This window comes from Mesorhizobium sp. M0317 (genome assembly GCF_040321555.1).
GTDB lineage: Bacteria > Pseudomonadota > Alphaproteobacteria > Rhizobiales > Rhizobiaceae > Mesorhizobium.
Genome location: NZ_JAMYRV010000046.1, coordinates 1 through 56,800 on the forward strand (window position 1 = coordinate 1; position 56,800 = coordinate 56,800).

At 64.0% G+C, this 56,800-nt stretch carries 51 protein-coding genes and 2 pseudogenes (1 of these 53 cut by a window edge); 31 read left to right on the plus strand and 22 right to left on the minus strand.

Annotated elements, in window-relative coordinates:
- Positions 1–933: 933 nt before the first annotated feature.
- The 3 genes and pseudogenes from NKI88_RS25675 to NKI88_RS31865 form a co-directional block, all read right to left on the minus strand.
- Positions 934–1,056 (minus strand): annotated as a pseudogene (locus NKI88_RS25675) (glutathione-dependent formaldehyde dehydrogenase); the annotation flags it as partial.
- A 187-nt stretch (positions 1,057–1,243) separates the two neighbouring features.
- Positions 1,244–1,357, minus strand: a pseudogene (locus NKI88_RS25680) (SDR family NAD(P)-dependent oxidoreductase); the annotation flags it as partial.
- Positions 1,358–1,425: 68 nt separating this feature from the next.
- Entirely contained in the window at positions 1,426–1,986 is a 561-nt protein-coding gene (locus NKI88_RS31865; protein ID WP_502909490.1) for a hypothetical protein, read from the minus strand.
- Between the two features lie 232 nt (positions 1,987–2,218).
- On the opposite strand from NKI88_RS31865, the gene NKI88_RS25690 reads away from it, so the two are divergent.
- Positions 2,219–2,563, plus strand: coding sequence for a hypothetical protein (locus NKI88_RS25690; RefSeq protein WP_081726829.1), 345 nt, complete (start codon positions 2,219–2,221; stop codon positions 2,561–2,563).
- Positions 2,564–3,225: 662 nt separating this feature from the next.
- Here the strand turns inward: NKI88_RS25690 and NKI88_RS25695 are convergent.
- Positions 3,226–4,032, minus strand: a complete 807-nt coding sequence (locus NKI88_RS25695) for an IclR family transcriptional regulator (protein ID WP_023723361.1) — start codon at positions 4,030–4,032, stop codon at positions 3,226–3,228.
- 229 nt (positions 4,033–4,261) lie between these two features.
- Between NKI88_RS25695 and NKI88_RS25700 the strand changes: the two genes are divergently transcribed.
- Genes NKI88_RS25700 through NKI88_RS25715 form a run of 4 tightly spaced genes read left to right on the plus strand, consistent with a single transcriptional unit; the run spans position 4,262 to position 8,771 of the window.
- A complete protein-coding gene (locus NKI88_RS25700; RefSeq protein WP_023748647.1) occupies positions 4,262–5,314 on the plus strand; it encodes an ABC transporter substrate-binding protein in 1,053 nt (350 codons plus the stop codon).
- A 27-nt stretch (positions 5,315–5,341) separates the two neighbouring features.
- On the plus strand, positions 5,342–6,841 hold the full coding sequence (locus NKI88_RS25705) for a sugar ABC transporter ATP-binding protein (RefSeq protein ID WP_198031631.1): 1,500 nt from the start codon (positions 5,342–5,344) through the stop codon (positions 6,839–6,841).
- Positions 6,838–7,803: an ABC transporter permease gene (locus tag NKI88_RS25710; protein ID WP_352658197.1), complete on the plus strand. Its 966-nt coding sequence runs from the start codon at positions 6,838–6,840 to the stop codon at positions 7,801–7,803. Before NKI88_RS25705 ends, NKI88_RS25710 begins: the two co-directional genes overlap by 4 nt.
- Entirely contained in the window at positions 7,800–8,771 is a 972-nt protein-coding gene (locus tag NKI88_RS25715) for an ABC transporter permease (RefSeq protein WP_023748645.1), read from the plus strand. Before NKI88_RS25710 ends, NKI88_RS25715 begins: the two co-directional genes overlap by 4 nt.
- On the opposite strand, the gene NKI88_RS25720 is transcribed toward NKI88_RS25715, so the two are convergent.
- Positions 8,745–9,686 (minus strand): amidohydrolase family protein, encoded by a 942-nt coding sequence (locus NKI88_RS25720; RefSeq protein WP_023692366.1) that lies wholly within the window; start codon positions 9,684–9,686, stop codon positions 8,745–8,747. The two genes, NKI88_RS25715 and NKI88_RS25720, sit on opposite strands and share 27 nt — an antisense overlap.
- 71 nt (positions 9,687–9,757) lie before the next feature.
- Between NKI88_RS25720 and NKI88_RS25725 the strand changes: the two genes are divergently transcribed.
- From NKI88_RS25725 to NKI88_RS25740, 4 genes are read left to right on the plus strand one after another with little or no spacing between them, the layout of a single operon-like run.
- On the plus strand, positions 9,758–11,083 hold the full coding sequence (locus NKI88_RS25725; RefSeq protein ID WP_352658201.1) for an alanine racemase: 1,326 nt from the start codon (positions 9,758–9,760) through the stop codon (positions 11,081–11,083).
- A gap of 38 nt (positions 11,084–11,121) precedes the next feature.
- The gene (locus NKI88_RS25730) at positions 11,122–11,466 is read left to right on the plus strand and encodes a RidA family protein (RefSeq protein WP_023686804.1); all 345 of its coding nucleotides are present in this window, start codon (positions 11,122–11,124) and stop codon (positions 11,464–11,466) included.
- Between the two features lie 2 nt (positions 11,467–11,468).
- Entirely contained in the window at positions 11,469–12,479 is a 1,011-nt protein-coding gene (locus tag NKI88_RS25735; protein WP_352658204.1) for a succinylglutamate desuccinylase/aspartoacylase family protein, read from the plus strand.
- Positions 12,480–12,509: 30 nt separating this feature from the next.
- Entirely contained in the window at positions 12,510–13,691 is a 1,182-nt protein-coding gene (locus NKI88_RS25740; protein WP_352658207.1) for a hypothetical protein, read from the plus strand.
- 75 nt (positions 13,692–13,766) lie between these two features.
- Here the strand turns inward: NKI88_RS25740 and NKI88_RS25745 are convergent, their stop codons facing one another.
- Genes NKI88_RS25745 through NKI88_RS25755 form a run of 3 tightly spaced genes read right to left on the minus strand, consistent with a single transcriptional unit; the run spans position 13,767 to position 16,931 of the window.
- Complete coding sequence (locus NKI88_RS25745; RefSeq protein WP_352658210.1) at positions 13,767–14,618, minus strand: TIGR01459 family HAD-type hydrolase; 852 nt, start codon at positions 14,616–14,618, stop codon at positions 13,767–13,769.
- Positions 14,615–15,904, minus strand: coding sequence for an FGGY-family carbohydrate kinase (locus tag NKI88_RS25750; RefSeq protein ID WP_031196131.1), 1,290 nt, complete (start codon positions 15,902–15,904; stop codon positions 14,615–14,617). Before NKI88_RS25750 ends, NKI88_RS25745 begins: the two co-directional genes overlap by 4 nt.
- Positions 15,888–16,931: a class II aldolase/adducin family protein gene (locus NKI88_RS25755; protein ID WP_023681852.1), complete on the minus strand. Its 1,044-nt coding sequence runs from the start codon at positions 16,929–16,931 to the stop codon at positions 15,888–15,890. Before NKI88_RS25755 ends, NKI88_RS25750 begins: the two co-directional genes overlap by 17 nt.
- A 192-nt stretch (positions 16,932–17,123) precedes the next feature.
- Between NKI88_RS25755 and NKI88_RS25760 the strand changes: the two genes are divergently transcribed.
- The 7 genes from NKI88_RS25760 (at position 17,124) to NKI88_RS25790 (ending at position 24,651) form a co-directional block, all read left to right on the plus strand.
- A complete protein-coding gene (locus NKI88_RS25760; protein ID WP_023701285.1) occupies positions 17,124–17,906 on the plus strand; it encodes a DeoR/GlpR family DNA-binding transcription regulator in 783 nt (260 codons plus the stop codon).
- On the plus strand, positions 17,903–19,282 hold the full coding sequence (locus tag NKI88_RS25765) for an FGGY-family carbohydrate kinase (protein ID WP_352658214.1): 1,380 nt from the start codon (positions 17,903–17,905) through the stop codon (positions 19,280–19,282). Before NKI88_RS25760 ends, NKI88_RS25765 begins: the two co-directional genes overlap by 4 nt.
- A 44-nt stretch (positions 19,283–19,326) precedes the next feature.
- Positions 19,327–20,823, plus strand: coding sequence for a sugar ABC transporter ATP-binding protein (locus tag NKI88_RS25770; RefSeq protein ID WP_352658255.1), 1,497 nt, complete (start codon positions 19,327–19,329; stop codon positions 20,821–20,823).
- The gene (locus tag NKI88_RS25775; RefSeq protein ID WP_023715631.1) at positions 20,820–21,812 is read left to right on the plus strand and encodes an ABC transporter permease subunit; all 993 of its coding nucleotides are present in this window, start codon (positions 20,820–20,822) and stop codon (positions 21,810–21,812) included. Before NKI88_RS25770 ends, NKI88_RS25775 begins: the two co-directional genes overlap by 4 nt.
- Before the next feature lie 76 nt (positions 21,813–21,888).
- Positions 21,889–22,827 (plus strand): ABC transporter substrate-binding protein, encoded by a 939-nt coding sequence (locus tag NKI88_RS25780; protein WP_023670567.1) that lies wholly within the window; start codon positions 21,889–21,891, stop codon positions 22,825–22,827.
- 66 nt (positions 22,828–22,893) lie between these two features.
- On the plus strand, positions 22,894–23,787 hold the full coding sequence (locus tag NKI88_RS25785) for a sugar phosphate isomerase/epimerase family protein (RefSeq protein WP_352658217.1): 894 nt from the start codon (positions 22,894–22,896) through the stop codon (positions 23,785–23,787).
- 621 nt (positions 23,788–24,408) lie between these two features.
- Positions 24,409–24,651 carry a DUF768 domain-containing protein gene (locus NKI88_RS25790; protein ID WP_023670565.1) on the plus strand — a complete coding sequence of 81 codons (243 nt, stop codon included), beginning with the start codon at positions 24,409–24,411 and terminating at the stop codon, positions 24,649–24,651.
- Positions 24,652–24,684: 33 nt separating this feature from the next.
- Here the strand turns inward: NKI88_RS25790 and NKI88_RS25795 are convergent, their stop codons facing one another.
- Entirely contained in the window at positions 24,685–25,803 is a 1,119-nt protein-coding gene (locus NKI88_RS25795) for a DmpA family aminopeptidase (RefSeq protein WP_352658220.1), read from the minus strand.
- Positions 25,804–25,811: 8 nt separating this feature from the next.
- Positions 25,812–27,485, minus strand: a complete 1,674-nt coding sequence (xseA, locus tag NKI88_RS25800) for an exodeoxyribonuclease VII large subunit (protein ID WP_352658223.1) — start codon at positions 27,483–27,485, stop codon at positions 25,812–25,814.
- Positions 27,486–27,576: 91 nt separating this feature from the next.
- On the opposite strand from xseA, the gene NKI88_RS25805 reads away from it, so the two are divergent.
- A complete protein-coding gene (locus NKI88_RS25805; protein ID WP_352658226.1) occupies positions 27,577–29,775 on the plus strand; it encodes a bifunctional diguanylate cyclase/phosphodiesterase in 2,199 nt (732 codons plus the stop codon).
- A gap of 6 nt (positions 29,776–29,781) precedes the next feature.
- Here the strand turns inward: NKI88_RS25805 and NKI88_RS25810 are convergent, their stop codons facing one another.
- Positions 29,782–30,738, minus strand: a complete 957-nt coding sequence (locus NKI88_RS25810; protein ID WP_023670561.1) for a LysR substrate-binding domain-containing protein — start codon at positions 30,736–30,738, stop codon at positions 29,782–29,784.
- Positions 30,739–30,916: 178 nt separating this feature from the next.
- On the opposite strand from NKI88_RS25810, the gene NKI88_RS25815 reads away from it, so the two are divergent.
- Positions 30,917–31,207 carry a DUF1127 domain-containing protein gene (locus NKI88_RS25815; RefSeq protein ID WP_023670560.1) on the plus strand — a complete coding sequence of 97 codons (291 nt, stop codon included), beginning with the start codon at positions 30,917–30,919 and terminating at the stop codon, positions 31,205–31,207.
- A 234-nt stretch (positions 31,208–31,441) separates the two neighbouring features.
- Here the strand turns inward: NKI88_RS25815 and NKI88_RS25820 are convergent, their stop codons facing one another.
- The 4 genes from NKI88_RS25820 to NKI88_RS25835 form a co-directional block, all read right to left on the minus strand.
- Positions 31,442–32,476 carry a DUF937 domain-containing protein gene (locus NKI88_RS25820; RefSeq protein WP_352658229.1) on the minus strand — a complete coding sequence of 345 codons (1,035 nt, stop codon included), beginning with the start codon at positions 32,474–32,476 and terminating at the stop codon, positions 31,442–31,444.
- 90 nt (positions 32,477–32,566) lie between these two features.
- Positions 32,567–33,940, minus strand: coding sequence for a glutamate--cysteine ligase (locus tag NKI88_RS25825; RefSeq protein ID WP_023670558.1), 1,374 nt, complete (start codon positions 33,938–33,940; stop codon positions 32,567–32,569).
- A 114-nt stretch (positions 33,941–34,054) separates the two neighbouring features.
- Positions 34,055–34,789 (minus strand): 16S rRNA (uracil(1498)-N(3))-methyltransferase, encoded by a 735-nt coding sequence (locus tag NKI88_RS25830; RefSeq protein ID WP_023715634.1) that lies wholly within the window; start codon positions 34,787–34,789, stop codon positions 34,055–34,057.
- Positions 34,790–34,820: 31 nt separating this feature from the next.
- Complete coding sequence (locus NKI88_RS25835) at positions 34,821–35,468, minus strand: hypothetical protein (protein WP_352658232.1); 648 nt, start codon at positions 35,466–35,468, stop codon at positions 34,821–34,823.
- A gap of 86 nt (positions 35,469–35,554) precedes the next feature.
- Here NKI88_RS25835 and NKI88_RS25840 point away from each other — a divergent pair, with 86 nt between their 5' ends.
- On the plus strand, positions 35,555–36,253 hold the full coding sequence (locus NKI88_RS25840) for a type 1 glutamine amidotransferase (protein WP_023701293.1): 699 nt from the start codon (positions 35,555–35,557) through the stop codon (positions 36,251–36,253).
- A 277-nt stretch (positions 36,254–36,530) separates the two neighbouring features.
- Positions 36,531–36,671, plus strand: a complete 141-nt coding sequence (locus NKI88_RS25845; RefSeq protein ID WP_006206855.1) for a hypothetical protein — start codon at positions 36,531–36,533, stop codon at positions 36,669–36,671.
- On the opposite strand, the gene NKI88_RS25850 is transcribed toward NKI88_RS25845, so the two are convergent.
- From NKI88_RS25850 to NKI88_RS25860, 3 genes are read right to left on the minus strand one after another with little or no spacing between them, the layout of a single operon-like run.
- A complete protein-coding gene (locus NKI88_RS25850; RefSeq protein ID WP_023804492.1) occupies positions 36,668–37,435 on the minus strand; it encodes a metallophosphoesterase family protein in 768 nt (255 codons plus the stop codon). The two genes, NKI88_RS25845 and NKI88_RS25850, sit on opposite strands and share 4 nt — an antisense overlap.
- A gap of 55 nt (positions 37,436–37,490) precedes the next feature.
- Positions 37,491–38,627: an alpha-hydroxy acid oxidase gene (locus NKI88_RS25855; protein ID WP_023727716.1), complete on the minus strand. Its 1,137-nt coding sequence runs from the start codon at positions 38,625–38,627 to the stop codon at positions 37,491–37,493.
- A gap of 12 nt (positions 38,628–38,639) precedes the next feature.
- Positions 38,640–39,437, minus strand: a complete 798-nt coding sequence (locus NKI88_RS25860; RefSeq protein ID WP_023729098.1) for an FCD domain-containing protein — start codon at positions 39,435–39,437, stop codon at positions 38,640–38,642.
- Between the two features lie 205 nt (positions 39,438–39,642).
- On the opposite strand from NKI88_RS25860, the gene NKI88_RS25865 reads away from it, so the two are divergent.
- The 4 genes from NKI88_RS25865 (at position 39,643) to glcF (ending at position 45,443) form a co-directional block, all read left to right on the plus strand.
- Positions 39,643–40,965, plus strand: a complete 1,323-nt coding sequence (locus tag NKI88_RS25865; RefSeq protein ID WP_352658237.1) for a DUF3422 family protein — start codon at positions 39,643–39,645, stop codon at positions 40,963–40,965.
- Positions 40,966–41,187: 222 nt separating this feature from the next.
- Positions 41,188–42,684, plus strand: coding sequence for an FAD-linked oxidase C-terminal domain-containing protein (locus tag NKI88_RS25870; RefSeq protein WP_352513113.1), 1,497 nt, complete (start codon positions 41,188–41,190; stop codon positions 42,682–42,684).
- Between the two features lie 217 nt (positions 42,685–42,901).
- Positions 42,902–44,113, plus strand: a complete 1,212-nt coding sequence (locus NKI88_RS25875; RefSeq protein WP_352658240.1) for an FAD-binding protein — start codon at positions 42,902–42,904, stop codon at positions 44,111–44,113.
- Between the two features lie 4 nt (positions 44,114–44,117).
- Positions 44,118–45,443, plus strand: a complete 1,326-nt coding sequence (gene glcF, locus NKI88_RS25880) for a glycolate oxidase subunit GlcF (protein ID WP_023728113.1) — start codon at positions 44,118–44,120, stop codon at positions 45,441–45,443.
- Positions 45,444–45,447: 4 nt separating this feature from the next.
- Here the strand turns inward: glcF and NKI88_RS25885 are convergent, their stop codons facing one another.
- Complete coding sequence (locus NKI88_RS25885; RefSeq protein WP_352658243.1) at positions 45,448–46,368, minus strand: bifunctional 5,10-methylenetetrahydrofolate dehydrogenase/5,10-methenyltetrahydrofolate cyclohydrolase; 921 nt, start codon at positions 46,366–46,368, stop codon at positions 45,448–45,450.
- Between the two features lie 271 nt (positions 46,369–46,639).
- On the minus strand, positions 46,640–47,386 hold the full coding sequence (locus NKI88_RS25890; RefSeq protein ID WP_023728114.1) for a L,D-transpeptidase: 747 nt from the start codon (positions 47,384–47,386) through the stop codon (positions 46,640–46,642).
- Between the two features lie 209 nt (positions 47,387–47,595).
- On the opposite strand from NKI88_RS25890, the gene NKI88_RS25895 reads away from it, so the two are divergent.
- Positions 47,596–48,234, plus strand: coding sequence for a DNA-3-methyladenine glycosylase I (locus tag NKI88_RS25895; protein ID WP_023670545.1), 639 nt, complete (start codon positions 47,596–47,598; stop codon positions 48,232–48,234).
- A 127-nt stretch (positions 48,235–48,361) separates the two neighbouring features.
- Here NKI88_RS25895 and NKI88_RS25900 read toward each other — a convergent pair whose 3' ends face one another.
- The gene (locus tag NKI88_RS25900; protein ID WP_023681830.1) at positions 48,362–48,604 is read right to left on the minus strand and encodes a hypothetical protein; all 243 of its coding nucleotides are present in this window, start codon (positions 48,602–48,604) and stop codon (positions 48,362–48,364) included.
- A gap of 204 nt (positions 48,605–48,808) precedes the next feature.
- Between NKI88_RS25900 and hisS the strand changes: the two genes are divergently transcribed.
- From hisS to NKI88_RS25925, 5 genes are all read left to right on the plus strand, one after another.
- On the plus strand, positions 48,809–50,302 hold the full coding sequence (gene hisS / locus NKI88_RS25905; protein ID WP_023728115.1) for a histidine--tRNA ligase: 1,494 nt from the start codon (positions 48,809–48,811) through the stop codon (positions 50,300–50,302).
- Between the two features lie 178 nt (positions 50,303–50,480).
- Positions 50,481–51,599 carry an ATP phosphoribosyltransferase regulatory subunit gene (locus tag NKI88_RS25910; protein ID WP_023728117.1) on the plus strand — a complete coding sequence of 373 codons (1,119 nt, stop codon included), beginning with the start codon at positions 50,481–50,483 and terminating at the stop codon, positions 51,597–51,599.
- Complete coding sequence (gene hisG, locus NKI88_RS25915) at positions 51,596–52,297, plus strand: ATP phosphoribosyltransferase (protein ID WP_023695113.1); 702 nt, start codon at positions 51,596–51,598, stop codon at positions 52,295–52,297. The genes NKI88_RS25910 and hisG overlap by 4 nt, the downstream gene beginning before the upstream one ends.
- Positions 52,298–52,528: 231 nt before the next feature.
- Positions 52,529–54,289 carry an AMP-binding protein gene (locus tag NKI88_RS25920; protein ID WP_352658249.1) on the plus strand — a complete coding sequence of 587 codons (1,761 nt, stop codon included), beginning with the start codon at positions 52,529–52,531 and terminating at the stop codon, positions 54,287–54,289.
- Positions 54,290–54,384: 95 nt separating this feature from the next.
- Positions 54,385–55,488 carry a calcium:cation antiporter gene (locus NKI88_RS25925; RefSeq protein ID WP_352658251.1) on the plus strand — a complete coding sequence of 368 codons (1,104 nt, stop codon included), beginning with the start codon at positions 54,385–54,387 and terminating at the stop codon, positions 55,486–55,488.
- Positions 55,489–55,595: 107 nt separating this feature from the next.
- On the opposite strand, the gene NKI88_RS25930 is transcribed toward NKI88_RS25925, so the two are convergent.
- Positions 55,596–56,504 (minus strand): hydrogen peroxide-inducible genes activator, encoded by a 909-nt coding sequence (locus NKI88_RS25930; protein WP_023667719.1) that lies wholly within the window; start codon positions 56,502–56,504, stop codon positions 55,596–55,598.
- 139 nt (positions 56,505–56,643) lie between these two features.
- On the opposite strand from NKI88_RS25930, the gene katG reads away from it, so the two are divergent.
- A protein-coding gene (gene katG / locus NKI88_RS25935; protein ID WP_352658253.1) for a catalase/peroxidase HPI crosses the window boundary here: on the plus strand, positions 56,644–56,800 show its 5' portion. It continues 2,039 nt past the right edge of the window; 157 of the gene's 2,196 nt are visible here — the first part of the coding sequence; the start codon lies at positions 56,644–56,646; its stop codon lies beyond the right edge, outside the window.

Genomic DNA, 56,800 nt, shown 5'->3' on the forward strand with positions numbered 1-56,800 from the left:
CGCGAGCACAAGAAGCTCGCTCTGCGCCAAGCCGCATGACCAGCATCATGGCCGCCCCATTTTGCAGAACTTGACGCACACAACCGAGTCATTGCGTCGCGCCGGTGGCCAGGAGGTTCGTGGACACGCCAAGCTGCGTGGGTAGTAAGATACTCGATGCCATCACTACGCGGGATTGACGGGTTGAGTGTTCCCGGACTGAAGTTTTTGGACAGGTGGGTTGCCGAGCAATTCCCCATTGCGGCGCCAGACGATCCGATCGCCGCCAGCGACTTGGCAGATCAATTGATGAAAGCGCCGAGAAGCGGCATCGTAGCGCCGGCTTCAACCGCGTGTGGTTATGTACCACGAAGCAGCAGAAAATGTGTTACGCGTTGTGGTTCCTATTGTGATACAAATCGGCCGTCGACAGCAGGAAAAGATCGTAAGAACAACAGCATATAGCCGAAGCCGATCCCAGCCAACGGTACATCGAATTTCCCGCTAAAGTCTTGATTGCCGATCCCGACGATCCACGAGAGATCAAGACCTGTATGCGCAGTCGGCAGGGCAGGAAGAGCCTGACTGCACACACCGCGGTGCGGATACCCGCGCCGCAGCTTAGGTTTCATCTTACTCCAGCGGTTCGTCGGTCGGCCGAGGCGTCGTGCCTGCCTGACGAGGACGGCCGGCATTGCGATTTGCAATACGGCTGTCGAGCGGCCATCTGGACGCTTGCTGGGCGCCAGCGGTCTTGGGTGCCGTCGGCTTGGCGCCGGAATCGCTGTCTTCAGCATCGCGACGGGGATGTGGCAGGCCGGCGGCGTCAGGCGACCTGACCGGGGGTGTGGCGGCCGGGTTTGTCGATGCGGGTTTATCCTTGGCCATTTTCAACTCTCGCCTTTTCAGCATGCAGACGGCCGGACAACAAAGTCGGGCCATTGGATAGAACGGTCAGCCGTGCGGGCGCATCACCACTTTGATGCAGCCGTCCTCCTTGTCGCGGAAGGTTTTGTAAAGCTCGGGCCCGGCCTCGAGGCCAGCCGGATGGGTGATCACGAATGACGGGTCGATATCGCTGTTGTGAACTTTCTGCAGCGATGTCGCGTTCATCCTGGATCGTCGGATCGGCCACCTGATCGCAGCGTATGTCGCCTTTGCCGTGCCATGTGAGGGCCTGCATGTGCTGTTCCTTGACGACAAGCTCTGCAAGCCCGAACTTGGCTTGATGTGAAATGTTCCCGCTTCGAACGAGCATCCGGCCTCAACCCTTGGCGGCCGAGCCGGGTTCGGCCATGCCGCAATGCTGCTCGGCCAGGGTGCCGGCCGGCGTTCCATGCGCCGCTGCAACCTGCAGCTTGTTTTTCCAGCCGCTGATCGCCTGCTGCCACGACCGCATCCCTGATCGCTTCGCAGGGCAGAGGTTTGGCGCAAGCGCAGGATCTGCTATCGCGCCAGCATCGCGGCGACAACGAACACGACGGCGGCAACGACGACAAGCGCGACAATGGCCAGCACCGGGCCGTTTTTACTCGGGGCCGGAGCGCGCTCGTCGTCCGGCCGCCGCATTGCATTGGCGAAGCTTGCTTGATTAGCGAAAGCCGGCGTGCCCGTCGCTGCGGGAACCGGCACGGCGCCGGTGTCTGCCGCTTCGGCATCGGTTTCCATAGGCGCCGCCGCCGGGTCGAATCCCGGCGTCTTGTCCTCTGTCACCCCAGACTGAATATCGCCTCTGTCTTCGGCCGGGTTACGTTCGACGTTCATGATGATGCTCCTGCCGCTGGCCCGGGCTTCCCCAACCGCGAGCGGATCAGGATGTTCCATCGGGCGGAATCGCCAACAACCAGGAGCAAATTTCAGATAGCCTTCAAACAGATGTCCCTGGTGGCAACGCGGGCCTTGCAACCAGTCAGCACCGGATTGGTGGTCTCGTTGTAATCGGCCATGGTCGGCAGCGCGGCAGATTCGGCAAAGTTCCAGTCTGGCTCGCAATGCCTGCTTACGCACACCGCCGCTCGTTGACCTTGAGCTGGCTCGTTCCAGCCACTCCAACCCAAATTGCCAGTCCGGCTCCAGGCGGCGCGCTGTTTGTATTCCGTGGGAACATCAACAGCGCCAGCGAGTTCGGTATGTGCAGCGAGTTCCCTGTTCGCCGCATGGCCAACGTCCGGAACTCTTGACCGTCTCGCGTCTTCGCTCCTGGAGCGCGGGCCACTCCTCTTAGCCCAAGGTTGCGATCATGAGCAGAAACATTCCGGAAAAGCGGGCCAGGCAGGGTGGCTTGGGGCGACCGGTCCTTGGCGTGCTCTTGGCCGGCCTTGTCTTGGCGCTCGTTGCCTGGGGGATCGCTGAAATCTATGGCGAGCAGGCTAAGACACCGGCGACACAACAAAACAGCCGGGTTCCATCGCCAGATACTTACAGCCCAAATCCTGGCCAAACGGACCCCGCAAACTCCAAGGCCGATGATGTGAATGGCGAACCGGTGGACCGAAATCCCAAGCTCGACAAGGATCCCACGCCGCGATCAAGCACTGGCGGGGATCAGCCAGGAACGCCGCCAACTCAACCTGCTTCGCCATAGCGTTCGCACTAGTTGATAAACACAATTCAAACAGATGCGGAAATGTGGAGCGGCGATTTCAGCCAATTTCAAGAGCCGGGTCTGTCAATAATCGCCGGCGCTCTCTGATAGCTGGGGAAACCTCCGCTGATTCTTACCGCTTGCTGGATGGCACTGGCGGCTCCAGACCGACTGCGCGCTGTGTCACGCCGGCAGACCTTTGCACCTCTGGGCGCTTTTGAACTTGCAAGTCGATGGAATCGGGCAAGCTGGGTGTAGATGATGCAGTCGTCATCCTATCGAGGTCCGGCAGCAACACCATCTTTGCGTAGCGTGGAGGAACCAGATGGCCTCCGAAAACAGCGAATATCCCGCACACGAATAAAGCGAGAAGCAGGGCCGTAAGCACATCTGTGAAAATCTCGACAAATCTCATGTGCTCGCTCCGCGCGTAAGGATCCCGCCGCGCTCTCGACAGTAAGAGCGGCGGGATCCTCAACCGGCGATGAAGGGACTTTGATCGACGGTCTTCTCCTAATGTGGCTTCCGGTTGCGTGTTCCCTGGTTCGGACCTTATCCACCGACTATGGGACTAAGGTCCGGAACCTAAATGGAACCAATGGGGAAGAGCGGAATCCATGTGCCTTTAAGAGGCTTCAACCTGAGGGCACGACGGCTGATCGTCAGCCTCCCGCCAGAGACAGTCCACGGGCGCGCTCGCGCAGCAACGCAAGCAGTTCGTCGCGCCGTGGCTCCGGCGTGTCGACGGGTAACACCAAACACAAGGTCCTTTTGATGGCGCCGTGGCCGTCACGGATGGGGGCCGCCATGCACCAGGTGAAACGGTCGGCCAAGGCTGTGGTCTCGCTGAAACCCTGCCGGTGGGCCAAGGCAACATCGGCAAAGAATTCGGCTGGTGCAATGATGCGGCCGTCGGGAAGCCTGTAGTCGCCAGATGGGATGAAATCCCTCAACTCTTGCTCGTTCATATGGCCGAGGAGCAGCCGTCCGGATGCCGTCCATGGGATCGGCACCTCAACCCCAACATCGCTTGAGATCCGGAACGGGCCTGGGGAATCTCTGCAGTCAAGAACGACGTATTTGTTGCCACGCAGGCCGCATAGCTGGACCGTCTCGCCTGTCTCGGCGGCCAACTTATCCAAGGTCTCGATGATGCGACGGTAATGGGCATTGTGATGTGAGTAGGCCCAGCCGAACAGATGCATGGCGCGTCCGAAATAGACGTAACCTTCACCGCCGACGTTTTCGAGCATTTCGGCGTCGAGCAGGCTGTTGACGATCTCGTAGGTGGTCGAACGCGGCGCGCCGATCATTTTGGCGATGTCGCCGACGCGCATTGGCGCGCGGTGCCGCAGCAACGCCTCGAGCAGCATGATGACGCGGTCAATGCCGCGTCGTCGTTCGCCGTTGCGCGGCTCCGCGCCGGCTTCCTTCCCGATCGCATCGTTAGTGCCGTCGCTCATGACCATCCGCCAAAATCATTTCGGTTCTCGTCTCAAGGCGCTTGAAAGATGTCAAGGCTCGGTCTAGCATCCAATTTGTCCGATATACAGACACATTGTCTGAAATACCAGACAAACTAACGAGCCTGACGCAGACAAATCCCGAGAGGACACACGGTTTCCAAGACCCGGCGACCGACGGGTTTCCTCGCCCTTGTTCTGCACGTCGAGGCCACAACCTCTGAAGGGAACAGTCATGATGAAATCACCGTTTTTCGCATCCGCCAGCGCGCTTTGCCTCGGTCTCGTGCTGAGCTTTGGCGTCGCCTCGCAGGCCAATGCCGCCGCCAACTGCATCAAGGGCGACCGCAAGGCGCCGTACACGATCGGCTGGGCCAACATCTATTCCGTGCCGACCTGGATGAAGCAGACCCAAGGCACGATCGAAGCCGAAGTCGAGACCCTGAAGAAGCAGGGACTGGTCGACAAGCTCGTCGTCACCGACGCTCAGGGCGATGCCAACGTCCAGATCCAGCAGATTCAGTCGATGATCGATTCCGATGTCGACGCCATCATCCTGATCGCCGGTTCGTCGACCGCACCGGCACGCGTTCTGGCCGACGCCTGCGCCAAGGGCATCGCCATCATCAACTTCGACAGCCTCGTCGACACCGACAAGGTCACCGCCAAGGTCAACACCGATTCTTCGCAATGGGGCGACCAGGCCGCCAAGTTCCTGATCGACGCCATCGGCGGCAAGGGCAAGATCCTGATCCTCAATGGCCCCGCCGGGGTTTCGGTCAGCGATGACAGGCGCAAAGGCGCCGACGCTGAGCTCAAGGCCCATCCCGACGTGACGGTGCTTGCCGAGACCAACACGCCCTACAACGTCGCGCCGGCACAGGAAGCCGTCACCAGCCTCCTCTTCGCCAACCCCGAGATCGACGGCATCCTGTCGCTCGGCGGCGCTCTGTCGGCAGGCGCCGTGCTGGCCCTCGACAAGCAGGGCCGTGAACAGGTGCCGATCACCGGTGAGAACGCCCGGCAGTTTTTGGAACTCTGGAAAGAAAAGGGCTTGAAGAGCTGGGCGACGATGCAGCCGAACTGGCTCGGCGCCTTCGCCACCTACACTGCCGTCCAGGCGCTGGAAGGCAAGGATGTGCCGGCTTTCGTCAAGATTCCGCTGCCGGTAATCGACAATTCCAACATCGACGAATACCTCGCCCGGGCCAAGGACTTCCCGGCTGACGGCTACATCTTTTCTCCTTACGATGAGGAGCTGTTCAAGAAGCTGCTGGCTCAGAAATAAGCCTGAAGGGTTGTAGCGTTGACAACCATGGCTCCGCTGCTCGCGGCGCGGGGTGTGTCGAAGTCTTTCTTCGGCAACCCCGTCCTGCGCGACGTTTCAATCGCTCTCCAGCCGGGCCGCGTGCATGCGCTGCTCGGCGAGAACGGCGCCGGGAAGTCGACCTTGATCAACCTTTTGTCCGGCGCCTTGAGACCGGATGGCGGGACGATCGAGGTCGATGGACGCGCGGTCTCACGCATGACGCCGGCTGTTGCGCGGCAGGCCGGCATCGCCGTCGTCCAGCAGGAACTCAGCCTGACGGCCAGTCTTTCCATCGCCGAAAATATTGGTCTCGGCGCCTATCCCAAACGGTTCGGCCTGATCGACTACCGCGAACTCGCTGCGCGGGCGAGGACCGCATGCGAACTTGTCGGGCTGCACGAGCCGCTGTCGACGCCGGTCGGGCATCTGTCGCTCGGCCGCCGCCAAATGGTGGAGATCGCCAAGGCGCTCTACCGCCGGCCGCGCGTGCTCATTCTCGACGAACCGACATCGTCGCTATCGGCAACCGAAACCAAAATTCTCACCGATCTGCTGCAGCGGTTGCGCGGCGAAGGCATCGCCATTCTCTACATCTCGCACCGACTGAACGAAGTCATGGCGCTGTGCCAGCACGTCACCGTTCTGAAGGACGGCACCTGCACGGCCGACCGCACCCTGGAAGGCACCGACGCCGCCGGGTTGGTTCGGCTGATGGTCGGCCGCGATCCCGGTGATCTTTTTCCGCAATGGCAGCCTTCCAGTTTGCCTGCCGACGCTATCTCTGTCCGAAATCTTTCGGCCGGCCTGATGCGCGACGTCGATCTTGATATCAAAACGGGCGAAGTGCTTGGCATTGGCGGCCTGGTCGGGCAAGGGCAGGAAGATCTGCTGCTCGGTCTCTACGGCGCCATTCCGGCACGGACGGCGTCGGCGACCGTCAACGGCGCCTCCGGCCTGCCCGGCGGCGTGCCGAAAGCCAACGCGCTGGGGCTGGCCTATGTGCCCGCGGATCGCAAGCGCGAGGGCCTGCACCTGATCCATCCCATCATCACCAACATGATGCTGCCCGCCTTTGCCAGGCTGCCGGCGCTGAAGCTGCGCAGCCGCCGCGCAGAGGGCGAGACGGCCAAAAGCCTTGCCGCCCAACTCGGCATCAAGGGTCACCTCGGCCGGGCGGCGCAGGCTCTATCGGGCGGCAACCAGCAGAAGGTGGCGCTGGCGAAATGGATGCCGCACGACCCGCTGGTGCTTCTGCTCAACGATCCGACGCGCGGCGTCGACGTCGAAACAAAACGTGAGATCTACATGATGCTTCGCAATTTCGCCGCCGCCGGCAAGGCGGTCGTGCTGCTCAGTTCCGACACGCCCGAACTCGTGCACCTTTGCGACCGTGTAGCCATCGTCCGCGAAGGCCGCATCGTCGCCATGCTGGCGCGTGGAGCGCTGAGCGAGGAAGCCATCGTCTCCGCGGCGATGGGCGCCGAACAGCGGAAGGTTGCGGCATGAACACATCTTCCTCCGCCCGGCAGACCGATGCGCTCTACTGGCCGGTGCAGATGCGTCGCAATGTCGGCGTGCGCAGCCTGTTTGCCGTCGTCCTGGTGTTTCTCATCGCCTATGGCGTCCTCTTTCCGGGTCTGTTCACGGCGTCCGGCTTCGCCAAATTCACGCAGAGCTGGTTTCCATTGGCTCTGGTCGCGATGGCGCAGGCGATCCTGATGCTCACCGGCGGCATCAGCCTGGCCATCGGCGCGACGGTCAGCTTGGGCGCGGTCATCGCCGCGACGACGATGGCCGGGCCGCTGGGCGTCGCCGGGGGCACTGCCGCAGTGGCGCTGACGGGCCTCGGCATCGGGGCGGCGACCGGCTTCATCGTGGTACGGCTTCGCCTGCCGGCGATCGTGGTGACGCTTGCCGGGTCGTTCATCATCGGCGGCGCCGCACTGCTGATCCTGCCGCGGCCCGGCGGCGCAATCCCGGCGTGGCTGTCCGACCTGCTTGCCGGCAACACACCGGCGGCATTCGTGCTGATGGTGGTCATCATTCTCCTGTGGAAGCTCTATCTCGCCACGCCGCTTGGCTTGAGCCTCTATGCCGCCGGCGAGAATCCGGTCGGCGCCTATCGCTCCGGCGTGCCGGTCGACGGCGCGCGCATTGCGGCCTATGCGATCAGCGGTCTGCTCTCCACTGGCGCCGGCTTGTTCGTCGCCGCACAGACCGGTTCGGGCGACCCGGTCATCGGCGCCGCCTTTACCCTGAACTCGATTGCCGCTGCGGTGCTCGGCGGCATCGGCTTCCTCGGCGGCCAGGGCACGATGCGCGGCGCGCTTGCCGGCAGCCTGCTGCTCAGCCTGATGATCAGCGTCATGTTCTTCCTCGGCTTCACGCCGGTCGCACAATATGTGGCCCAGGGCCTGATCATCATCGGCGCGGTCGCCATCCCGCAATTCCGCAAGGCACAGCAATGACAGCATGGAATGACAGCGCGGGCGGCAAACGCGCCCTGACGGTCCTGCGCAGCCGGCCGTTTCTCACCGTTGCCATCGTTGCCGCGGTCTGGATCGTGGCGAGCTTCGTTTCGCGCGGCTTCGGCGCTTATGGCCATCTGCGCTATCTGGTGGAGCTCGGCGCCGTCATCGGCCTGGTTGCCGCGGGCCAGACTTTTGTGGTGATCGCCGGCGGCATCGACCTTTCCGTCGCGGCCATCGTCACGGTCAGCGCCGTCAGCCTGCCGCTGCTGTCGTGGCAGGTGGATCCGACCGGCATCACCGCCATTCTTGCCGTTCTGGTGCTGACCACGGCAATCGGCCTGGTCAACGGGCTCGGCGTCGCTTTGCTGCGCGTCCACCCGATGATCATGACATTGGCCATGGCGACATTCTTGCAGGGTCTGTTGATCATCATCGCCGGCGGCAGCGCCGTGACCGCCGAGAACCCGCTGGTCCACTGGCTCGGCAATGGCCGGCCGGCCGGCATTCCCGCTGGCGTATTGTTGTGGGTGGTCGTCTCGGTGATCGTGCTGACCACGATGCATGCGACATCGCTCGGCGCCCGGATTTTCGCCATGGGCGCCAACCCACTTGCCGCGGCATTGTCCGGTGTTCCGGTCACGTCCACGACGCTTGCGGTCTACGGCATCAGCGGCTTCTGCTCGGGACTTGCCGGCGTGCTCGTGTTGGGCATGAACGGACAGGGCTATGTCGGCATCGGCGATCCCTATCTGCTCGCCTCGATTGCCGCCGTGGTCCTCGGTGGCACCTCGATCCTCGGCGGGCTTGGCACCTATGCCGGCACCATCCCCGGCGCCATCCTGCTGGTCACCATCACCGCGCTGATCACCGTCGTCAACGCATCGCCCGGCTGGCGCAGCATCCTGTTCGGCTCGCTGATCCTCGGCCTGCTGCTGCTCTCAGGCCGGGAGCAGGCGCGCCGATGACACATCGTCGAGCCGATAGATGCGCCTTGCGTTGCCGAAGAACAGCGCCGTCTGCTCGTCGGCGGAAAAGTCCGCTGTGATGGTTTTGAAGCCGTCATATATGTCATCGAACGAGGCATGCAGGCCGGCGACCGGAAAGTCGCTGCCGAACATGGCGCGACCGGTGCCGAAACAATCGATGCAATGCAGGACGACGGGCTTCAGGCTGTCGAGCGTCCAGTCATGATCGTAGGCGACCAGATCCGATATTTTGATGGCGACGTTGTCGCATTGCGACAGAAGCCGCAGCCCGTCGCGCCACACCTGCATGCCATCGGCGTCGCGGTCGATCGGGCTACCGCAATGGTTGAGCACGAATTGCTGATCGGGGAAGGCCCTGGCAAGCAGCCCCGCGTCGGCGAGCTGGCGCGGAAACACCATCATGTCGAAGGCCAGCCGATGCTGGCCAAGCAAGGCAAGCCCGGCGCGCCAGGCCGGATCGTCCATGATGCCGTCACGGGCCGCAAAACGGCGGGCAGGGTCGGGATCCCAGCTCAATATGTCGCGCACGCCGGCGACACGCTCGAACGCGGCTTGCGCTTCGATCAGCGCCGGCGCCTGGCGATCGGCGAGCGGCACGTGAACGACATAGCGGGCGGCGACGCCGCGCGATTTGTCGAGTGTTTCAAGCCAGCGCGTTTCTCCGATGCAGTCGCCACTCGCCCAGCCGGCTTCGACATGGACGGTGGCGACGACATTATGCCCTATGGCATCGCGCGCATAATCCCCGGGCAGATAGTTCCGCCGCAAGGGGCCAAGCTCGCCGAGGCCGCCGCGCTCGCTGGCCGTGGCGGCGAGCCAGGGATGCCGTCCCAGTCTGAGATCCCAAAGATGATGATGGGCGTCGATGATCGGTCCGGCGTAAGGTTCTGGCACGTATCTCTCTCAGGCTGTGACCGGCGATCGATCCTGGCTTCGTTCTGCGACGGTAAAAGGGTTAGCATCGCATGACTGAAAACTCACCGGTTCCAGCCCTTTCGGTGCGCGAAAATTTTCGGCTCGACGACCGCATCCGCGGCGTGCCTCCCGGCACAACCGGGCTGGACAGCAGCCTTGTCGCGGCCGAGCACTGGCATCCGGCCGATGGACGCATGGCGCTTCCGGTGCTGACCCTCGACGAGGCGGCCTTCTCCGCCAATCGCGACCTGTTCCTGCGCTATGCGCGCAAACACAATGTTGCGATCGCTCCGCATGCCAAGACGCCGATGGCGCCCGATCTTACCCGGTCGCTGGTCGAGGCCGGCGCATGGGGCACGACGGTCGCCGACATCAGGCAAGCGACAGTGATGCTGAAGGCCGGCTTGACACGGCTGATCATCGCCAATGAGGTTGGAGGAGCCGGCGGCGCCAACCGGCTGGCCGTGCTTGCTGGTGCCTGGCCGGATGCCGAGCTCTATGTCTTTGCCGACTCGGTCGACGCCGTGAACGCGCTTGCCGAGGCTTGGCGCGCCAATGCGGCGCTGCCGCCGCTGCGCGTGCTGGTCGAACTTGGTGCGGGCAGGGCGGGCGCCCGCCCCACCGCGCAAGCCGAGGCCATCGCCGATGCGATCACGGCTGCCGGCGGGCGGCTGCTGATCGCCGGCGTTGCGACCTATGAAGGGGCGGCGGCGCAACCCGAGCCCGGTCGCACCGATGAGGTGATATCCGGCCTGCTGGCAATGACCGCCGACATGTTCCTGCGGCTGCGTGCCCGCGTCGGCGGCGACGCACCGCTGATCGTCACAGCCGGCGGCTCCGCCTTCTTCGACCAGGTGGTCGCGGCGCTTGCACCCCTCGTTTCCAGCGACGGCAACGCAACGCTGGTGCTGCGCAGCGGCGCCATCTTCTTCCACGACCACGGCACCTATGACCGTTCGCTCGGCGCCCTCGATGCCCGCAAAGGTTTTGCCATAGGCGGCATCAGCGCTTCGGCGCGGCATTCCTTTCGCCCTGCGCTACGCCTTTGGGCCGAAGTGCTGTCGCGTCCGGAGCCGGGCCTTGTCATCTGCGGCATGGGCATGCGCGACGTGTCGTTCGACCAGGGCTTTCCAACGCCGCTCACCGTCTTTCGTGCCTGCAAGCCGCTGCCGATGCCGGCGGCGCGCGCCGAGGTGGTCAAGCTCAACGACCAGCATTCCTTCCTGTCGATTGCACCGAGCGACGACGTGGCCGTCGGCGACGTCGTCGAATTCGGCATCTCGCATCCCTGCACCTGCCTCGACCGTTATCGCGTGATCTTCGGCGTCGACGCGACCGGCCACGTCCGCCACGCTTTCCCCACCTGGTTCGGCTGACCAGATCCCCCAAAAAGAGAACCTCGAAAGGATCCGATATGATCAAGTATTTTCAGTCCGGCTCGCGCATGTCGCAGGCAGTCGTCTATGGCGGCCTCGTTCACATAGCCGGCCAAGTGGCCAACGATCGCAAGGCCGGCATCGAAGGCCAGACCAGCGACGTGCTTGCCAAAGTCGAGGCGCTGCTGGTCGAGGTCGGCAGCAGCAAGTCGAAGTTGGTGGCGGTCAACATCTTCCTGCCGCAGATCGGTGATTTCGAGGCCATGAACAGCATCTACGATGCCTGGATCGATCCTGCCCGCCTGCCGGCGCGGGCCTGCGTCGAGGCGCGGCTTGCCGACCCTGATCTCCGCATCGAAATCACCGCGGTCGCGGCGGTCTGACCATGCACACCGGCCTCGCCCACACGCTCGATTTCGACCGCGACGGCAAGACGCTCAGCCATCTAAGCATTCCGTTCTCGATCGATCGCTCGCCCTACTTTCAGGTCAAGGTGCCGATCTGCCTCATCCGCAATGGCGACGGCCCGTCACTGCTTTTGATGGCCGGCAATCACGGCGACGAATATGAGGGCGAGCTGTCGCTGGCAAAACTGGCGCGCCGGCTCGATCCGAAGCGGATCAAGGGCCGCATCACCATCATGCCGATGGCCAACGCCCCTGCGGTGATGGCCGCCAAGCGCTGCTCGCCGCTCGACGGCGGCAATCTCAACCGGGCGTTTCCCGGCGATCCCTCGGGAACGCCGACAAGCCGGCTCGCCAATTTCCTTGAGACGGAGCTGTTTCCTCGTCACGACGTCGTCTTCGATATCCATTCGGGCGGCACGTCGATGGAGCATCTGCCGACCGCGCTGGTCGAACGCAACGCCGATCCCGAGCGCCACCGGCGTGGCGTCGAGCTGATGCGCACGCTCGGCATGCCCTACGGCTTTATCGCTGACAACGGCCAGGCCTCGCCAACCTCGATGGGCGCAGCGCGCCGCGCCGGCGCCGTCGGCGTCAGCGGTGAGTTCGGCGGCGGTGGCACCGCAACGGTCGATTCGATGGCGATCACGGCCCGCGCACTCGACCGTCTGATGATAGCAATGGGTGTGGTCGGCGCGCCGGTTCTTGGCGCTAGCGAAAAGCATTCGGCGCCGACAAGGCTGCTGTCCCTGTCCAGGCACAGCCAGGGCCTCTATGCCACCCGCCGCGGCTGGTTCGAGCCCGCCGCCAGGCTCGGCGACAGTGTCACTTCAGGACAATTGGCCGGCTGGTACCACGATCTCGAGCGGCTCGATGTTGCCGAGGAGGCCCTACATTTCGCCGAAAGCGGCTTGGTGCTGTCGCGCCGGCTGCACACGATGTGTGAGGCGGGCGACTGCCTAATGCAGGTCGCAGAGCCGGTCGACGGCTGAGCCAAACCCGGATCAGGCAGAGGATATTCCATGCAGCAACTGTCCATGTGGACCTATCCCTGGGACATCCAGGATCTCGGCCTGGAGACGGTCGAACGTGATCTTGTCGGGCGCGCCGGGCTCAACATGATCAGCCTGGCGACATCCTATCATGCCGGGCGCTTCCTGCAGCCGCGCAGTCCGCGCCGCAAGGCCTATTTCCCTGAGGACGGCACCATCTATTTCAAGCCGACCGCAGCGCGCTGGGGAAGTCTAGCCATCCAGCCCAAGGTGGCTGACGTGATCACCGAGGGCGGCGACGTGCTCGGTCAGCTCATCCGCCGTCGCGACGCGGGCGGACTAGGCGTTTCGTGCTGGACGGTCTGCCTGCACAACACCCGCCTGGGCATGCTGCATCCGCAGGCCGTCACCCGCAACGCCTTCGGCGATGCCAATTACTACAATCTCTGCCCGTCCCATCCCGATGCGCGCGCCTATGTCCGCGCGCTGATCGCCGACATCTCGCACAGCTACCGGCCGGACCGGATAGAACTTGAAAGCCCGTCCTTCATGGGCTTTGCCCATGAATACCATCACGAGAAGGACGGTGTCGGGCTGACGCCGGAAGACGATTTTCTTTTGTCTCTGTGCTTCTGTCCGTCCTGCGTCTCCCGTGCGGCAAAAGCCGGCATCGATGCCGAGGCGGCGAGCAAGCTCACCAGGCAATGGATCGTCGAGACCTGCGAGCGTGCGGTGCCTGAGCGGCGCTTTCCCAATTTTCCCGCCTGCGGGCTCGACGCCTTTGCCCCATGGCCGGAACTCCATGCCTATCTCTTGTGGCGATTCGAGCCAGTGACCAGCCTGGTCGCCGAACTGCGCGAGGTAGCCGATCCCACGACGCGGGTCGTTATTATCGATCTGAAAGACGGCTGGCTTGGCGGTTGCGATCTGGCAGCGCTGGGCAAGGTCTGCGACGGGGCGATCCTGTGCGCCTACGACATGCAGGCCGGCGATGTCGCCAGCCTGATGGCGGCCGGCCGTGCGGCACTGGGCGCGGACAAATTCCTCGGCGCCGGCTACCGGCTGTTCTATCCGGAAATGGCCCGCCCCGACATCCTGGCGGCCAAGGTGAAGCCGGCGCTGGCGCCCGGTGTTGACGGCATCAATTTCTACAATTACGGCCTCATTCCAGCCGCGCGGCTCGACTGGATCGGCGCTGTTCGGCGGTCTTGAGCCAGCCGGCCAATGCTCGTCGGCCACGAGGCGTTGAGGCCGGATTCGGGCGCGAGCGCTGCCAGGTGAATCAAATCAGCGAAACCTGAAGCGATCCATGATGTAATCCGGGTAGGCGTCCATCGTGTCGAACAGATCGAACAGGTCAGGGGTCTCCGCCAATATTCCTGACAGAACCAGCACCGTGGCCACGCCGGCAGCAAGTCCGCCTGCGATGTCGTGTTCGACACTGTCGCCGACGCAGACCACAGTGCTGCGGTCTGGATTGCCTGCCACCGCTAGCGCGGCGCCGAATATGGCGGGGTAAGGCTTGCCGATACGCGTGACGCTACCACCGAGGTCCTCGTAGAGATCCGCCAGCCGGCCGGCGCCGAAGCGCGGCCCCACTGCCGTCAGCATGATCTTGTCAGGGTTGGTGCAGAAGCATGGCACCTGCCGCACCGCAGCCGGCGCAAGAAGCCGGCGATAGTGCTCAAGATCGTAGCGGTCGCCCTCGCTGGCCGAAATCAGCACCAGCCCGGCATCGTCACCGTCCTTGGTCAATGCGAACGGCAGACCTTCGATCGCCGAGCGGTCATCGTCGCGGCTTATCAACAGGCATTTCGTGTTTGGAAGTAGCCTTCCGGATATCCCCATGTCGTGGAAGAACTCCCACGCGACCTCGCCGGAAGAAACAAAATGGTCCCAGCTTCCCGGTACGAAGCCGAGCTTTAGCAGCCGGCTCTCGTTGGGCCCCGCCCGCTTGCCGGAGTTCGAGATCAGCACAATGGTCTTGCCGGCGCGCTTCAGCGCCGACAGTGCTTCCACCGCCCCTGGATAGGGGCTGGTGCCGTCATGCAGCACGCCGAACTGATCGAGCAGGAAAACATCATAGCGCTCGGCCAGCTGGTTGACGCCGTTGAGGTGTTCGACTGTTTTCGCGCTCATAGAAGCCCCGCCGCGCTTGCGCCCGTCAGCGCCAGCCGCGCTGTGCCGGCGGCGGCTTCGTCCGAAAGTGCCGGCAGGAAATCAACACCAAGTCTGCGCTGCCGGATCGCCGTCCAGGCGGCATTCGCCGCACCGCCGCCGACGCTTCTGACCGACGTCAGCTGCGGCGCGCCGAGCTCGGCGAGCCTGTCATAACCGAGCGCCTCGATCGCGGCGATACCCTCCAACATGGCTTTCAGATAGTCGGCGTCCTCGACCGGTCGCGGCACAAGACGCGGCGGCAGTGCCGGATCGGCGATCGGAAAGCGTTCACCTGCAGTGGCAAGAGGATAGTAGTCGAGGCCGGTCTCGGTCATCGGGTCGATCGCCATGCTCAGCTCGACGATGCGCGCCAGAGGGAAATGCTGTGTCAGCACCTTGCCGCCGGAGTTCGATGCGCCGCCCGCCAGCCAGACATCTCCAAGCCGATGGCTGTAGATGCCGAAGCGTGGCGCCGAGATAGGCCGGTCGGACAGGATCTTGACGGTCAACGACGACCCCAGCACGGTGACGCCGTCGCCTATTGCCGCGGCACCTGTCGCCAGGAACGAGGCGCAGCCATCGGTCGTTCCGGCGACGACGGCGATTTCGCGCGGTAAGCCGAACATATCCGCGGCATCTGCGGTTAGCTTGCCAACGACATCGCCCGGCCTGACGACGCCGGGCAGCAACTCCATGCGCATTTCGGTGGCCGCAATCCAGTCCGGCCAGCAGCGGGCCGTGATGTCGTAACCGGTTTTCAAGGCATTGTTCTCGTCGCTGACATCGAAGCGACCGGAGAATTGTCCCGCGATCCAGTCCGCCTGATGCAGCACCGCGGCAACACCGGGCGTGCGCTGGAACCAGAGCGCCTTGGCGAGACCGGACGTCGCCCCAAGTGCGGCACTGGTCGCTGGGGCTTCGCGAGCGATCGCGACCAGAATGGCGTTGTCGGCGACCGTATCGTTGTACATCAGCGGCTCGGCCAGCGGCCGCCCGGCGCCGTCGACCGGCAGCAACGTACCTGAAGTGCCGTCAACAGCGATCGACCGGACCGCTGTTCGGTCGATGCCCGAAAGCAGTTCCGCCAGCGCTGCGCCGACCGCTGACCACCACACGGCAGGGTCGCGGGCATTCCGGCCAAACAACTCGAGCGAAACGGCGGAACGCGCGGCAATGGAAAAATCCGGACGCATGGCGACCGCACGCGCGCCGGACGTGCCGATGTCGATGCCTATGGCAAGAGGCGTGTCAGCGGCTGGCGGCATTGAGTTTCTGGCGATACTTCTCGGCGTCCCAGTTGACCAGTTCATCGTTCTCGGCGGCGGTGAGGTAGTTCAGCCGCGCTGCAATGTCGATGCGTGCCGTCACGTCGGCAAGGCAGCGTTGCATGGCGTCGGCGCCGGCACTGGCGTCGCCGCGCATCAGCACGCCCAGCCCGGGAAACAGGATCGCCACGGGCTTTGCACCGCACCGCTCGATCACGCGCGGCACATCCTCACCGGGCTTTGCCACCACCGACCCCCGACCCAGAAAGATGACGTGATCGGGGTAGAGGCTGCCCCCCGACGCCATGCGGCGGCTTTCGGGATCGATGGCTACCGCGTGCGCCTCGATTTCCGCCGGCAGCCTGTAACCGGTTTTCCCGGCCAGCGCCGCCAATCCCGCAACATCCGGTTCCGCCACTTGGCGCGCCGGCCGCGCCAGAAGCAGCGTGACGCGGCGCAGCAGCACTTCGGCCTCGGCGACGGTATCGGCCGCGACGACCAGCCCGTGATTGGCAAGGATCAGCACGTCGACCCCAGCCTGAAGCCGCTCGGCAATACCCTGGGCAAGCGGCAGGCCTGGCCGGAAATAAGGAACATACGCCCATTTGAGACCATCAAGGCGTCTGGCGGCTTCCACCTCGCAATTGGCCTGTACCGCCAGCGAAATGGTTTCGACGCAATGGACATGCAGGACGACGCGCTGCGGCATCAGCGCGTGAACGGTGGTTTCAATCGAAGGGCGCAGGCGCCGGGCGTTGAGCGTCTCGATGGCGAAGATTTGCGGCTGGTCGGCGGCGCTGTCGCGCTGTTCGACAGCCCTGAGCAGCGGCGCCATCGCCACCGGCACCATGATGTCTTCGGAGAGCGCATCCTTCAGCCATGTGCCGGAAGCCTTGATCCACAGCGTGTCGCCGGCTTTCAGCGAGGTGTTGCCGCCGGCGGCCTGGGTCAGGTTTGGGCTGCGCCCGATGCTGGCCGAAAGCGCCCGCAAGGCAGCCATTTCCTGCGCATCCGCATAGGTCGCCATGGCGCATTTCCTCTATCAGCCCCGCCAGCCTCGCAGCTTCGGATACCCGTCGTGGGATGTTGATGTGTATCGCAGATGCGAGCGACTTACGTCAATAGTGATCTAATGTCATCAAAGGTTCTTGCAATCGGAAAGATGTTGAGTAAGTTACGTCAAACGCCGTGGCAAAAACGGCTTCCGGGAGGAAAACGATTGAGCGACTCCGGCCGCCAGCGTCAGATCGTCGAGTTGCTGCGGGATCGCCCCTTCGCGTCGGTGCGCGAACTGCAGGAGCAGCTCGGCGTGTCGGCGGCGACGGTGCGGCGCGACATCGACAAGATCGACGAGGCCGGTGAAGCACGGAAGGTCTATGGCGGCATCTCGGCGCTCGACGGCGCTTCACAGGCGGGTGTTGCCTATGCCAGACCCTATGACGAGAACCGCGACCTCGCGGTCGAGGCCAAGCGGCAGATCGCCGCTCTCGCGGCCACGATGGTGCGCGACGGCGATGCGGTCATCGTGCATGGCGGTTCGACCTGCTTCCACCTTGGGGTCAAGCTGGCTGAGCGCAGCATCCGTCTCTATACCAATTCGATGCCGCTCGCGGCCTATCTGAGCGACCACGGCCATTGCAGCCTGACCGTTGCCGGCGGCGATCTGCATCGTGAGCCGGGCATCATCCATTCACCGACCCAGGCGGAGCCGTTCTACGCATCGAAGTTCTTTCTCGGCGCGCAAGGCCTTGGCCAGGAGGGCGTGCTGGAATCGCACCCGCTGCTGGTCCGCTCCATCGCCGATCTCAGCCTGTGTGCCGACCAGATCGTGGTGCTGGCCGACAGCCGCAAACTGTCGATCCACGCCCGTAACATCGCGCTGCCCTTGTCGCGCATCGGCACGCTGGTGACCGATGACGGCCTGTCCGACGTCGACGCTCGCATGCTGGAAGACGCGGGCGTCATGGTGCGCATCGCCTCGGCTTCGGGAGCCATCCAGTGAAGATGGCCGTCCTCGATTTCGGCAAGACCAATTCGAAGCTGTTCGTCTTCGCTCAGGACGGGCGCATCGTCGACGAGCGCCGGACCCGGCCGAACTGGATGCGCAAAGATGGCTTCAGCGTGCTTGATGAGGCAGCACTTCACGATTGGGCGGTTCGCGCCGTAAGCGAGGCCGCCGACATCCATGGCGTAGAGGGCGTGATGGTGTCGGGCCATGGCTGCACCTTTGCCCTGATCGACGAGGCGGCGCTGACGCATCCGATACTCGATTACGAGCAAGAGCCGCCGGCTGATATTGCCGCGCAAATCGATCGCCTCGTTCCGGATTTCACCGAGACCTTCTCGCCGCGATTGCCGCTCGGCTTCAACTGCGGTCGCCACATGCTGTGGCTACAGGCGGTGCAACCCGGTGCATTCATGGCCGCGAAATCGATCCTCGGCTATCCACAATACTGGAGCTGGCGGTTTGGCGGCCGGGCGGTCTCGGAAGTGTCCTATCTCGGCTGCCACTCGCATTTATGGGCGCCGCGCAAGCGCGACTTCAGTTCGCTGGTCGACATTGAGGGCTGGCGCGACCGGATGCCCGCTTTCGAGCGGGCGGGCTCGGTTGTCGGCGAGCAACGCCTCGGCGATACGAAGCGGCGGATCGCCATCCACAATGGTGTCCATGACAGCAATGCCGCGCTCCATGCCTATCGCCGGCAGGAGCTTGGCCCGGTCACCGTCGTCTCGACCGGCACCTGGGTCGTCGTGCTTAATCCGGATTGCCTGCTCGACGCGCTCGATGGCCAGCGCGACATGCTGGTCAATGTCGATGTCGACGGCGGCCCTGTGCCGACCATCCGCTTTATGGGCGGGCGCGAATTCGCCACGATCAGCGACGGCTGGCAAGGCGCGATCGCGCCGGCGACAGTGCAGCGGGTGATCAACGCCGGCAGCATGGCGCTGCCGAGCTTCGCGCCGGGCGGCCCAATGCCCGGCCGCGCCGGCAAATTGGTCGGCCGCATGCCAAGCGCCGAGGAACGCGCAGCCGTGGCGCTGCTCTACGTCGCGCTGATGGTCGACCTCTGCCTCGACCAGATCCATTCGGATAACACCGTGATCGTCGATGGCGGACTGAACGCTGGCGGCCTGCTCGCCGGGCTAGTGGCGCAACTGCGTCCCAGCCAGGCCTTCCTGCAAGGGGCCACACTGGAGGGCAGCGCCACCGGGGCGGCGGCGCTGGCCTTCGAGACCGTCGGCCGCGAATTTGCCGCGGAAGTGCCGGAGCCCGTGCGTGCCGCAAGCTTCACCGGACTTGCCCGATATCGCGACACATGGCGTGGCCTCATCGGCGAGCAGGGCATCCCCCGCGCGGCAGCGGGAGGCGCACGGTGATCGTCGCTGCTCAGGCCGAAGTCACGCGCCAGCCAGTGCTGGAAATGCGGCACATCTCGAAGACGTTCGGGCCAGTCCGCGCCTTGCAGGACGTGTCGCTGACCGTCCATGCCGGCGAAGTCCATGCGCTGATGGGTGAAAACGGTGCCGGCAAGTCGACTTTGATGAAGGTGCTGTCCGGTGCCTATCGGCCTGATGCCGGCGGCGAGATACTGATTGACGGCGTGCCGGTCGCCACCGGCGACCCGATCAAGGCGCGGGCTCACGGCATTGCGGTTATCTATCAGGAACTGTCGCTGGCGCCCAACCTGACGGTCGCGCAGAACATCTTCCTCGGCAATGAGCCGAGGCGTTTCGGCATCGTCGACCGCGACCAATGCTACCGGCGCAGCAATGAGATCATCAAGCGTCTCGGCGTGTCCTTCACCGCAAGAGCCCAGGTTTCCAGCCTGTCGCTCGGCGAGCGTCAGCTGGTCGAAATCGCCCGCGCGCTTTCGACCAGCGCGCGCATCATCGTCATGGACGAGCCAACCACCTCTCTGACCTCGCGCGAGACCGACCGTCTGTTCGAGGTCATCGCGACGCTGAAGTCGCAAGGCATCGCCATCATCTACATCAGCCACCGCATGGAAGAGGTCTACCAGTTGGCCGACCGTGTCAGCGTGCTGCGCGACAGCGGCTATGTCGGCACACTCGAGCGCGCCGAGCTGAACGCCTCGCGCCTCGTCTCGATGATGGTTGGCCGCGACCTGTCCGCTTTTTACAGGAAGGATCATCGCCCGCCGGACAGCAAGCGCGCGGTCGCCTTGTCGGTGCGCGGCATGGCGGACGGCAATCTCCTGAAGAACTGCTCCTTCGAATTGCACAAGGGCGAGGTACTGGCTCTGGCTGGCCTTGTCGGCTCGGGCCGCACCGAACTCGCGCGACTGATCTTCGGCGCCGACAGACGCATCGCCGGCACGCTGGAACTCGACGGCAAGCCCGTAACCATCGGCTCGCCAAGCGAGGCACTGAATGCCGGCATCGCCTATCTCACCGAGGACCGCAAGGAGCTCGGCCTGTTCCTCGACATGTCGATATCCGACAACATCAGCATGGGCGTGCTGGCCAGGGATGCGCGGCCCGGCGGCTTGCGGGATTTCAAAGCCGCCGAGAGACGTGCTGCCACGGCCGTTTCGGATCTCTCCATCCGCACCAGGTCGGTACAGGCCAATGCCGGTTCGCTGTCGGGCGGCAACCAGCAGAAAGTGTTGCTTGCCCGCCTGCTCGAGACCGAGCCGCAAGTGGTCATCCTGGATGAACCGACGCGCGGCGTCGATGTCGGAGCGAAGTCGGAAATCTACCGGCTGATCGACAATCTCGCCAAAAAGGGCATCGCCATCCTGATGATCTCCAGCGAACTGCCGGAGGTGATCGGCGTCGCCGACCGCGTGCTGGTAATGCGCGACGGCACGATCGCCGGCGAGGTGACGGCGTCCAAAGACCAGCCGCTGCGCCAGGAAGCAATCATGGAACTTGCAACGGGAGCGGCCAAGGGATGACCGACAAGGCGACCGAGATCAGTGGCCAGGCTGTCGGCAGGAGCCGGCGGTTGCGCACCGCCTTCGCCGCCCTTGGCATGCTGCCGATCCTGATCCTGCTGGCGGTCGGCTTTCAGTTGATGAACGCGCGCTTCTTCACCCAGACCAATTTGCTGATCGTCATGCAGCAATCGTCGATCAACATTGTGCTGGCAGCGGGCATGACCTTCGTCATCCTGACCGGCGGGATCGACCTGTCCGTTGGCTCGATACTTGCCGCCTCGGCGATGGTGGCGGTGATGGTGTCGCTGGTGCCTGATTGGGGACTGCTGGGCGTGCCGGCGGCCATTCTCGTCGGCCTCGGCTTCGGCGTCATCAACGGGCTGCTGATCGCCTATATCAGACTGCCGCCCTTCATCGTCACGCTGGGGTCGCTGACCGCTGTGCGCGGCGTCGCCCGCCTGCTCGGCCAGGACACCACGGTGTTCAACTCGGACCTGCCGTTCGACTTCATCGGCAACGGTACGCTGTTCGGCGTTCCCTGGCTGGTCATCATCGCCTTGTCGGTCGTGGTGCTGTCCTGGCTGGTGCTCAAGCGCACCGTGCTCGGCACCTGGATCTATGCCGTCGGCGGCAATGCCGAAGCGGCGCGGCTGACCGGCATCAAGGTGCCGCTGGTGCTGCTCTTTGTCTATGGCGTTTCCGGCCTGCTGGCCGGCCTTGGCGGCGCCATGTCAGCGGCCCGGCTTTATGCGGCCAACGGGCTGCAACTCGGCCAGTCCTACGAGTTGGATGCCATCGCCGCGGTCATTCTCGGCGGCACCAGCTTCGTCGGCGGCGTCGGCTCGATCTGGGGCACGCTGATCGGCGGCCTGATCATAGCGGTGCTCTCCAATGGGCTTATCTTGGCCGGTGTCTCGGACATCTGGCAGTACATCATCAAGGGATTGGTCATCATCGTGGCAGTCGCCCTCGACCGCTACAGGCTCCAGGCAGGAGCGAGAACGTGATTGACCTTGGTCGCCGGCGTAAACGACCGGTTTGTGTAACGCACCGTGAGAGGCGCGGGGCAATTGGAGGAAAGCAATGAAGACCATCGCTAAACTGCTCTGCGGCGTCGCACTCGCGGCTGCCGCCATCGCGCCCGCATCGGCCAAGGACCTCAACAAGGTCGGCATCTCGGTCGGCCTGCTCGGCAACCCCTTCTTCGTCGCCACCATCAAGGGCATCGAGGACGCGGCCAAGAAGATCAACCCGAAGGTCGAGGTGACGTCAGTGTCGGCCGACTACGACCTCAACAAGCAGGTCTCTCAGGTCGATTCCTTCATCGCCGCCGGCGTCGACGTCATCATGCTCAATGCGGTCGATGCCAAGGCGATCGGCCCGGCGGTGAAGAAGGCGCAAGCAGCGGGCATCGTCGTTGCCGCCTTCGACGTCTCGGCGCCAGGCGCCGACGTCACCGTCATGACCAACAACGTCAAGGCCGGCGAAGAGGCCTGCCAGTATCTGGTCGACCACACCGGCGGCAAGGGCGACTACGTCATCCTCAACGGCCCGGCGTCGTCGTCGATCCTGGAGCGGGTGAAGGGCTGCAAGGACGTCCTTGCAAAACACCCCGACATCAAGATCCTCTCCGACGACCAGAATGCCGAAGGCTCGCGCGACGGCGGCCTGAAGGTCTTCCAGTCGCTGCTCACCCGCTTCGACAAGATCGATGCGGTGTTTGCCATCAACGATCCGACGGCGATCGGCGCCCAGCTTGCGGCCAAGCAGCTCAATCGCTCGGAGTTCATCTTCACCGCAGTGGATGGCGCTCCCGATATCGAGAAGGAACTCGCTTCCGGCACCTCGATGATCAAGGCCTCGGCTTCGCAGGATCCCTACGTGATGGCTGGCCAGTCGCTGACGATGGCGGCTGAGCTGCTTGCCGGCAAGAAGCCGGCGGAGCCGACCGTGCTGCTCGACCCGAAGCTGATCACGGCCGAGAACCTGAAAGATTACAAGGGCTGGACCGCAGCCCGCTAAGCCTCCCAAGGCCGATGCGGCCGGGGCAACCCGGCCGCATCTCAATTCCAGAAACGGGAGACGATCATGTCGCGCATCGGTATTCATTCCTTCGTCTGGTCGGCGAGTTCGGCGCAAGGCGACCTCGAACGGACGCTGGCCAACACCAAGGAGGCCGGTTTCGACCTGATCGAGTTCTCCTATCTTGACCCGGCCAATGTCGACGTTGGCGGGCTGGCCAGGCGCATCGCCGACCTCAAGCTTGGCGTGGCGATCAGCATCGGCCTGCCGGCCGACGGCGACATTTCGAGTGCCGACAAGGCGGTTGCCGCGCGCGGCGTCAAGATCCTCAACGAGACGATCGCGCTCACCCGCGATCTCGGCGGCCAGAAGATTGGCGGCATCCTCAGTACCAGCCACGGCTTGCAGACGCAGGCGCCGACGCGCGATCAGTGGAACCGCAGCGCGGGGACACTTGCGAAGGTTGCGGAGACGGCCAAGGCCGCCGGCGTCACGCTCAATCTGGAGATCGTCAACCGCTTCGAAAGCAATCTGCTCAACACCGCTTCACAAGGCCTGGCCTTCATCTCGGACACCGGCTCCGACAACATCTTCCTCCATCTCGATACCTTCCACATGAACATCGAGGAGGCCGATGTCGGACTGGCTATCCGCCATGCCGCTGACAAGATCGGTTATGTCCATATCGGCGAGAGCCATCGCGGTTTCCTCGGCACCGGCAATATCGACTTTGCCGCCATCTTCGATGCGCTGACCGCGATCGGCTATAGGGACGACCTCAGCTTTGAATCCTTCTCGTCGAAGATCGTCGACGAGAACCTGTCACGGAAGACCGCGATCTGGCGCAATCTGTGGTCCGACAATATGGAATTGGCCCGGCATGCGCGCGCCTTCATCTCAATCGGTCTGGAGACGGCGCAGCGAAAGGCAGAGCTTGTTGCATCGAGACATCGTCCTTAGCAGGAGCGCGCTGCCAAAGCGCCAATGTTGTCGTTCATCCGGCCCGCGCCTTACGTGCAAGGAATCGACGTCGGAGGCGCTGAGTGTGGCGGAGGCAGTCGAGCGGGGTGACGCTGACGAGAGCTTTCTGATTTTGGCCCACGAAACGCAATAAAATCAACATCTTCATACGCCCTCCGGGGCCATCCAATCTCCATACTGGACGGGGATGACGTTTGACACAGCGCGGCGGAAAGCAGCAGGATGGCTGATAGAGTCGACATCGCATAATGATGTCACTATATAGCGGCGGCTTCGACCGTGTAGCTGTGGCAGTGTACCACGAAGCAGCAGAAAATGTGTTACGCGTTGTGATCCCTATTGTGATACAAATCGGCCGTCGACAGCAGGAAAAGATCGTAAGAACAACAGCATAGAGCCGATGCCGATCCCGGCCAACGCACCACTCTATCAAACAATCAGAACGTGCTCATTGAACCCTTCCCTTCATTCGGCTCTTCGGACCTCCGACAAGATCAACTTGCCGGGCGAAGCCGACTCGGTTCGAATGGCAGCATGCATCCTTTACCGGGTGCGGACGTTTACGGTTACCAACCGGCATAGCCGCCAGGGAAAAGCAGTATGAGTGAACATGCGATCGAGTTCTTGCGCGGATGGATCGGTGAAAAGGTCCACTGCCAGCACTCGCCGGTAAAGATCGAGAAGCAGGCCGAGACCCTCGCCAAGGAGTGCGCGGCCAAGGCCGCTGAGGTCGGCATTCCGCTGGAAGATATCCAGGAAGAAGTCGGCGACATCCAGGAACTGATCGCATCGCGGCTCGAAGAGGCGGCCGAGGCCGACCAGAGCAACGCGGCCAAGCCGTGACGCAACAGGCCTGGCGCCGCCAGGCCTTGTCCTCTATCCAAATCGATCTTTCAGCCAGGCCTTCGGCAGCGCCGGCACGAAATTGCCGTCGCGTCCGCTCATATCCTCATTGGCGACCATTGCATTGAGGATCGCCTCCTCTACGCCTTGCGCCACCGCATCGAAGAACGGATCGATATCGACGTCCGGGATGTAAGCGGCGTTTGCGGTTCGTCCCGACGGTGCAAGTGCTGCTTGCGGATTGGCGGTGGTGAAGGCCAGAAAAATGTCGCCCGAACTGTGGTAGCCGAAGCCGCCTGTCATGGCGATGCCGAGCGGCACGCGCTTTGCCAGCCGCTTCAGCTGGTGCGGCAGAAATGGCGCATCGGTGGCGACGATGGCGATGATCGAGCCCTTTTCGGCACGCGGCGTGCCTTCGCGCATCGCCGGCTCTACCAGATCGGGCCCGACGCGGGCGCCGCGCAGTGTGAAATTGCGCCGCTTGCCGAAATTCGCCTGCACGAATACGCCGACCGTATGCCTGATGCCCTGCCACTCGACGATGCGCGATGCCGTGCCCGAGCCGGCCTTGAAGCCAAAGGCAATCATGCCGGTGCCGCCGCCGACACTGCCTTCCTCGATCGCTCCACCGGCGGCACCGTCGAGCGCGGCTTCGACATGTTCGAAGCCGACGTGATGACCGTTGATGTCGTTGAGGAAACCATCATAGGTCTCCGCCGCAACCGGCAGGCCCCAGCCGCTGTCGAGCGCCGCCGGCAGCACGCGTTGCATCCAACGCAGCGTGCCGTCGCGGGTGACGCCGCAGGAATGCGTGTTGGTGATCGTGACGGGCAGGTTGAAGGCGCCGACTTCCTCGATAATGTGCGACCCCGTCAACTCGCCATTGCCGTTCTGGCTGAAGACACCGGCAAACACCGGCGTGGCGAGCTCAGCCAACGGCCGCGGCAGGATGGCGGTGACGCCGGTGCGCACCGGCCCCGTGCCAACCTCGAGCAGACCCTCGCCGGAAATCAGCGTCGCATAGCCGACCGATACGCCGGGCACATCGGTGATGGTGTTGAAGCCGCCCGGCGTGCCCTCGAAGGCAATGCCGAAAGCACGGGCGCGCGGCTTGCCCGCCGGCGTTTGAAGATGCGGGTCATGTCCGGTCATGCGGTCCTCTAAAAAAGCGAGCCCTGATTGCCCGGTTCTTTCGGTTTGCTGGCCGTCGGCTTTGCGGCGGGTTTGCTGGCGGGCGGCGTGGCCGCTGGTTTGGCAACGGCCTGCACCCGCTCGGCGTCGCCGGTCGCGACTGCATTTACGATGCCGTCGGCGAACTCCAGCTGCAGGCCAGCGCCCGGCGCCACATCAACTGCCAGTTTGATCACCGCGCCGTCGGCATCCTTGACCAGCGCGAAGCCGCGGGCCAGCACAGCCTTGTGCGACAGCGTTGCCATCAGCCTCTCGGATTGGACGATGCGGCCGCGCAGTCGCTCCAGCCTGAGCAGTACCGCTTGCGTGCCGCGTCTCGTCAAAGCTGTCAGAAGATCCCTCTGCACGGTTTGCCGCCGTGCCGTTGGCTCGATCGTAATGCGGCCTTGCAGCAAAGCCAGTTGCTGCCTGTGCCGTTGCAGGGATGCTTTCGCACATTTTGGCAACTGATCCGCCGCACGATTCAACTCCGCGCGCCGGGCTCTCGCCAATGCGCGCAGCGCCCCTTGGGCGCGCAAAAGGTTGCGGTCGTTGGTGCGTCGCGCCTCGGCAATTCGCCGCGACAGCGTTGCCGGAGTGAGCTTCACGGCGAAGAACCGAGCTTGCTTTCTTTCGGTGGAGACCATCAGCCCCCGGCTAAGCCGGCTGGCCGCCTCGTCCAGCCGCCGTCGCGGCAGCGCCAGCAACTGGTCGGGCGAGGGCAGCGCGCGGGCGGCCGCACGCGAGGCCTGCCGCTTGCGTTCGAAATTGCGCAAGGTAGCTGCTTTGAGCCGTGCGCCAAGACTGGCTGTTGTCGCTTCGAGGTCCGCTTTCACCGGCACCGCGATCTCCGCCGCACCTGTCGGCGTCGGTGCCCGCATGTCGGCGACGAGATCGATCAAGGTCCAGTCGGTCTCGTGGCCGACAGCCGAAATCACCGGGATGCGCGAGGCAGCGACGGCGCGCGCCAGCCCTTCATCGTTGAACCCCCAGAGGTCCTCGAGGCTGCCGCCGCCGCGCGCCACGATCAGAAGGTCGGGCTGGGCAATCGCTCCATCCCAGGCCAGCGCGTTGAAGCCGTTGACGGCCGCCGTCACTTCCGCCCCCGCCGTCTCGCCCTGCACTCTCACCGGCCAGACCAGCACATGCAGCGGAAAGCGGTCCTTGATGCGATGGATGATGTCCCGGATCACCGATCCGGTCGGCGAGGTGACGACGCCGATGGTGCGCGGCATGAAGGGCAGCCGCCGCTTGCGGCCGGCATCGAACAGCCCTTCGGCCTGCAGTCGCCGCTTGCGCTCTTCCAAAAGTGCCATCAGCGCCCCGGCGCCGGCGGGTTCTAGATTGTCGATGACGATCTGGTAGTTGGATTTGCCGGGATAGGTGGTGAGTTTGCCGGTGGCGATCACCTCCATCCCCTCTTCGGGGCGGAATTTCAGCCGGCTCATCGTGCCTTTCCAGACCACGGCATCGAGCCGCGCGCGGTCGTCCTTCAGGGTGAAATAGGCATGGCCGGAAGAGTGCGGCCCGCGATAGCCGGAAATTTCGCCGCGCACCCGCACATGGCCGAAGACATCCTCGACCGTACGCTTCAGCGCGCCGGAAATCTCGCTCACCGTGTATTCGGTGGCATTGGTTCGTGATTCGGATTCTGCGTCGCTCATCGGCCGATTGAGCGGCTGTTGTCGCTCCGCGTCAAGATTCCATAACTTGATCTTAAGCCTGTCCTGATTGACTCTGGGCCAAGGAGGACGCATGAGCGCCCGCAGACAACGCAGCCCGTTGACGTTCCAGGTCACCCTGACGGTGCTGACGCTTGCCGTTTTTGCACTGGCCATCGTTGTCGGCTTCGGCCTTTACGCCACCATGCAGGCCGACCGGGTCTCGCTCGAGCGGCAGAAGGTTTTCCTGGCCAACGGCCTGCAGGACCAGATCGCCGCGGTAAAGCGCGAGCAGGAAAGCGTCGCCGTCTGGGATGATTCCGTTATCAACGCCAAGGCCGGCAACCAGACCTGGATGGCAGAGAATCTCAGCGTCTGGATGTACTCGTATTACGGCCACAACCGGGTCTATGTGCTGGACGACGCCAACCGGCCGGTCCACGCCATGCGCGAAGGGAAGGTCGTGTCGCCTGTCGTCTTTGGCGAGGACGAACCCGCTTTGCGGCCGACAATCGCCAGGTTGCGCCAGATGATGAGCAAGGACGCAAGCCAGGCCGGCGCAAAATTCGTTGCCGACGATCTGGTCTCGCTTGGCGGTCAGCCTGCCATACTCAGCGTCATGCCTCTGGTGCCGAGTTCGGATCGCGTCACCCAAGCATCCGGCAGCGAATATCTGCATGTCTCCATAGAGTTCATCAACGACGCGGTGATCGGCAAGATCGCGCAGAAATATCTCCTGGCGGGGGCGCATCTCCTGCCGATGGCTCAGCCGCTTGGCTCGGCTGCCATCCCGCTTATCGACAAACAGGGTGTCATCCTCGGCTATATTGCCTGGGACCAGGAACGGCCCGGCCTGACGCTGGTGGGCAAGGCCAGCCCGGCCCTGGCTCTGGCCGCGCTGGTTGCGGCGAGCGTGCTCGCCTTTCTGCTCCGGCGTCTGCGCCGTGCGTCATCGGCGCTGCAGACCAGCCAGGCCCAGGCGCAATATCTCGCCTTTCACGACACGCTCACCGGCCTGCCCAACCGGGCACTGTTCGAGGACAGGCTGCGGCGTGCCTTGCTTACCTCCGGCAATGAAAGCAAGGTCGCGCTGCTTTATCTCGATCTAGATCGCTTCAAGCATGTTAACGACACGCTTGGTCACCCGGCAGGCGACGAACTCGTGCGCCAGACGGCGGCCAGGCTTCAGCATACGGTTCGCGACGTCGACACGGTGGCAAGACTGGGTGGCGACGAATTCGCGGTGATCCTGATCGATGTCCGCGACGTAAGGAACGCAGAGGATGTTTCCGAGAGGGTGCTGCAGAAACTGCAGGAGCCGTTCAAACTGATGGACGATCAGGTCTTTATCAGCGCCAGCATCGGCATAGCCTTGTCGACAGGCCCTGATGCCGATGCAGACGATCTGCTGCGCAAGGCCGACATCGCGCTCTACGAAGCCAAGAAGAACGGCCGTGGCCGGTACCAGGTCTTCGCCGGCGACATGGACGACCTTTTGCTGCGCAAGCGCAAGGTCGAGAGCGAGCTGCGCAGCGCGCTAAATGGCGGCACCGGTATCAAGCTCGCCTACCAGCCGGTCTTTGCCAGCGATGGCAAGACCATTGTCGGCGCCGAGGCGCTGATCCGCTGGGCGCATGAGGTCCATGGCGCACTGCCGGCGGCGCAGTTCATCGCCATCGCCGAGGAACGCGGCATGATCGGGCAGCTCGGCGCATGGGCCCTGCTGGAAGCCTGCCGCTTCGCCGTGAAGACCAAACTGCCGTGGCTCGCCGTCAATGTCTCGCCGCTGCAATTGCGCGACGCCGGCTTTGCCGAAGAGGTTGCCTCGATCCTCGCCGAAACGGGACTGGCGCCGAAGCGCCTGCAGCTCGAGATCACCGAAAACGTTCTCCTGGAAAACAACGACACCACCAGAGCGGCTCTGGCAGCCTTGCGCCAGTCGGGCGTCGGCATTGTGCTCGACGATTTCGGCACCGGCTATTCGTCGCTGAGCTATCTGCGCCGCCATGCCATCGACAAGCTCAAGATCGACCGCTCCTTCGTGCGGCTTCTCGACGGCGACGGCAATTCGGGCGCCATCGTAAAGGCGCTGATCGATCTCGCCGGCGCGCTCAAGGTTGAGGTCACCGCCGAGGGAGTAGAGACCGAGGTGCAAAAGGCGCTGCTGGTCGCCATGGGCTGCCAGCAGCTGCAGGGCTACCTCTTGTCGCCGCCGCTGGAGCCGGCGCAATTGGTGGCGCTGCCCGGCCTGTCGTCGGCCAACGCAACGACGGAAGCGGCAGCGTCGGCCTGATCGTTCCTACCAGCCAGGCAGGATCTGGTTCGGCTTGCTCCGCTTCATCTTGGCGAAGGCGAGCGAGGCAAAATCGAAGCTTCCCGTTTCTTCGCCGAGCGGCACGGAAATATTGTCGAGGCTTTCCGAGATGTGCCGGGCCAGCGCGTCGACGATTTCGGGCCGCGAGGTCTGGCCGCGCATGATGCCGATGCGGCAGTCGGGCAGGGCGCCAAAACCGTCGGCTTCGCCCAGCACCCGCATGCCGGGCCGCAGCGCGCATTCCGGCAGCACCGAGATCGCCAGTCCCGACAGCACCGCGGCGGTGATGACGGTGGCCGAGAAGCTGGTGAACAGGATTCGATAGTCGCGGCTTTGCCGGTCGAGCACATCGACGGCGGCGCGCCGCCAGATGCAGTTCGGCCGGCCGAAGGCCATCGGCAGCACTTCCTGTTCGTGCGTGGCATGGTTGGCCGAGGTCACCCATAGCAGCGGCTCGCGCCGCACCACTTCCGACTGGCCGCGCGTGTCGTTGTGCGTCACCAGCGCAAGATCGAGATTGCCGCGCTTGATATGCTCGACCAAGCCTGGTGTCGGCTCGCAGATGACGGTCAGCTCGACGCGTGGGTTGGAGCGCGTGAAGCGTGCCATGATTTCGGGCAGGAACCGGTCGGCATAGTCGTCGGGGGTGCCGATGCGGATGGTGCCTTCGAGCCGCTGGTCATCGAAGGCGGCCAGCGTTTCGCGGTTGAGATAGAGCAGGCGGCGCGCGTAGGAGAGCAGCTTGTCGCCTTCCTCAGTCAGCCTGTTGGTGCGGCCGTCCTTTTCGAACAGCGGCTTGCCGATCCGCTCTTCCAGCCGGCGCATCTGCATCGACACCGCCGATTGCGTGCGCAGCACTTCCTCGGCCGCGCGGGTAAAGCTGCCGGTATCGGCAATCGAGATGAAGGTCTGCAACTGGTCGAGATCGAGTGGCGCTTTCATCGGTCCAATCCATCACTAGCGTTGATGCTAAAGATTAGAAACATTCGTTGGATTAATCAATCGGTGCGTGGCAAATTCACATTGTCCACATGAAAGCATGTGAATCGAGACCGGAACGGCCGCTGTCCCCAGCGCCGATCGCCTGGTCTTGTCCAGTTCGAGTCTGAAGGAGACCGACATGACCACGTTTGATTTCGCCACCGAGACCTCGCGCATCACCTCGCGTCCGGCCGTTGCGACGCGCGTGGCCAACACCCTTCTCAATGCCTACCAGGCCTGGAAAAATCGCCGGGCCTTCTATCGCCTCGGCGAGATGTCGGACGCCGAACTCGCCGATATCGGCCTGACGCGCGCGGACCTCCATGTCGCCATCGATGTGCCGTTCGGCGCCGATCCGACCGTGAAGCTGCGTGCGATTGCGAGCGATCGTGCCGATACGATCGAAGATCTCGCCCGCCAGATAGCGTGATATCGGGCGCATTGTTTCGGTTGCCGTGAACCTTTCTCAGGCTCGCCGCGACCAACGAGTATAGCAGGCTCCCCACTCCCTGCCGGTTCCCCGCCGGCCAGCCTGCACACTGGCCCGGTCCTCCTCCAGGACCGGGCTTTTTCTTTTAAAGCTCCGTCGTCATCGTGCGGTCTGCGCCGCGTCGCTTCGTTCCTTGCTCCGAAGCCGCTAAGGTCAGCGCCCAACTACCGCCAACTACCGCCGGTCCATGTCCCGCTTGAACTGGTCGAAGATCGTTTCCACGCCCTTCTGATAGTCGTCGCGCTGCTGGGCGCCGGTCTCGAACATCTTGCCGAAAATATCGTCGAACGGATTGCGTGGCCTGCCGCTCGGATTGGCCTGCGGTTGCGGCGCCTGGCGCTCCTGCGGTGCCTGCTGCGGCGCCGGCTGCCCACCGGGCAGGCCGAAGCCGCCACCACCGCCTTGCCGCATCATCTCTTCAAAAATCTTGCCCAGCGGGTTGTCGCCGTAAGGGCTCTGCGTCTGTTGCGGCTGTGTTGGTTGCCGCGGCCGGCCCGGCGGTTGCTGTGCCGCGCCACCGCCGAACATGTCCTGCAGCACTTTGCCGAGCGGATTGTCGCCATAGGGGTTGGGCGCCTGTTGCGGCTGGCTTTGCGGCTGTTGGGCGCCGCCGCCGAACATGTCCTGCAGCACTTTGCCCAGCGGGTTCTCACCGTAAGGATTGGGTGCTGGCGGCGCAGGCTGTGCCCCGCCGCCCGCCTGCCGCATCATCTGTTCGATGATCTCGCCGAGCGGATTGCTGCCACCGCCGAAGCCACCGGCGGCCTGCATCTGACCCCCGGTCAACTGGTTTGTCGTCTGCTTGAACAATCCGCCCATCACCATCGAAGCGATGGCCGGCAGCATCTGCTGCAGGATCTGCTGGCTGACGCCGGTCGCCTGCGCGGCCTGGCTGGCCACCGCGCGCGACAGCTCCTTCGAGCCGAACAGATGACCCAGAATGCCATTGCCCTCATTGACGCCTTGCGGTGAGAAAGCCCTGGTCGCGTCCTCGAAGTATTTGGCGTGCTGGCCGCTCGCCATCGCCGTCATGAAGGCGCCGAGCCCATAGGGATCGGCGGTGTTGCGTTGCAGCCCTTGCGAGAAGGCCGGCAGCAGAGCGGCGACAGCCGCCTGCGTCTGCTGCATGGAAAGCCCGTACTGCTGGGCAAGCGCCTGCATGCCGTTGCCGTTCTGCGCCTGCGCCAATATGTCGAACAAGGTAGGCATCGGTTTCTCCTCCCGGAAATCCTCCAGGGAGAACCTAGTTCGTTTCGATGTTCGATTGAAGCGGCTTTTGCCGCTGCTCAAGGCGCGACGCTAATACGCATATTCCATGAACACCGGCTCGATCGAGCCGCCCCAGCGCGTGTGGTAGGCCGACAGCATTTCCTCGGCACTGGTGGTACCGCGCGCCACGACTTCGTCCAGCGTGTTGAGGAACGAGGTCTCGTCATAGCCGTCGCGGTTCTTCCTGCCGCGATTTTTCAGCCCAAGGCGCGAAATGGTCATTACATCGCGGCCGATCTCACGCAGCGTCGTGTTGCGGAACGGCGCGGAAATGCCTTGTTCCGGCACCGCATTGCGCATCGCCAGCGTTTCTTCATAGGTCCAGCTCGAAGTCAGCGCCTCGGCGGCGTCGAGCGCGGCCTCGTCATAGAGCAGCCCGACCCAGAAGGCCGGCAGCGCGCAGATGCGGCGCCACGGCCCGCCATCGGCGCCGCGCATTTCGAGGAAGCGCTTCAGCCTGACGTCAGGGAACAGCGTTGACAGATGGTTCGCCCAGTCGCCCATGGTCGGCAGTCCGTCCGGTACTTCATTGCGGGCAACGCCGGCCATGAACTGGCGGAAGGTGATGTGCGTCATGTCGTGATAGTGGCCGTCGCGGATGACGAAATACATCGGCACGTCGAGCGCCCATTCGACATAGTCGGCAAAGCCGAACTCGGGCGAGAAGCAGAATTCGAGCAGGCCCGAGCGTTGGTTGTCGGTGTCGCGCCAGATGTCGCCGCGCCAGCTCTGCAGCCCGTTCGGCCGGCTGTCGGTGAAGGGCGAGTTGGCAAACAGCGCCGTCGACAGTGGCTGCAGCTTCAGCGACACCTGCATCTTGCGGCGCATGTCGGCTTCGCTTTCGAAGTCGAGGTTCACCTGGATGGTGCAGGTGCGATACATCATGTCGAGACCCTTGGTGCCGACCTTGGGCATGTAGCGGGTCATGATTTCGTAGCGCGATTTCGGCATTTTCGGCGTCTCGGCCAGCGACCATTTCGGGCTGCCGCCGAGGCCGAGAAAGCGGATGCCCATCGGCTCGGCGATCTCGCGTACCTGCGCCAGATGCGCATTGCCCTCGCGACAGGTCTGGTGGATCGTTTCCAGCGGCGCGCCCGACAGCTCGAACTGGCCGCCCGGCTCGAGCGAGATCGCGCCCTGGCCGGTCGGCTCGACCAGGCCGATGATGCGGCCGTCATCGATGATCGGGTCCCAGCCGAGCTTTTGCTGCATGCCTTCGAGGATGGCGCGGATGCCGCGCTCGCCGCCATAGGGCACCGGCGCGTTGCCGTCGACATAGAAGGGGAACTTCTCGTGCTCGGTCCCGATGCGCCACTTGTCGCGCGGCTTGTTGCCTTCGGCCAGATGCTCGACCAGTTCGTCGATGCCTTCGATTGGCCGGAAATCGGTTGTGTCGCGCGCCATGGGGCCCCCTCTGCGGCTCTCGGAGCCCGCCGGCGCTAAATGGACGAAATGTCAGCAGCCGATCAAGCGAAAAATCCTGAGCCACAGGTCAACAGGAATTGATCTTTACGCTTCTTACCAGTCTCCGACCGTCGCCTGCATCACCGCAAGCGCCGCTACAGCTGCTGTGTCAGCGCGCAGGATGCGCGGTCCGAGCGGGATGGCAGTGACGAAGGGGAGCGCCCGCAGCATCTTGCGTTCGTCATCGGAAAAGCCGCCTTCCGGCCCGACCAGCAGCGCCAGCTTCCTCTCAGGTATTGCCTGCAATGCCGGCAGCGGGTTGTTGGTCGAGGCATCCTCGTCGCAGAAGATAAGCCGGCGTTCCTTGTCCCAGCCGGAGAGCAGGCGCTCGAATTTCTCGGCCTCGCGCACTTCCGGCACCGCCAGTATGCCGCATTGCTCGGCCGCCTCGACGACATTGGCGCGCAGCCGGTCGATGGAGGGTTTTGCCACTTGCGTGTGCTGGGTGATCACCGGCTGCAGGATGCCGGCGCCCATCTCGACCGCCTTCTGCACGAGATAGTCGAGCCGGCCCTGTTTCAGCGGCGCAAAGCAATAGATCAGGTCAGGCAGGGGCGGTTGCGGTCTCTGCGAGGCCAGCACCTTCAGCCGCACCGCCCTTTTCGACCTGGTGGCAATCGCCGCCGACCACTCGCCGTCGCGGCCGTTGAAGACCAGGATCTCGGCGCCTTCGCCGAGCCGCAGCACATGCGTGAGATAATGGCTCTGCTGCTGGCCGGCATCGAATTCGATGCCTGCCGCGAGGTCGTCCGGCACGAACAGCCGCTGCATCTTGTAATTGGCGCGCATCGCCGAGGAATGGGCGAGGCGGTGCCTGGCGTCAAGTCTCGGCGGAACGATGCCACACCGGTTCAAAACCGTGCCGCAGCACCGAAACGGTCGTGGCCGGTGTGAGCAGGCGCAGCGACCGGCCGGCAAGGCTGTCGAAGGCCGCCGCATCGCCATAGCCTGCGAACGACCAGGGCAGCGCGTTGCCGCCGCGCAGCGCATAGGCCGAGCCGCCATCCGCGATCATCGCTCCGTCCGGCAATTCGGCAAGCTCTCCCATGGTGACATCAGGTGGCTTGCCGCCGGAAGCCAGCCGCTCCTTGTGCAGCCGCTTGTCCACCATTGGCGCGCGCGGTTCGTTTACACCGAAGACTTTGCCGAAACGCCCGACAAAATCCGTGGCTCGCTCACGCCGGCAATAGAAACAGGGACGGTGCCCGGCGGCCAGCGCCGTCACCTCGTCGAGGAAGAACAACTCGGTCCAGCCGGCCCTGCCGCCCGGCCTGTTCCTGCCCATCGGCTCGCGCCGCACGTCGCGGAACTTGCACTCGCAGATGATCCAGGCCGGCAACGCCCATCGCTTTTTCAGCAGCGTCTTGGTCTCAGGATCGTGGATGATGCCGCGATTGCCGGTGAACAGGCCGCGCTCGGATATGGCATGGATGGCGCCGAACGGATCGACCCGGTTCTGCAGTGGCATAGCTCTCTCCCGAATACGCATCTTGGCTGCAATACGGGCGACATGATATCGCTCGTCGCGTCATTTCATGTCAGCAGGGTTTTGCGATGCGGGTGCTGGTGGTCCAGAACTACGACAACACCGGCCTTGGCCAGGTTGGTGCCGCGCTCGCCGAAGCCGGCGCCGATCTCGACCTGCGCCGGCCCTACAAGGGCGATGCGCTGCCGGACGACGCGACCGGACACGATGCCATGGTGATGCTTGGCGGCGGTCAGAATGCGCTGGCCGACGATGACTACCCGTATTTCCCGGCGCTGCTCGAACTGACCCGCGATTTCGCCGCCAAGGATCGCTCGGTTCTCGGTATCTGCCTGGGCAGCCAGTTGGTTGCCCGCACTTTCGGCGGTGAGAACCAGATCGGCGGCGCCTCGGAATTCGGCTGGCACAAGGTATCGCTGACGCCGGACGCCAGAACCGATCCGGTGCTTGGCGCACTTCCCCAGGATTTCCCCATCTTCGAATGGCACGACGACACTTTCGCGCTGCCGTCAAATGCGGTGCGGCTTGCCGGCAGCGAAATTGCCGAGAACCAGGCGTTCCGAATCGGCCGCGCCGTCTACGGCTTCCAGTTCCATTTCGAGGCCGACCGGCCGATGGTGAGGGACTGGAGCACGTCCTTCGCGCCGCTGATTGCCGATCGCCATCCCGACTGGCACGATCGCCTCGACAGCGAAATGGCACGCAACGGCCCCGAGGCTGATGCCGCGGGCTTGGCCATTGCCCGCGCCTGGGTGGCGACGATCTGAACCCAGCCAACGCGCGGCCGTTGCATAATTGGCACGCGGCGGGGAATCTGCCGGGGACAACTTCTTTCGTCCTTGGTTTGTGGCCGAACGCCATCCTACAAGGCGCGCGCTATGCATCGGCAATGCAACCGCGATGAACCTTCTGTGTGATCCGCGCGACACACCGCCGATACAGAATCGACCTACAAGCGCGAAATCGTCGAAACTTTGAGACGAATTCTCGGTTTCAACCCATTGGTAACCGCCTCGTGCCCAGATGCAGGAAGCTCAACTAGAGATGACGTCCGTGAAAGCAGCGCTTCTGTCCTTTGTCATGCTGTCTGCCATCGTTTTGTGCGGTCTCGGCATTTATTCCGCCGATGCAGCCAACAACCATCAGGCCGTCGACGGCTACGGCGTCACCGCCGCGCTTCGCTAAAACGCTTTTCCCTGCACAGTCAGGATACGCTTGTCCGCGCCGTCCACGGCGAGCGCGCTGAGCATGCCTGACTGCCAGGCGAGCGTGTCGACATTGACGCGGTTCGGCATCACCTCCGCCTGCGGCACCGGTGTGTGGCCGTGCACGATCACCTTCGGGTAAAGCCCTGGATGGTTGTGGAAGACGTCGCGGATCCAGACCAGATCCTGCGGGCTCTGGCTCTCCAGCGGCACGTCAGGCCTGACGCCGGCATGGCAGAAGAAGAAATCACCTGATATCAGTGACAATTGCAGCGACCGCAGGAAGTCGACATGGGCTTGCGGTACAGCATTGACCAGTGCCTGGTGTCCCCGCCGTAACGCCTCGGCCTTGCCGAACCAGCTTGCGTGTCCCGCTAGGTCGACGCCATAGGATTGTGCCGTCTGCACGCCGCCATAGCGGATGAACAGCCCTTCCGGGTCAGGCTCGTCGAGAAAATCGAGGAAGCCGATATCGTGGTTGCCGGCGAGCATCAGATGCCGTGGATCGCGTTTCTGTACCTCGATCAGGAAGTCTATGACGCCCTTGGACTCTGGTCCGCGGTCGACATAGTCGCCGAGGTGGATGACGCGCCAATCGCTGGTCGGCTTGTATTCGAGTTCGCTCTCGATGCGGCGATGCATGGCCGCGAGCAGGTCGAGCCGGCCATGCACGTCGCCGATCGCATAGAGGCGCATGCCATCGGGTGCGCGCGCGTCGAGGTAGTGGATGCCGGTCTCGGTCAAGGCGGCTTCGTCTCCGTGATCCAGCGAGGCTAGGGTCTAATCGGTGAACAAGACCCTATCGCCGCAACTGGTCCTTGCCCATCTCGGTCACCAGCCGTTTGCCGCACAGTGCCAGCGTGATGTCCATCTCCTTGCGGATGATGTCCAGCGCCAGGGTCACGCCTTGCTTGCCCATGGCGCCCAATCCGTACAGGAACGGGCGGCCGATATAGGTGCCCTTGGCGCCGAGGCAAAGCGCCTTCAGCACGTCCTGGCCCGAGCGGATGCCGCCGTCCATATGCACCTCGATCCTGTCGCCGACGGCATCGGCGATCTCTTCCAGCGCCATGATTGACGACGATGCGCCGTCGAGCTGGCGCCCGCCATGGTTGGAAACGATGATGGCGTCGGCGCCGGTCTCGACCGCCATCAGCGCGTCCTCCTTGTCGAGAATGCCTTTCAGGATCAGCTTGCCGCCCCAACGTTCCTTGATCCAGGCGACATCCTTCCACGACAGATGCGGGTCGAACTGCTCCGTCGTCCACGATGCCAGCGAAGCGACGTCGCCGACGCCCTTGGCATGGCCGACAATGTTGCGGAAGGTGCGGCGCTTGGTGCCGGCAATGCCCATCAGCCAGCGTGGCCGCATGGCGATGTTGGCAATGTTGGCCAGCGTCATCTTGGGCGGCGCCGACAGCCCGTTGCGGACATCCTTGTGGCGCTGCCCCAGGATCTGCAGGTCGAGCGTCAACACCAGCGCCGAGCATTTTGCAGCCTTCGCCCTGTCGATCAGGTCGAGCACGAAATCCTTGTCGCGAAGCACGTAGAGCTGGAACCAGAACGGCTTCTTGGTCACCGACGCGACATCCTCGATCGAGCAGATGCTCATCGTCGACAGCGTGAACGGCACGCCGAATTCCTCTGCCGCCTGCGCGGCCAGCATCTCGCCATCGGCATGCTGCATGCCGGTCATTCCAGTTGGGGCAAGCGCCACCGGCATCGCCACTTTCTCGCCGATCATGGTCGATTCCAGCGAGCGGTTGCTCATGTCGACCAGTACGCGCTGACGGAATTTTATCTTCTGGAAGTCCTCTTCGTTGGCGCGGTAGGTGCTTTCGGTCCAGGCGCCGGAATCGGCATAGTCGAAGAACATCTTCGGCACCCGCCGGCGCGCCAGGTCCTTGAGATCGGCAATGGTGAGGATGTCGCTCATGGTGGTTCCTCGTTAGCCAGTCGTCTTGAAGCCGTCGTCGGCGTCGGAGCGCTGCTTAAGCCTGAGCCGCGACACGCGCTGCCAGTCGCCGCTGCGTTCGGCCTCGAGCATCGAGCGCTCGACATAGGAGATATGGTCCATCGCCGCCTGGCGGGCAGCTGAGGGATCGCCGGCCTTCACGGCTTTGTAGATCGCGCCGTGCTGGGCCAGCAGCGCCTCGCGCGCTCCGGGCACGCTGAACACCAGAAGCCGGTTCTGGAACACGCCTTCAGACAGCAGCCGGTAGCAGGAGCGCAGCGTGTGCAAGAGGATGATGTTGTGCGCGCATTCGCACACAGCATGGTGGAACTCGACGTCGATTTCCGCCTCGTCGTCGAAATCGCCGGTGCGGTGCGCCTCGTCCATGCGCGCCATGATGCGGTCGAGCAGCGCAATGTCGTCCGCTGTCGCGCGCCGCGCCGCATATTCGGCCGCAACACCTTCGATCTCGCGGCGGTATTCCAGATAGTCGGTCACCGCCTTGCGGTGCATCGAGATGAGGTCGGTCACCGGCTTGGTGAACAACTGGCCGATGACGTCGGCGACATGGGTGCCGCCGCCGGCCTTGGTGATCAGCAGCCCGCGCCCATCCAGCGCCTTGAGCGCATCGCGCAGGATCGGCCGCGACACGTCGAACTGGCGCGCCAGCTCGCGCTCGCCCGGCAGCCGGTCGCCGGTGCGCAGCACGCCTTCAAGGATCAGGCTTTCGATCTGCTGCACCACCTCGTCGGCGGTGCGCGAATGCTCGATCCTGGAGAAAATATCGCTCAACGGGGGCCTGGGAAATTGAACCGGCGTCGCGCAAGATAAAGCCAGCGTCGCCAACTGGTCAAATTATTTATCCAATTTGCCCAATCGGGTCGGTCTGCGCGTCGCGCCGGCAGGACCTACGATGCTAGACTTTGGTGTTTACGCGCCTCATGGATTGCCTTTAGAGGACGCCATCACACGAAGGGTCGAGAACAGGGGGACCACCGTGTCGGACGAGACGTCCAACCTCGAATTCCAGCCGCGCGCCCAGGGCAGCGTGATGGGCTTTCCCGCGCATGAGGGACGGCCCGGCGCGATCGGCGAGGTCCATGCCCGGCCGCATCCGCTGATCGAGAAGCCGCGCGTGCTTGTGCAACTCGCCTTCATGACCGAGGGCGGCTCCGGCGTCGACATGGCCGTGCTCTCCGAACTGTCGCGGCGCCTCGGCATCGCGGCGCCCGACCGTCATGCCCGCCACCACGCCATGAAGTGGGGCAAGGGTACGCTGCGCTGGGAGCGGCATACGGAATTCTCGACCTATCTTTGGGAAGGGCCGCTTGCCGAAAGCGGCAGGGCGCAGGAGGATTCTCCTTTCGGCAACGGGTTCTCGCCGCCGGGAACGGTGATCTCAGGCATAAGGCTGGAGATCCGCAAATGGACGCCGGCAAGCGAGAAGCTGATTGCGGCCTTCGACCCGACGAGCCTCTGCTATTCGCTGGTCGAGCGCGGCAATGCGGCCATCGTCACCGATTTCCGCCAGGACGGCGACGGCCTGACCCGCATCCTGGTGCTTGATCGCGGCCTGACGCCGGCGCGGACCGGGGCGCTGTCGCAGCGGCTGATCGACGTCGAGACCTACCGCACGCTTGCCATGCTCGGCCTGCCGCTGGCGCTGACCCTGTCGAGCCGCGCCCGCCGCATCGAAGACCGGTTGGCGCAGACCACGCTGGAAATGAAGGTCACTGAAACCCGCGACAGCCAGACGCTGCTCGCCGACCTGACCGAGCTTGCCGCCGAGCTGGAAGCCGATGCCGCCTCCAGCCTCTATCGCTTCGGCGCCAGCCGCGCCTATGACGGCATCGTTGTCGAGCGGCTGGAGGCGCTGGACGAAGAAGCCGTGCCCGGCTACGACACTTGGGGCGGCTTCCTGCAGCGGCGGGTGGCGCCTGCCATGCGCACCTGCCGTTCGGTCGAGGAGCGCCAGGCCAACCTGTCGCGCAAACTAACCCGCGCCACGACGCTGCTGCGCACCTGGGTTGATGTCGAGGTCGAGAAGCAGAACCGCGATCTGCTGGCGTCGATGAACAACCGCGCCCGGCTGCAACTGCGGTTGCAGCAGACGGTCGAGGGCCTGTCGGTGGCAGCAGTGTCCTACTATGTCGTCGGTCTGATCTCCTACCTTGCCAAGGGCGCCTCGATCTTCGGCCATGCCATTGCGCCCGAAGTCGTCACGGCCGTCGCGGTGCCGGTCGCCATCCTGCTGGTCTGGTGGGGCGTGCGGCGAGTCAGGCGGATGCACTCCGAGCCGGCGAAACATCCGGGGGAGTGAGAAGCGGTCCGCGCAGCGGACGAAAAGCCAATTGCTTGGCTTTTCGAGCTTCGAACGCCCTGAGCCAGCGAAGGGCAAGGCGCTGGACTATCCGCCCTGCCGGGCCAGCGGCAGATTGCCGCTGCGGAAGGCCGGCAGTACGCTCTTTGCCCAATGCGGTGTTTGCAACATCCAGATGTAACTGGTAAAAGATTTTTACCAGCCAAGCGGAGAACGCCGCCGATGTCCGGCCTTGTCATGCCCAAGCCAGACGACGCCACTATGCGAAGGCGGGCGGAGATCGTCGCCGACATGCGCATCATCGTGCCGGGCGAGGGCGTCGTCGACGCCACCAATGAGATGCGCGCCTTCGAAAGCGACGGCCTCACCGCCTACCGGCAATTGCCGCTGGTCGTGGTGCTGCCGGAAACGGTGGCGCAGGTGTCGCGCATCTTGAAATACTGCAACGACCGCAACATCCGTGTCGTGCCGCGCGGCTCCGGAACCTCGTTGTCGGGCGGCGCGCTGCCGCTCGAGGATGCCGTGCTGCTGGTCATGAGCCGCTTCAACCGCATTCTGGCCATCGACTATCCCGACCGCATCGTCGTCGCTCAGCCAGGCGTTACCAATCTTGGCATCACCATTGCCGTCGAGCAGGAGGGCTTTTACTACGCCCCTGACCCATCCTCCCAGATCGCGTGCTCGATCGGCGGCAATGTCGCGGAAAATTCCGGCGGCGTGCACTGCCTGAAATACGGCCTGACCGCCAACAATGTTCTGGGCATCGAGATGGTGCTGATGAACGGCGAGGTGGTGCGCCTGGGCGGCAATCATCTGGACTCGGAAGGCTATGATCTCCTCGGCGTCATGACGGGGTCCGAAGGCCTGCTCGGCGTCGTCACCGAGGTCACGGTACGCATCCTGAAGAAGCCGGAGACGGCGCGCGCTCTGCTGATCGGCTTTCCGACCAGCGAGCAGGGCGGCCAATGCGTCGCCGACATCATCGGCGCCGGCATTATCCCTGGCGGCATGGAGATGATGGACCGGCCGGCGATCCATGCCGCGGAAGATTTCGTCCATGCCGGCTACCCCCTTGATGTCGAGGCGCTGCTGATCGTCGAACTCGACGGGCCGGGCGTCGAGGTCGATCACCTGATCGGTCTCGTCGAAGCGATCGCCTATAGGAACGGCTCCACCACCTGCCGCATCTCGCAATCCGAACAGGAGCGGCTGAGTTTCTGGGCCGGCCGCAAGGCGGCCTTCCCGGCGGTCGGCCGCATCTCGCCCGACTATTACTGCATGGATGGCACCATCCCGCGCAAGGAATTGCCGCGTGTGCTCGCCGGCATGCGCGAACTGTCGGAGAAATACGGCCTTGGCGTCGCCAATGTCTTCCACGCCGGCGACGGCAATCTGCATCCGCTGATCCTCTACGACGCCAACGTGCCGGGCGAACTCGACAAGGCGGAAAGTTTTGGCGCCGACATCTTGCGGCTCTGCGTCAAGGTCGGCGGCGTCTTGACCGGCGAGCACGGCGTCGGCGTCGAGAAGCGCGATTTGATGCCGGAGATGTTCAACCAGATCGACCTCGACCAGCAAATGCGCGTCAAATGCGCCTTCGACCCCAACCATCTGCTCAACCCCGGGAAGGTGTTTCCACAACTGCGCCGCTGCGCGGAGCTTGGGCGCATGCACGTGCATCGCGGCCAGGTGGCGTTTCCGGACATTCCGAGGTTTTGATGGGGGCGGAATGTCTCACGTCGGCGATCCTTCGCGCCCCCCTCTGTCCTGCCGGACATCTCCCCCACAAGGGGGGAGATCACCAGTCATCTCTGCCTTCGCCAATCTTCGACGTTGCTAGAGAGGCGCGGTCGCCAAAGCTGCTAATCTCCCCCCAAGTGGGGGAGATGTCCGGCAGGACAGAGGGGGGCGCGAAGGAACTCGACCCATCTTCGCCATGACGACCTTCACCCCCACCACATCGGCCGAGATCCTCTCCACCGTCCAATGGGCGGCGGCGGAAGAGTCACCTTTGGAAATCATCGGCCACGGCTCCAAGCGCGGCATCGGCCGGCCACAGCAGAGCGAACACACGCTCGATCTTTCGAAGCTCACCGGCGTCACCCTCTACGAGCCGGCCGAACTGGTGCTGTCGGCGAAGGCCGGCACACCGCTTTCCGATATAGAAAGCCTGCTCGCCGAAAACGGCCAGCAACTTGCTTTCGAGCCGATGGACTACGGCCCATTGTTCGGCGGTATCAAGGGAAGAGGCACGATCGGCGGCGTGCTTGCCGCCAACCTGTCCGGCCCGCGCCGGCTGAAGGCGGGCGCCGCGCGCGACCATATCCTTGGCATCAACGCGGTTGCCGGTCGTGGCGAAGCGTTCAAATCAGGCGGCCGCGTCGTCAAGAATGTTACCGGCTACGATCTGTCGAAGCTGATGGCCAACAGCTGGGGCACGCTGGCTGTATTCACCGATGTCACCTTCAAGGTGCTGCCGGCGGCCGAGATCGAGGTGACGCTTGCCGTGCGCGGCTTGCTCGACGATGCCGCCTCTGCCGCCATGGCGCTGGCGCTCGGCTCCAGCGCCGAAGTGTCGAGCGCGGCCCATCTGCCCGAACGCATCGCCGCGCGCGTTGCCGGGGGCAGTCTAGGCACCGACGCTGCAACGCTGCTGCGCGTCGAAGGGTTTGGCCCATCGGTCGCCTATCGCATTGAGGCGCTGAAGACCCTGCTGAAAAATGCCGGCCCGCTGCAGGAGATCGCAGGTGAGACATCGCATACCCTCTGGCGTGACATAAGGGACTGCACGCCATTCGCCGACCGTAGCGAAAAGCCGGTCTGGCGCGTCTCCATGGCGCCGTCTCAGGCCCATCAGATGGTGCTGACGCTGCGCATGCAGATCGGTGTCAGCGCCTTCTACGACTGGCAGGGCGGGCTGGTCTGGCTGCGCATGGAGGAGGGCGATCCCGAGGCCGCCCTGCTGCGCGGGCTGATCAGAAAGCTTGGCGGCGGCCACGCCACGCTGGTGCGCGCCACCCCTTCGCATCGCGCCGCCGTCCCGGTGTTCGAGCCGCAGGCACCGCATAAGGCCGCACTGTCGGCGCGGCTCAAGGCCGAGTTCGATCCCAAGTCCATCCTCAATCCCGGCCGCATGGCCCAAGGCTAAGATAATGCAAACCAACTTCTCCCTTGCCCAGCTTGCTGATCCGCATGTCGCGGAATCGGAGAAGATCCTGCGCAAATGCGTGCATTGCGGCTTCTGCACCGCCACCTGCCCGACCTATGTGACGCTTGGCAACGAACTCGATTCGCCGCGCGGGCGCATTTATCTCATCAAGGACATGCTGGAGAATGGCCGCCCGGCCGACAAGGAGATCGTCACCCATATCGACCGCTGCCTGTCCTGCCTGGCCTGCATGACCACCTGCCCGTCGGGCGTCAACTACATGCACCTGGTCGACCATGCCCGCGCCCATATCGAGGAGACTTACAAGCGGCCGCTGCTCGACCGGCTGACCCGCGCCATGCTGGCCTTCGTGCTGCCCTATCCCGCGCGCTTTCGCGCCGCGCTGAAATTGGCGAGACTGGGCAAGCCATTCATCGGCCTGTTCGAAAGGCTGCCGGCGCTGAGGCCGCTGGGTGCGATGCTGAAGCTGGCGCCGGCATCGATCCCGGCGGCCTCGCCGATGGCCTCTCCCGGCGTCCATGCCGGCAAGGGGACGAAGAAAAGTCGCGTCGCCATCCTCACCGGCTGCGCCCAATCGGTACTCGACCCCGCCATCAATGATACGACGATTGCATTGTTGACACGGCTGGGCGTCGAGGTCGTGGTGCCGGAGGGCGAAGCCTGCTGCGGCGCGCTGGTCCATCATATGGGCCGCGAGGCAGCAGCCCTTGCCTCGGCACGGCAGAATGTCGATGCATGGACGCGTGCCATCGACCAGGGCGGGCTCGATGCGATCGTCATCACCGCGTCCGGCTGCGGCACCACGATCAAGGATTACGGCTTCATGCTGCGCCTCGATCCGGCCTATGCCGACAAGGCCGCACGGGTCTCGGCGCTGGCCAGGGACATTACCGAATACCTCGCAAGCCTCGACCTGCCCGAGCCGGTGCGCAAACCCGGCACCGTCGTCGCCTATCACTCCGCCTGCTCGATGCAGCACGGTCAGAAGATCATCCGCCAGCCGAAGGAGCTGCTGTCCAAGGCGGGCTTCGTCGTGCGCGAACCGCGCGAGGGGCATCTGTGCTGCGGCTCCGCCGGCACCTACAACATCCTGCAGCCGGAGATTTCCGCAAGGTTGCGTGACCGCAAGGTGAAGAACATCGAGGCGACCGGCGCGGAGATCGTTGCCACCGGCAACATCGGCTGCATCACCCAGATCGCTTCGGCTGCAAAGCTGCCGGTGGTGCACACGATCAAGCTGCTCGACTGGGCCTATGGTGGTCCGAAGCCGGAGGGCGTCTCCGAAGGAAACCTGGTCGCCGCCGAGTAAGCAGCTATTCCGCTGCCAGCCGGTCCACCACGCCATACGTCGCCTGGTAGCGCGCGCGCTGGCGGCTGAGCGCGACCATTGTGTTGCGCAAGAGGATCGCCACAGTGATCGGGCCGACGCCGCCCGGCACCGGCGTGATCCAGGACGCGACTTCCTTCACGCTCTCGGTGTCGACGTCGCCGACGATGCGGCTCGTGCCGTCCGGGCCGATCTCGGAATTGATGCCGATGTCGATGACGGCCGCACCGGGCTTCACCATGTCGGCCTTGATCAGCCGCGGCTTGCCGATGGCGACGAACAGCGCATCGGCGCGGCGCGCATGCGCGGCCACCGAGCGCGTCATGTGATGGCAAACCGTTACCGTCGCGCCTTCGCTCATCAGCAGGAAGGCGATCGCCTTGCCGACGATTTCAGAATGGCCGACGACGACGACTTCCAGCCCCTTGAGGTCAAGGCCGGTTTCCTTCAGCAGCTCGACCGAGGCCGCAGCCGTGCAAGGCGCAAGGTCGAGCTGATTATACACGATGTTGCCGATCGAGGCCGGGTGCATGCCTTCGACATCCTTCAGCGGATGCACCGCGGCCTGCAGCGTCTTGATCGGGATATGCGCCGGCACCGGCCGCTGGATGATGATGCCGGTGACGCGCGGGTCGGCGTTCAGGCCATGGATCGCCGCCTCGAGTTCGCCGGCGCTGATGTCGGCGGGGAACCGCCGCTCCTCGAAACCGATGCCGGCAAGCGCGGCTTTGGCGCGCTGGTTGCGCACATAGACATCGACGGCAGCGGTGTCGCCGACGGTGATCGACACCAGCTTGGGCGGAAAACCTTCGGCGGTGGCGATGGCGGCATCCTCGCGCACGGATGCCATGATGCGCTGGGCGACCGGGCCGCCCCGGAGATAGCGGCTATCGTCTGGCGGAGACATGGCTGGACCTTTGCAGCGGAGTTTGGCGCAGGGGAGTTTGGCCGTCCCTATAGCAGGGGAAATGCGGCAAGGCAGCGTGAAAGCGAACCGTCATCCCCCTGGCGCGACGTTCTGGCGCAGCCTGGCTCAGCTATAGCCGCAAAGAGAAAGGGCAGCGCGGTTTCCCGGGCTGCCCTTTCCTGACTGGCCGCATCCCCACACGGCCCGTCCCCCGTAAACTCTTCCCGATCCTGAAGGTCTAACCTTCTGGACCAGATGATTCGGTAGCCGACTATATCACGACCACGGTCGTTCCAACATTGACCCTCTCGTAAAGGTCAACCACGTCCTCGTTGCGCATGCGGATGCAGCCGGAAGACACCGAGCCGCCGATGGTCCATGGCTGGTTGGTGCCGTGGATGCGGTATTCCGTCGTGCCGAGATAGAGCGCGCGGGCGCCAAGCGGGTTTTCCTCGCCGCCGGCCAGATAGGTCGGGAGGTAGCGGCCCTTGGCGGCCTCGCGCTTGATCATCTCCGCTGGCGGGCGCCAGTCCGGCCAGACGCGCTTGTTGGTGATCTTGTGCGTGCCAGACCATTCGAAGCCAGGCTTGCCGGTGCCGACGCCATAGCGCCGCGCCTTGCCGTTCTTCTCGACCAGGAACAGGAAGTTCTGCGTCGTATCGATGACGATCGTGCCCGGCTTCTGCGGGCCGTCATAGGCGACTTCCTGCGGCAGATAGAGCGGATTGATCTGCGGCCGCATCACCACGCGCTTGACCGGCGCCTGCACGGAAGCAGTGCGAACCCGATCGGGTCGCGCCGGCTGCGCATAGCGAACGCGCGGCTGCTGCTGCACGAACTGGCGGCTCTGCCGCACGATGCCGGGCGCGCGGCCAAGCTGCAGCACCCAGGGCGCGGAAAGGTCGGGGCTCACCATCACCGGCGGCCTGTCGGCATAGCGGTCGTTGGCGGCAGACGAGGTGACGCCGGCGGCCAGAATGGCCACGGCGCCGAGCACGGAACGCAAAAAGATCTTCATCGGAACGCACCTTGATCGTCGAACGGACGGAGGCGGAACTTGCCCCCGGTTGCGCGATCCTTGGCGCGAAGCCACAACCGAAACATGAATCGGAATGCGTAAAATGCCGCTTTGTCAGCAAACCTTTTGGTGTGGTTACCGCCGGGTTCAGGAATCTGGTAAAGCCGCGGTAAATGCAGCGCGAAAGCGCGTTAACGGATGGATTGGCCATGGCGCAAGACAACACCGGACTGCTTACCGGCTCCGACGGGATCACGCGCTGCTTCTGGCACGGCAATCTGCCGGACTATCTGCACTACCACGACCATGAATGGGGCCGGCCGGTCGCCGACGACCGCAGGCTGTTCGAAAAGATCTGCCTCGAAGGCTTTCAGTCCGGCCTGTCCTGGCTGACCATTCTGCGCAAGCGCGAGAATTTCCGCGAGGCCTTCGCCGGTTTCGACTTCGACAAGGTCGCTGCCTTCACCGACGAGGACGTCGAGCGCCTGGTCGCCAATGCCGGCATCATCCGCCACCGCGGCAAGATCGTCTCGACCATCAACAACGCCAAACGGGCGTGCGAAATGGTCGACGAGTTCGGCTCGCTGGCCGCCTGGTTCTGGAAGTTCGAGCCGGGGCCGAAGGAGCGGCCGGCGGTGGTGGACATGGCGCATCTACGCGCCAACCCGACGACAGGGGTCTCGATCAGGATTTCGAAGGAGTTGAAAAAGCGCGGCTGGACCTTTGTCGGCCCGACGACGGTCTACGCCTTCATGCAGGCGATGGGTCTGGTCAACGACCATCTCGAAGGCTGCGTGTGCCGGGAGCAGGTGGAGAAGGAACGCAAGGCCTTTAAGAGGCCGAAGTAGGGCGCTGTCCCCCGACCTCCCCCTTGTGGGGAGGGCGCGCCGAAGGCGCGGGTGGGGGTATCTTGGCGCTGCACCCCCACCCCGACGCTACGCGTCGACCCTCCCCACAAGGGGGAGGGTAAGGAACTCACGTCCCGCTGGCGCCAGTCAGGAACAATCCCGCCACAATCGCCGCCAGTGCCGCAAAGGCCGGATAAATCACCAGCAATCCGGTCATCAGCGCCTCGCGCATGGTGGAACCCTTGCGCTCGTCGGCGGTGACCTCAAACGGACCGAGGCTCGCCGTCACCTGCGCACGGCTCTCGGCCGGCCGCAGCCGGACTTCATGCAAGCCGTCGTCTCTGATGTCGAACTTGTGTGCCGCAGTCATGGCCCCAACCCCTTTGTTTCGGCGCGCTTATCGGCTCTGATTGTGTCGGCACGATGCCGCGCCGATGGCGGAATTGTTTCCTTTTGGTGCGTTTTGTTTCGGAGGAGAAGGAAAAAGCGCAAACCCTTGCCGCACAAAGCCGCTTCGGTTAGGACACGCCCACTCCAAACAAGTCATCGATTACTAAGCGAAAAGACCCATCCCATGGCCGACAAATCGGAAAAGACGAAAGCGCGGCTGCCGCGCGGCTTTGCCGACCGCAGTGCGGAAGACATCCGCGCCGTCGAGAAGATGATGGCGACGATCCGCTCGGTCTATGAGCTCTATGGTTTCGAGCCGGCCGACCAGCCGCTGATCGAATACACCGATGCGCTGGGCAAATTCCTGCCCGACCAGGACCGGCCTAATGAGGGCGTATTTTCTTTCCAGGACGATGACGAGCAGTGGCTGTCGTTGCGCTACGACCTGACCGCGCCGACGGCGCGTTATGTCGCCGAGAATTTTGAGCGACTGCCGAAGCCCTATCGCAGCTACCGCTCCGGCTGGGTGTTCCGCAACGAAAAGCCCGGCCCCGGCCGCTTCCGCCAGTTCATGCAGTTCGACGCTGACACCATCGGCACACCGGGCGTCGCGGCTGATGCTGAAATGGCGATGATGATGGCCGACGTGATGGAAGCGCTCGGCATCAAGCGCGGCGACTACGTCATCCGCGTCAACAATCGCAAGGTGCTCGATGGCGTGCTGGAAGCGATCGGCCTTGGCGGCGATGAGAATGCAGGGCGTCGGCTGACGGTGCTGCGCGCGATCGACAAGCTGGACAAGCTCGGACCGGAAGGCGTGAGACTGCTGCTTGGTCCGGGGCGCTGGGATGGCGGCAAGGAAGGCGAGGGTGACTTTGCCAAGGGTGCCGGACTGAATGAGGCGCAAGCCGAGGCCGTTCTTCTCGCGACAGCGAGGGAACAGGCCCGCCAGGATTCCAATGTCGATGCGAACGCGATCTATCAGGAAGGCGTTGGCGAGCTCTCCACGATTGAAGCCTTGGTCAGGGCGGCAGGGTACGGCGAAGATCGTATCGCCATGGACCGCTCCGTCGTGCGTGGCCTCGAATACTACACCGGCCCGGTTTTCGAGGCCGAGCTTCTGGCCGAAATCCCCAACGAAGACGGCCAGATCGTGCGCTTCGGTTCGGTCGGTGGTGGCGGCCGCTATGACGGGCTGGTCTCGCGCTTCCGTGGCGAGCCGGTGCCGGCGACCGGCTTTTCGATCGGCGTCTCCCGCCTGATGACGGCGCTGAAGAACCTCGGCAAGCTGGACACCACAGACGTGATCGCGCCGGTCGTCGTGCTGGTGATGGACAAGGATACCGAAAGCCTCGGCCGCTACCAGAAGATGGTGGCCGGCCTGCGCGCGGCCGGCATCCGCTCCGAAATGTATCTCGGCGGCGCCGGCATGAAGGCGCAGTTGAAATATGCCGACCGCCGCGGCAGCCCGGTTGCCATCATTCAGGGCGGCGACGAGCGCGCCAAGGGCGAGCTGCAGATCAAGGATCTGATCGAAGGCGCACGCATGTCGGCCGAGATCACCGACAACGCCGAATGGCGGGCCGCAAGGCCAGCGCAGGTGACCGTGGCGGAGAGCGAGCTGGTCGCCGAGGTGAAGAAGATTCTGGCGGCGCAGGTCGAGGAGAGGGCGAAATGATGAGCGCCGCGCTGTTCTTCCCTTCTCTCCTTGTGGGAGAAGGTGGATCGGCGCGGAGCGCCGAGACGGATGAGGGGTGTTCCAGGGAACTCCAACGCCTCACTCCGCTGGAACACCCCTCATCCGTCGCCTTCGGCGACACCTTCTCCCACAGGGGGAGAAGGGAAGGCTGCGCTTCATGACCTCCCGTCCCGCCATCTCATCCGAAATCACCAACCTCTTCGCCACCCGCAACACCCATGCAGTGGAGGTCGCCGTGCTGCAGCCGGCCGATCCGTTCCTCGACATGGCCGGCGAGGACCTGCGCCGCCGCATCTTTCTCACCGAGAGCGAGACCGGCAAGACGCTTTGCCTGCGGCCCGAATTCACCATTCCCGTCTGCCTCGACCACATCGCGTCGCAGGCCGGCACGCCGCGGCGCTATTCCTACCTTGGCGAAGTGTTTCGCCAGCGCCGCGAGGGCGGCAACGAGTTTTTCCAGGCCGGTATCGAGGATCTCGGCGACCGCGATACGGCCGAGGCCGACGCCCGTTCGCTGGCCGATGCGCATGCGCTGCTGCAGTTAGTGCTGCCGGGTCAGACCCTTGCGATCACGCTCGGCGACCAGACCATCTTCGAGGCGGTGCTGGCAGCCCTTGGCCTGCCGCGCGGCTGGCGCATGCGGCTGGCGCGCGCGTTCGGCTCCGCGCCGATGCTGCAGGCAGCGCTGGCCGATCTCGCCAACCCGCCACGCAACGGCCAGCTCGACGGCGATGTCGCCGCCCTTGTGCTCGATGGCGATCTCGAAGCGCTTTCCGCCCACATCGCCGGCGGCATGGAAGAGGCCGGCCTTTTGGCATCCGGCGGACGCGCGCCAGTCGACATTGCCCGGCGGCTGATCGAAAAGGCCGAATTGCGCAGCGTGCGGCTGTCGAACGAGGCCTTTGCAGCACTCAGGGATTTCCTCGCCATCGACGTGCCGCTCGACGGCTCGAGTGCTGCGCTCGAAAGTTTTGCGGCCTCTGCCGGGCTTTCGCTGGGCGCGGCGCTGGAAAAATTCGCCGCCCGCGCCAAAGCCATCGAGGCACATGGCCTGCCTGCAAAGACGATCCGCTACGACGCTGCCTTCGGCCGTCCGCTGGATTACTACACCGGCATCGTTTTCGAGATCGAAGCACTTGGTGGCGAGCGGCCGCTGGCCGGCGGCGGTCGCTACGACCGGCTGCTGACCCTGCTCGGCGCCAAGACGCCGATCCCCGGCGTCGGCTTCTCTGTCTGGCTCGACCGCATCGAAGCGCTGCGGGGAGAGCCGCAATGATCACGCTGGCGATCCCATCGAAAGGCCGGCTCAAGGAGCAGGCCTTGGAGGTACTGGCCAGGGCCGGGCTTGCCGTCAGCCTGCCCGGCGATGAGCGCCAGTACCGCGCCCGCATCGACGGCGCCGAGGGCATCGAGGTGGCGTTCCTGTCGGCGTCCGAAATCGCCGGCGAGATTGGGCAAGGTTCGGTCGACCTCGGCATTACCGGCGAGGATCTGCTGCGCGAAAACCTCGCCGACTGGGAGGCGCGCGCCGAAATCGTCGCTCGCCTCGGCTTCGGCCATGCCGATGTCGTGGTCGCGGTGCCCGGCATCTGGCTCGACGTCGATACTATGGCCGATCTCGACGATGTCGCCGCCGATTTCCGCCAGCGCCACGGCAGGCGACTGAGGATCGCAACCAAATACTGGCGGCTCACGCAGCAGTTCTTCTCGCAAAAGCACGGCATCCAGGTCTACCGCATCGTCGAAAGCCTCGGGGCCACCGAAGGCGCACCGGCGGCAGGCCTCGCCGACGTCATCGTCGACATCACCACCACCGGCTCGACCCTGCGCGCCAACCATCTCAAGGTGCTGGCCGATGGGGTTGTGCTGAAGTCGCAGGCCTGCCTCGTGGCTGCCAGGAAAGATCGTGCTGCTGCGGATGAGGCGCTAGTGCGGGAAATAGCCGCGAAGATGAGCGCGCTCCCTCCCCCTTGAGGGGAGGGTGGACAGCCGCCAAAGGCGGATGGACGGGTGGGGTCGCTCCGGCAGTGCTCGACGCGAGACCACCCAAGCCGGGTCGACCGTGACCAAGGAAGTCGAGCACTTCGCCGAGGACCCCACCCGCCGCGCGTGGCGAGGCACCCTCCCCTCGAGGGGGAGGGGAACCGCCTGTACTTTCCACCACCCCATCAGGCTGCTAGGCTCACTCATCGGGAGGAAACGGCGATGGCGATTAATCTCGACGAGCTCAAGAACGCCACCAATCTGCGCGGGCGCGGCAGGGCGTTCATCGCTCCGCTCGACGGCCGGGCACATGTGTCGGGCGACCGTTCGGTGCCGCTGCTCGACAAGACGATCCCTCAGCTTTTCTCCGACACGGTCGGCAGATACGCCACGCAGGATGCTGCCGTCTTCGTCGGACAGGACAAGCGCTTCACCTGGAGCGAACTGTCGGACACGGTCGATACGCTCGCCGCCGGCTTCCTGGCGCTCGGCCTCGAAAAAGGCGACCGTGTCGGCATCTGGTCGCCCAACCGCTGGGAATGGCTGGTCACCCAATTCGCCACCGCTCGCATCGGCCTGATCCTGGTCAACATCAACCCGGCCTACCGGCTGACGGAGCTGGAATATGCCCTCAACAAGGTCGGCTGCAAGGCGCTGGTCATCGCCGCCAGTTTCAAGACCTCCGACTATCTCGGCATGATCGAGACGCTGGCGCCGGAGCTCGCCAACGCCACCCCCGGCAAGCTCAAGGCGCAGAAATTGCCGACGCTGAAGATCGTCATTCGCATGGGCGACGACAACTCGCCCGGCATGTTCAATTTCGCCGATGTGCTGTCGATGGCCGGCCGCGACGAGCATGACAGCCTCGACCGCATCTCCGAAGGGCTGAAGCCGGGCGAGGCCATCAACATCCAGTTCACATCAGGCACGACGGGCGCGCCCAAGGGCGCGACGCTGACCCACACCAACATCGTCAACAATGGCAATTTCGTCACCGCTGCGATCAAGCTCACCGTCGACGACCGGCTCTGCATCCCGGTGCCGCTCTACCACTGCTTCGGCATGTCGATGGGCACGATGGGCTGCGTCACCAAGGGCGCGACCATGGTGTTTCCTGGCGAGGGTTTTGACGCCGGCGCGACGCTGAAGGCGGTGGCGCAGGAACGCTGCACCGGCCTCTACGGCGTGCCGACCATGTTCGTCGCCATGCTTGACCACGCCGACTTCACCAGCTTCGATCTCTCCAGCCTGCGCACCGGCATCATGGCGGGCTCACCATGCCCGATCGAGGTGATGAAGAAGGTGGTGACGCTGATGCATATGGAAGAGGTGACCATCGCCTACGGCATGACCGAGACCAGCCCGGTCTCGTTCCAGAGCAGCGTCGACGATCCGCTGGAAAAACGCGTCTCCACTGTCGGCCGCATCCATCCGCATGTCGAGGTCAAGGCCATCGACGCCGAGGGCGCCACCGTCGCCGTCGGCGCGCCGGGCGAGCTGTGCACCCGCGGCTATTCCGTCATGAAAGGCTACTGGGACGACGCGGAAAAAACCCGCGAGGCGATCGACGCCGACGGCTGGATGCACACCGGTGATCTCGCCACCATCGACGCCGAGGGCTATTGCAACATTGTCGGCCGGGTCAAGGACATGGTCATCCGCGGCGGCGAAAACGTCTATCCCAGAGAGGTCGAGGAATTCCTCTACCGCCATCCCAAGGTCAAGGAGGTGCAGGTGTTCGGCATTCCCGACGCCAAATATGGCGAGGAGCTGTGCGCCTGGATCGTGCTGAAGCCCAACCAGATCGCCACCGAGCAGGAGATCAAGAATTTCTGCGCCGGCCAGATCGCCCACTACAAAATCCCCCGCTACATCCGCTTCCGCACCGAACTGCCGATGACGGTGACGGGCAAGCCGCAGAAGTTTCTGATGCGGGAAGCGATGGTGGAGGAACTGGGGCTGGTGGTGCAGAAGACGGCTTGAGGGTTGAACGCCGGGGACGGGACTGCCGGGCTTCGAAACGACATTGGGGTGCTCGACAGGCTTCCGCAAGGTTCGCCGAACGCATTGGGGCTTGAATGACTGGTTTCGCACGATCAGCGACTTCCTATGCGATGCCTTTGGCCGCGCTGGCACTGGCCGTTGCGGTCAGAGTCAGCGGGCTATCGGTGGACGAAGGTTCGCCGAGCGTCAGGATTCTCGTCGGAGCGCTCTCGAGTGCGATCATGTTCATCACTATTTTCGTGGTGCTCGATCACGCCGAGGCGGTGGCCCACCGTGTGGGGGAGCCTTACGGCACATTGGTGCTGACTTTTGCCGTGACGGCAATCGAAGTGTCGATCATCGTTTCCATGATGCTGCATGGAGAGAACAACCCCACGCTTGCACGTGAATCCGTCTTCTCGACAGTGATGATTGCCTCCACCGGCGTTGTCGGAATGTGTCTCACGTTTGGCGGCTGGCGGCATCGCAAGCAGGCAATTGTCCGGCAAGGGACCAGCGCATATCTGGCGGTTCTGGCCGCACTGACCGTCATGACGCTTATCCTGCCGACCTACACGCGGACCACCGATCCCGGCACATTTTCGGCAGCTCAGCTTGGCTTGGTAAGCGTTCTTTCCGTGCTGCTCTATGCAAGCTTTGTGTTCGCGCAGACAATCCGGCATCGGGACGATTTCATCGAAGGACTGGCAGACGACCTTTCGGCGCGAACCGCCCCTCACAAAAGCATCTCTTCCAGCGCTCTGCTCCTGGTAATCGGACTGATCGGAATTGTCATGCTCGCCGAGCAGGTCGCCGCAAGTGTTGAAGATGCGCTTGTTGCTTACCAGGTGACCCAGGCTGACAGCATTGTGGGGGCAATGATCGCCGGTCTGGTTTTGATGCCGGAAGCCATTTCGGCGGTTCGCGCTTCACTCAACAATGAGCTGCAGCGCGGCCTGAATGTCGCAATGGGTTCGGCTTGCGCCACGATTGGTTTGACAATACCTGCGGTCGCAGCAGCCAGCCTGCTTACGGGACGAGGGTTGACCCTGGGGCTCCCGGAAGCTGACGCAGTACTTTTAGTTTTAGCGCTTTTCATATGCGGCGTAAGCTTTAGCAACGAAAGGACGACCTTCCTGACCGGAATCGTCCATGCCGTGGTATTTTTCGCGTATGTATTTCTGGTATTTATCCCTTGAGGCTTTGGTGCGATCTGGCGACCAGCCGTCAAGGCGGGTATTCTCGAACGCGCCTGATTTGAGTTTCTTTTCGGGGTTCCCAAGGCGCCATCTAAGACCCGAACGACTCACACCCCCAGCACCGCCGCATCCAACCCCCGAATGATCTTCGCCAGTTCCACGCATTCATCATGCCGCACCTTGTTGCGGCGCCAGGCGAGGCAGATCGTGCGTTGCGGCATTGGCTCTTGGAACGGCACGATCTTGAGGTCCGGCATGGCGCTGGCCGGCCTTGCCGCCATTTCGGGGATGAGCGTGACGCCGAGACCATGCGCCACCATCTGCAGCAGCGTCGTCAGGCTGGTGGCGCCGTAGCTTGCCATCGCTACGGGACGCACGCTGCCGCACAGGGCCAGCGCCTGTTCGCGCAGGCAGTGGCCTTCCTCCAAAAGCATCAACCGCTCCAGCGCCGGGCTTTCCGGCGGCACCGGTGGCGAGGCGAAGGCTGGATCTCCGGCTGGCACGGCGAGGAAGAAGCGGTCGGCGAACAGTTCCTCGGTGACCAGGCCCGGCTGCTCGAGCGGCAGCGCGGCGATGAAGGCGTCGAGCCGTCCGGTTGCCGTGTCCTCGACCAGTGATGCCGTCACTGCTTCGCGCAGTTCGAGCTGCAGGGACGGAAAATGCCGCTTCAGCTCCGGGAGCACATGCGGCAAAAGATACGGCGCCACGGTCGGGATGATGCCCAGCCGGAAGCGGCCTTCCATGGCCGGGCGGCCGCGCCGGGCCGTCGTCTCGACATCACTGATGTCGCGCAGGATGCGCTCGATGCGTGGCAGCAGCGCTTGCGCCTCTTCCGTCATCCGCACCGTCTTGCCGCCGCGCTCGAACAGCCGGCAGTTCAGCCTTTGCTCCATCTCGGCGATCTGCGCGGACAGCGCCGGCTGGCTGACGCCGGCGAGTTTTGCGGCGCGGCCGAAATGCAGCGTTTGCGCCAAAGCCTCGAAATATTGCATCTGCCGCACGGTCAAGCCAATCATAAGGAAAGCCTATCGCAACAAACAGGAAAGGCAATTTGTTTTTATCGAAGAGACGGCTTAGTCTGGAACCATTCCAGAGTGGCGCGGCTCCCGGCCGGCCCGGAAAAACAACACATAAATCAGCAATTCGGAGGCCAAGATGGACGCGATGACCGACGACAACAGCGCCGGCAAATGCCCGGTCCCGCATGGAACCTCCGCCAGGACCAACCGCGACTGGTGGCCGAACCAGCTCGACATCGGCGTTCTCCACCAGCAGTCGAGCCTTTCGGACCCGATGGGCGAAGCTTTCGACT

Excerpts from the sequence above, each read along its gene's own strand:
- glcF (WP_023728113.1), top strand. The coding sequence starts at position 44,118 with ATGCAAACCAACTTCTCCCTTGCCCAGCTTGCTGATCCGCATGTCGCG.
- NKI88_RS25845 (WP_006206855.1), top strand. The coding sequence starts at position 36,531 with ATGACGTCCGTGAAAGCAGCGCTTCTGTCCTTTGTCATGCTGTCTGCC.
- NKI88_RS25695 (WP_023723361.1), bottom strand. The coding sequence starts at position 4,032 with ATGGTCATGAGCGACGGCACTAACGATGCGATCGGGAAGGAAGCCGGC.
- NKI88_RS25755 (WP_023681852.1), bottom strand. The coding sequence starts at position 16,931 with ATGGCGACCTATGCGGATGCGCAGGAAATGGCTGCCTTGCGGGCGCTT.
- NKI88_RS25920 (WP_352658249.1), top strand. The coding sequence starts at position 52,529 with ATGGCGATTAATCTCGACGAGCTCAAGAACGCCACCAATCTGCGCGGG.
- NKI88_RS25780 (WP_023670567.1), top strand. The coding sequence starts at position 21,889 with ATGAAGACCATCGCTAAACTGCTCTGCGGCGTCGCACTCGCGGCTGCC.
- NKI88_RS25740 (WP_352658207.1), top strand. The coding sequence starts at position 12,510 with ATGCAGCAACTGTCCATGTGGACCTATCCCTGGGACATCCAGGATCTC.
- NKI88_RS25775 (WP_023715631.1), top strand. The coding sequence starts at position 20,820 with ATGACCGACAAGGCGACCGAGATCAGTGGCCAGGCTGTCGGCAGGAGC.
- NKI88_RS25870 (WP_352513113.1), top strand. The coding sequence starts at position 41,188 with ATGTCCGGCCTTGTCATGCCCAAGCCAGACGACGCCACTATGCGAAGG.
- NKI88_RS25835 (WP_352658232.1), bottom strand. The coding sequence starts at position 35,468 with ATGCCACTGCAGAACCGGGTCGATCCGTTCGGCGCCATCCATGCCATA.
- NKI88_RS25810 (WP_023670561.1), bottom strand. The coding sequence starts at position 30,738 with ATGAAAGCGCCACTCGATCTCGACCAGTTGCAGACCTTCATCTCGATT.
- NKI88_RS25690 (WP_081726829.1), top strand. The coding sequence starts at position 2,219 with ATGAGCAGAAACATTCCGGAAAAGCGGGCCAGGCAGGGTGGCTTGGGG.
- NKI88_RS25900 (WP_023681830.1), bottom strand. The coding sequence starts at position 48,604 with ATGACTGCGGCACACAAGTTCGACATCAGAGACGACGGCTTGCATGAA.
- NKI88_RS25735 (WP_352658204.1), top strand. The coding sequence starts at position 11,469 with ATGCACACCGGCCTCGCCCACACGCTCGATTTCGACCGCGACGGCAAG.
- NKI88_RS25745 (WP_352658210.1), bottom strand. The coding sequence starts at position 14,618 with ATGAGCGCGAAAACAGTCGAACACCTCAACGGCGTCAACCAGCTGGCC.
- hisG (WP_023695113.1), top strand. The coding sequence starts at position 51,596 with ATGATCACGCTGGCGATCCCATCGAAAGGCCGGCTCAAGGAGCAGGCC.
- NKI88_RS25805 (WP_352658226.1), top strand. The coding sequence starts at position 27,577 with ATGAGCGCCCGCAGACAACGCAGCCCGTTGACGTTCCAGGTCACCCTG.
- NKI88_RS25700 (WP_023748647.1), top strand. The coding sequence starts at position 4,262 with ATGATGAAATCACCGTTTTTCGCATCCGCCAGCGCGCTTTGCCTCGGT.
- NKI88_RS25705 (WP_198031631.1), top strand. The coding sequence starts at position 5,342 with ATGGCTCCGCTGCTCGCGGCGCGGGGTGTGTCGAAGTCTTTCTTCGGC.
- NKI88_RS25710 (WP_352658197.1), top strand. The coding sequence starts at position 6,838 with ATGAACACATCTTCCTCCGCCCGGCAGACCGATGCGCTCTACTGGCCG.
- NKI88_RS25885 (WP_352658243.1), bottom strand. The coding sequence starts at position 46,368 with ATGTCTCCGCCAGACGATAGCCGCTATCTCCGGGGCGGCCCGGTCGCC.
- NKI88_RS25930 (WP_023667719.1), bottom strand. The coding sequence starts at position 56,504 with ATGATTGGCTTGACCGTGCGGCAGATGCAATATTTCGAGGCTTTGGCG.
- NKI88_RS25770 (WP_352658255.1), top strand. The coding sequence starts at position 19,327 with ATGCGGCACATCTCGAAGACGTTCGGGCCAGTCCGCGCCTTGCAGGAC.
- NKI88_RS25890 (WP_023728114.1), bottom strand. The coding sequence starts at position 47,386 with ATGAAGATCTTTTTGCGTTCCGTGCTCGGCGCCGTGGCCATTCTGGCC.
- NKI88_RS25750 (WP_031196131.1), bottom strand. The coding sequence starts at position 15,904 with ATGCCGCCAGCCGCTGACACGCCTCTTGCCATAGGCATCGACATCGGC.
- NKI88_RS25925 (WP_352658251.1), top strand. The coding sequence starts at position 54,385 with ATGACTGGTTTCGCACGATCAGCGACTTCCTATGCGATGCCTTTGGCC.
- NKI88_RS25830 (WP_023715634.1), bottom strand. The coding sequence starts at position 34,789 with ATGCGCGCCAATTACAAGATGCAGCGGCTGTTCGTGCCGGACGACCTC.
- NKI88_RS25815 (WP_023670560.1), top strand. The coding sequence starts at position 30,917 with ATGACCACGTTTGATTTCGCCACCGAGACCTCGCGCATCACCTCGCGT.
- NKI88_RS25795 (WP_352658220.1), bottom strand. The coding sequence starts at position 25,803 with ATGACCGGACATGACCCGCATCTTCAAACGCCGGCGGGCAAGCCGCGC.
- NKI88_RS25855 (WP_023727716.1), bottom strand. The coding sequence starts at position 38,627 with ATGAGCGACATCCTCACCATTGCCGATCTCAAGGACCTGGCGCGCCGG.
- NKI88_RS25785 (WP_352658217.1), top strand. The coding sequence starts at position 22,894 with ATGTCGCGCATCGGTATTCATTCCTTCGTCTGGTCGGCGAGTTCGGCG.
- NKI88_RS25820 (WP_352658229.1), bottom strand. The coding sequence starts at position 32,476 with ATGCCTACCTTGTTCGACATATTGGCGCAGGCGCAGAACGGCAACGGC.
- NKI88_RS25840 (WP_023701293.1), top strand. The coding sequence starts at position 35,555 with ATGCGGGTGCTGGTGGTCCAGAACTACGACAACACCGGCCTTGGCCAG.
- xseA (WP_352658223.1), bottom strand. The coding sequence starts at position 27,485 with ATGAGCGACGCAGAATCCGAATCACGAACCAATGCCACCGAATACACG.
- NKI88_RS25790 (WP_023670565.1), top strand. The coding sequence starts at position 24,409 with ATGAGTGAACATGCGATCGAGTTCTTGCGCGGATGGATCGGTGAAAAG.
- NKI88_RS25825 (WP_023670558.1), bottom strand. The coding sequence starts at position 33,940 with ATGGCGCGCGACACAACCGATTTCCGGCCAATCGAAGGCATCGACGAA.
- hisS (WP_023728115.1), top strand. The coding sequence starts at position 48,809 with ATGGCCGACAAATCGGAAAAGACGAAAGCGCGGCTGCCGCGCGGCTTT.
- NKI88_RS25875 (WP_352658240.1), top strand. The coding sequence starts at position 42,902 with ATGACGACCTTCACCCCCACCACATCGGCCGAGATCCTCTCCACCGTC.
- NKI88_RS25725 (WP_352658201.1), top strand. The coding sequence starts at position 9,758 with ATGACTGAAAACTCACCGGTTCCAGCCCTTTCGGTGCGCGAAAATTTT.
- NKI88_RS25910 (WP_023728117.1), top strand. The coding sequence starts at position 50,481 with ATGACCTCCCGTCCCGCCATCTCATCCGAAATCACCAACCTCTTCGCC.
- NKI88_RS25895 (WP_023670545.1), top strand. The coding sequence starts at position 47,596 with ATGGCGCAAGACAACACCGGACTGCTTACCGGCTCCGACGGGATCACG.
- NKI88_RS25715 (WP_023748645.1), top strand. The coding sequence starts at position 7,800 with ATGACAGCATGGAATGACAGCGCGGGCGGCAAACGCGCCCTGACGGTC.
- NKI88_RS25730 (WP_023686804.1), top strand. The coding sequence starts at position 11,122 with ATGATCAAGTATTTTCAGTCCGGCTCGCGCATGTCGCAGGCAGTCGTC.